The 57671-nt window shown below is 56.7% G+C and carries 46 protein-coding genes, 1 tRNA gene and 1 other RNA gene (2 of these 48 only partly in view); 8 read left to right on the plus strand and 40 right to left on the minus strand.

The genetic code is table 11. The annotated features are described in order from the left end of the window. The 16 genes from ACONT6_RS11770 to ACONT6_RS11845 form a co-directional block, all read right to left on the minus strand. Nucleotides 1-25, minus strand: partial view of a hypothetical protein gene (locus tag ACONT6_RS11770; RefSeq protein ID WP_428818701.1) — the 5' end (the start) only. Its footprint begins 209 nt before the window's first position; only the first 25 of its 234 coding nucleotides appear in the window; it begins with the start codon at nucleotides 23-25; the stop codon falls past the left edge of the window. A 202-nt stretch (nucleotides 26-227) separates the two neighbouring features. Continuing rightward, nucleotides 228-317 (minus strand) — tRNA-Ser (locus tag ACONT6_RS11775). A 202-nt stretch (nucleotides 318-519) separates the two neighbouring features. Beyond that, nucleotides 520-714, minus strand: a complete 195-nt coding sequence (csrA, locus tag ACONT6_RS11780; RefSeq protein WP_078084937.1) for a carbon storage regulator CsrA — start codon at nucleotides 712-714, stop codon at nucleotides 520-522. Between the two features lie 215 nt (nucleotides 715-929). Then, nucleotides 930-2168, minus strand: a complete 1239-nt coding sequence (locus ACONT6_RS11785; protein WP_428818702.1) for an aspartate kinase — start codon at nucleotides 2166-2168, stop codon at nucleotides 930-932. 156 nt (nucleotides 2169-2324) lie between these two features. Beyond that, a complete protein-coding gene (gene alaS, locus ACONT6_RS11790) occupies nucleotides 2325-4937 on the minus strand; it encodes an alanine--tRNA ligase (protein ID WP_428818703.1) in 2613 nt (870 codons plus the stop codon). 60 nt (nucleotides 4938-4997) lie between these two features. Further along, complete coding sequence (locus ACONT6_RS11795; protein WP_428818704.1) at nucleotides 4998-5360, minus strand: histidine triad nucleotide-binding protein; 363 nt, start codon at nucleotides 5358-5360, stop codon at nucleotides 4998-5000. Nucleotides 5361-5405: 45 nt separating this feature from the next. Then, nucleotides 5406-5594, minus strand: coding sequence for a Trm112 family protein (locus ACONT6_RS11800; protein WP_078084933.1), 189 nt, complete (start codon nucleotides 5592-5594; stop codon nucleotides 5406-5408). A gap of 137 nt (nucleotides 5595-5731) precedes the next feature. Further along, the gene (locus ACONT6_RS11805; protein ID WP_428818705.1) at nucleotides 5732-6601 is read right to left on the minus strand and encodes an alpha/beta hydrolase; all 870 of its coding nucleotides are present in this window, start codon (nucleotides 6599-6601) and stop codon (nucleotides 5732-5734) included. Between the two features lie 138 nt (nucleotides 6602-6739). After that, nucleotides 6740-8227: a glycerol kinase GlpK gene (gene glpK / locus ACONT6_RS11810; protein WP_428818706.1), complete on the minus strand. Its 1488-nt coding sequence runs from the start codon at nucleotides 8225-8227 to the stop codon at nucleotides 6740-6742. A 114-nt stretch (nucleotides 8228-8341) separates the two neighbouring features. Then, complete coding sequence (locus ACONT6_RS11815; protein ID WP_428818707.1) at nucleotides 8342-8866, minus strand: regulatory protein RecX; 525 nt, start codon at nucleotides 8864-8866, stop codon at nucleotides 8342-8344. A gap of 41 nt (nucleotides 8867-8907) precedes the next feature. Further along, nucleotides 8908-9939, minus strand: a complete 1032-nt coding sequence (recA, locus tag ACONT6_RS11820) for a recombinase RecA (RefSeq protein WP_428818708.1) — start codon at nucleotides 9937-9939, stop codon at nucleotides 8908-8910. Nucleotides 9940-10076: 137 nt separating this feature from the next. Further along, complete coding sequence (locus ACONT6_RS11825; protein WP_428818709.1) at nucleotides 10077-10589, minus strand: CinA family protein; 513 nt, start codon at nucleotides 10587-10589, stop codon at nucleotides 10077-10079. An 85-nt stretch (nucleotides 10590-10674) separates the two neighbouring features. After that, nucleotides 10675-11562, minus strand: coding sequence for a MaoC/PaaZ C-terminal domain-containing protein (locus ACONT6_RS11830; RefSeq protein WP_428818710.1), 888 nt, complete (start codon nucleotides 11560-11562; stop codon nucleotides 10675-10677). Nucleotides 11563-11744: 182 nt separating this feature from the next. After that, nucleotides 11745-13916 carry a prolyl oligopeptidase family serine peptidase gene (locus ACONT6_RS11835; RefSeq protein WP_428818711.1) on the minus strand — a complete coding sequence of 724 codons (2172 nt, stop codon included), beginning with the start codon at nucleotides 13914-13916 and terminating at the stop codon, nucleotides 11745-11747. A gap of 181 nt (nucleotides 13917-14097) precedes the next feature. After that, nucleotides 14098-15468, minus strand: coding sequence for an SLC13 family permease (locus tag ACONT6_RS11840; RefSeq protein WP_428818712.1), 1371 nt, complete (start codon nucleotides 15466-15468; stop codon nucleotides 14098-14100). Between the two features lie 26 nt (nucleotides 15469-15494). Then, nucleotides 15495-17111, minus strand: coding sequence for a hypothetical protein (locus ACONT6_RS11845; protein WP_428818713.1), 1617 nt, complete (start codon nucleotides 17109-17111; stop codon nucleotides 15495-15497). A 143-nt stretch (nucleotides 17112-17254) separates the two neighbouring features. On the opposite strand from ACONT6_RS11845, the gene ACONT6_RS11850 reads away from it, so the two are divergent. After that, on the plus strand, nucleotides 17255-18139 hold the full coding sequence (locus ACONT6_RS11850) for a zinc-dependent peptidase (RefSeq protein WP_428818714.1): 885 nt from the start codon (nucleotides 17255-17257) through the stop codon (nucleotides 18137-18139). Here the strand turns inward: ACONT6_RS11850 and ACONT6_RS11855 are convergent. From ACONT6_RS11855 to ACONT6_RS11870, 4 genes are all read right to left on the minus strand, one after another. Continuing rightward, on the minus strand, nucleotides 18030-18695 hold the full coding sequence (locus ACONT6_RS11855) for a nucleotidyltransferase family protein (protein WP_428818715.1): 666 nt from the start codon (nucleotides 18693-18695) through the stop codon (nucleotides 18030-18032). The genes ACONT6_RS11850 and ACONT6_RS11855 overlap by 110 nt on opposite strands. Nucleotides 18696-18742: 47 nt before the next feature. Further along, complete coding sequence (locus ACONT6_RS11860) at nucleotides 18743-22741, minus strand: translocation/assembly module TamB domain-containing protein (RefSeq protein WP_428818716.1); 3999 nt, start codon at nucleotides 22739-22741, stop codon at nucleotides 18743-18745. 3 nt (nucleotides 22742-22744) lie between these two features. Further along, a complete protein-coding gene (locus tag ACONT6_RS11865; RefSeq protein ID WP_428818717.1) occupies nucleotides 22745-24592 on the minus strand; it encodes an autotransporter assembly complex protein TamA in 1848 nt (615 codons plus the stop codon). Between the two features lie 127 nt (nucleotides 24593-24719). Beyond that, complete coding sequence (locus ACONT6_RS11870) at nucleotides 24720-25106, minus strand: hypothetical protein (RefSeq protein WP_428818718.1); 387 nt, start codon at nucleotides 25104-25106, stop codon at nucleotides 24720-24722. A gap of 318 nt (nucleotides 25107-25424) precedes the next feature. Between ACONT6_RS11870 and ACONT6_RS11875 the strand changes: the two genes are divergently transcribed. Next, nucleotides 25425-25598, plus strand: a complete 174-nt coding sequence (locus ACONT6_RS11875) for a DUF3149 domain-containing protein (RefSeq protein WP_181252589.1) — start codon at nucleotides 25425-25427, stop codon at nucleotides 25596-25598. 129 nt (nucleotides 25599-25727) lie between these two features. Here the strand turns inward: ACONT6_RS11875 and ACONT6_RS11880 are convergent, their stop codons facing one another. Next, a complete protein-coding gene (locus ACONT6_RS11880) occupies nucleotides 25728-27701 on the minus strand; it encodes an acetoacetate--CoA ligase (protein ID WP_428818719.1) in 1974 nt (657 codons plus the stop codon). Between the two features lie 269 nt (nucleotides 27702-27970). On the opposite strand from ACONT6_RS11880, the gene ACONT6_RS11885 reads away from it, so the two are divergent. After that, nucleotides 27971-28867: a LysR substrate-binding domain-containing protein gene (locus tag ACONT6_RS11885; RefSeq protein ID WP_428818720.1), complete on the plus strand. Its 897-nt coding sequence runs from the start codon at nucleotides 27971-27973 to the stop codon at nucleotides 28865-28867. A 13-nt stretch (nucleotides 28868-28880) separates the two neighbouring features. On the opposite strand, the gene ACONT6_RS11890 is transcribed toward ACONT6_RS11885, so the two are convergent. The 7 genes from ACONT6_RS11890 to ffs all read right to left on the minus strand — a co-directional run bounded on the left by ACONT6_RS11890 (nucleotide 28881) and on the right by ffs (nucleotide 38685). After that, the gene (locus tag ACONT6_RS11890; protein ID WP_428818721.1) at nucleotides 28881-29852 is read right to left on the minus strand and encodes a hypothetical protein; all 972 of its coding nucleotides are present in this window, start codon (nucleotides 29850-29852) and stop codon (nucleotides 28881-28883) included. A 29-nt stretch (nucleotides 29853-29881) separates the two neighbouring features. Further along, nucleotides 29882-30220, minus strand: coding sequence for a PadR family transcriptional regulator (locus ACONT6_RS11895; protein WP_428818722.1), 339 nt, complete (start codon nucleotides 30218-30220; stop codon nucleotides 29882-29884). A 234-nt stretch (nucleotides 30221-30454) separates the two neighbouring features. After that, entirely contained in the window at nucleotides 30455-32458 is a 2004-nt protein-coding gene (locus tag ACONT6_RS11900; RefSeq protein WP_428818723.1) for a sulfotransferase, read from the minus strand. A gap of 197 nt (nucleotides 32459-32655) precedes the next feature. Next, on the minus strand, nucleotides 32656-35070 hold the full coding sequence (locus tag ACONT6_RS11905) for a TonB-dependent receptor (RefSeq protein WP_428818724.1): 2415 nt from the start codon (nucleotides 35068-35070) through the stop codon (nucleotides 32656-32658). A gap of 520 nt (nucleotides 35071-35590) precedes the next feature. After that, nucleotides 35591-36061: a Dps family protein gene (locus tag ACONT6_RS11910; protein ID WP_428818725.1), complete on the minus strand. Its 471-nt coding sequence runs from the start codon at nucleotides 36059-36061 to the stop codon at nucleotides 35591-35593. A gap of 254 nt (nucleotides 36062-36315) precedes the next feature. Beyond that, the gene (locus tag ACONT6_RS11915) at nucleotides 36316-38076 is read right to left on the minus strand and encodes a M2 family metallopeptidase (RefSeq protein WP_428821508.1); all 1761 of its coding nucleotides are present in this window, start codon (nucleotides 38074-38076) and stop codon (nucleotides 36316-36318) included. A gap of 512 nt (nucleotides 38077-38588) precedes the next feature. After that, nucleotides 38589-38685: signal recognition particle sRNA small type (gene ffs, locus ACONT6_RS11920), an RNA gene on the minus strand. Between the two features lie 293 nt (nucleotides 38686-38978). Between ffs and ACONT6_RS11925 the strand changes: the two genes are divergently transcribed. Then, the gene (locus ACONT6_RS11925) at nucleotides 38979-39821 is read left to right on the plus strand and encodes a 6-carboxytetrahydropterin synthase (protein WP_428818726.1); all 843 of its coding nucleotides are present in this window, start codon (nucleotides 38979-38981) and stop codon (nucleotides 39819-39821) included. Between the two features lie 5 nt (nucleotides 39822-39826). Next, complete coding sequence (locus ACONT6_RS11930) at nucleotides 39827-40570, plus strand: 16S rRNA (uracil(1498)-N(3))-methyltransferase (RefSeq protein WP_428818727.1); 744 nt, start codon at nucleotides 39827-39829, stop codon at nucleotides 40568-40570. A 185-nt stretch (nucleotides 40571-40755) separates the two neighbouring features. Here ACONT6_RS11930 and ald read toward each other — a convergent pair whose 3' ends face one another. Then, complete coding sequence (gene ald / locus ACONT6_RS11935) at nucleotides 40756-41901, minus strand: alanine dehydrogenase (RefSeq protein ID WP_181252582.1); 1146 nt, start codon at nucleotides 41899-41901, stop codon at nucleotides 40756-40758. A 285-nt stretch (nucleotides 41902-42186) separates the two neighbouring features. On the opposite strand from ald, the gene ACONT6_RS11940 reads away from it, so the two are divergent. The 3 genes from ACONT6_RS11940 to ACONT6_RS11950 all read left to right on the plus strand — a co-directional run bounded on the left by ACONT6_RS11940 (nucleotide 42187) and on the right by ACONT6_RS11950 (nucleotide 47300). Further along, complete coding sequence (locus tag ACONT6_RS11940) at nucleotides 42187-42672, plus strand: Lrp/AsnC ligand binding domain-containing protein (RefSeq protein WP_181252581.1); 486 nt, start codon at nucleotides 42187-42189, stop codon at nucleotides 42670-42672. A gap of 121 nt (nucleotides 42673-42793) precedes the next feature. Further along, nucleotides 42794-44107 carry an efflux RND transporter periplasmic adaptor subunit gene (locus ACONT6_RS11945; protein ID WP_428818728.1) on the plus strand — a complete coding sequence of 438 codons (1314 nt, stop codon included), beginning with the start codon at nucleotides 42794-42796 and terminating at the stop codon, nucleotides 44105-44107. A gap of 16 nt (nucleotides 44108-44123) precedes the next feature. After that, nucleotides 44124-47300: an efflux RND transporter permease subunit gene (locus ACONT6_RS11950; RefSeq protein WP_428818729.1), complete on the plus strand. Its 3177-nt coding sequence runs from the start codon at nucleotides 44124-44126 to the stop codon at nucleotides 47298-47300. 81 nt (nucleotides 47301-47381) lie between these two features. Here the strand turns inward: ACONT6_RS11950 and ACONT6_RS11955 are convergent, their stop codons facing one another. The 11 genes from ACONT6_RS11955 to putP form a co-directional block, all read right to left on the minus strand. Continuing rightward, nucleotides 47382-47846 (minus strand): DUF962 domain-containing protein, encoded by a 465-nt coding sequence (locus ACONT6_RS11955; protein WP_181252578.1) that lies wholly within the window; start codon nucleotides 47844-47846, stop codon nucleotides 47382-47384. Between the two features lie 116 nt (nucleotides 47847-47962). Further along, nucleotides 47963-48253, minus strand: a complete 291-nt coding sequence (locus tag ACONT6_RS11960; RefSeq protein ID WP_428818730.1) for an immunity protein Tsi6 family protein — start codon at nucleotides 48251-48253, stop codon at nucleotides 47963-47965. A 54-nt stretch (nucleotides 48254-48307) separates the two neighbouring features. Continuing rightward, nucleotides 48308-48631, minus strand: coding sequence for a hypothetical protein (locus tag ACONT6_RS11965; RefSeq protein WP_428818731.1), 324 nt, complete (start codon nucleotides 48629-48631; stop codon nucleotides 48308-48310). 119 nt (nucleotides 48632-48750) lie between these two features. After that, on the minus strand, nucleotides 48751-49239 hold the full coding sequence (locus ACONT6_RS11970) for a hypothetical protein (protein ID WP_428818732.1): 489 nt from the start codon (nucleotides 49237-49239) through the stop codon (nucleotides 48751-48753). Nucleotides 49240-49758: 519 nt separating this feature from the next. Continuing rightward, nucleotides 49759-50118 carry a hypothetical protein gene (locus ACONT6_RS11975; RefSeq protein WP_143735449.1) on the minus strand — a complete coding sequence of 120 codons (360 nt, stop codon included), beginning with the start codon at nucleotides 50116-50118 and terminating at the stop codon, nucleotides 49759-49761. 10 nt (nucleotides 50119-50128) lie between these two features. Next, nucleotides 50129-52096 (minus strand): glycohydrolase toxin TNT-related protein, encoded by a 1968-nt coding sequence (locus tag ACONT6_RS11980; protein WP_428818733.1) that lies wholly within the window; start codon nucleotides 52094-52096, stop codon nucleotides 50129-50131. Between the two features lie 358 nt (nucleotides 52097-52454). Further along, complete coding sequence (locus ACONT6_RS11985; RefSeq protein ID WP_428818734.1) at nucleotides 52455-52934, minus strand: hypothetical protein; 480 nt, start codon at nucleotides 52932-52934, stop codon at nucleotides 52455-52457. Beyond that, nucleotides 52935-54890 carry a hypothetical protein gene (locus ACONT6_RS11990; RefSeq protein WP_428818735.1) on the minus strand — a complete coding sequence of 652 codons (1956 nt, stop codon included), beginning with the start codon at nucleotides 54888-54890 and terminating at the stop codon, nucleotides 52935-52937. A gap of 273 nt (nucleotides 54891-55163) precedes the next feature. Further along, on the minus strand, nucleotides 55164-55820 hold the full coding sequence (locus ACONT6_RS11995) for a HyaD/HybD family hydrogenase maturation endopeptidase (RefSeq protein WP_428818736.1): 657 nt from the start codon (nucleotides 55818-55820) through the stop codon (nucleotides 55164-55166). Between the two features lie 266 nt (nucleotides 55821-56086). Further along, nucleotides 56087-56599, minus strand: coding sequence for a macro domain-containing protein (locus ACONT6_RS12000; protein WP_078082961.1), 513 nt, complete (start codon nucleotides 56597-56599; stop codon nucleotides 56087-56089). A 65-nt stretch (nucleotides 56600-56664) separates the two neighbouring features. Beyond that, nucleotides 56665-57671: the 3' portion of a sodium/proline symporter PutP gene (gene putP / locus ACONT6_RS12005; RefSeq protein ID WP_428818737.1), read on the minus strand. Its footprint extends 469 nt past the window's final position; only the last 1007 of its 1476 coding nucleotides appear in the window; its start codon lies off the right edge, out of view; the stop codon is at nucleotides 56665-56667.

A 57671-nucleotide genomic window follows, 5' to 3' on the forward strand; every position in this document is an offset into this window, starting at 1 on the left:
TGGAGCGAAACTCGCTAAATTTCAAAGGCTTATCTTGCCGTCTCGCCGCGTTTTGCGTTGCCGCTCAAGCAGCGAGGGCGCGAACTATAGGGAGTGAACCGTCGGCTGGCAAGCAGTTTTTTCAAACTTTTTCCCAACCTGGCGCACCGCTTTCGCCGCGCAGGTAAAGATCAAAATAGCGACCCTTACCCATAAAAAAACACCCTCAATTGAGAGTGTTTTTTAGATGGCGGTGAGGGAGGGATTCGAACCCTCGATGAGTTTAACCCCATACGCCCTTAGCAGGGGCGCGCCTTCAGCCACTCGGCCACCTCACCGGATAACTTCCCGCTCTGATTCTTCAGAACGACAACAGCTTTTGACGCTTGGTCTTGGCTGCTGAAAGTGAGCGGCATCATACCAACGGCGAGGCAAAAATCAATGGGGAATCAATAACTTTTTGAGATTTCTTCAGCATAGCCTAGAAATCGTACAGGCATAAAAAAAGGCCGCGATGCGGCCCTTTCTGATCGACTACCGTCAGTCAGCGCTACCCTCACCAGAGGATTGCTTTTCACGCTGGATGCGCTGGTAAATTTCTTCACGGTGAACCGCAACTTCCTTCGGCGCATTGACCCCGATTCGTACCTGGTTGCCTTTCACACCCAACACGGTAACCGTCACATTGTCACCAACCATCAGTGTCTCACCGATACGGCGGGTTAAAATCAACATTACCTACTTCTCCTTGATCATCCTGTGATTTGGCACGACCGGTTATCCCAGACCAATGCCTTGAGTCATAATAACCCGAGAAGGCTTCAAACCGGGAATCTTGTCCGTCACTTTATTCAGTATCGCCCAGTCGCTGAAAATCTCAATAGGTCGCACCACACGCCAGACAACCGAATTGCTATGGTTAGAGGCGGAATCCATCACTCTGGTTATAGTTATCCCGCGGATTTGGCTTCCGATAGCTCGAAGGCGCTGTGTAGGGCACGCACCGCAAGCTCCAGGTAACGCTCGTCGATGATGACTGAGATCTTGATTTCAGACGTCGTGATCATCTGGATATTGATGTTGTCTTCACCAAGCGCCTCAAACATACGCGAAGCCACATTCGCATGGGACCGCATACCCACGCCGACGATGGATACCTTGGCAATCTTGTCGTCGGATACCACCTCACGAGCACCCAACTCCGCAGCCACTCTCTCCAGTACACCGCGCGCCTTGCTCAGATCGTTGCGGTGCACGGTGAAGGTGAAGTCGGTAGTACCGTCGATCGCACTGATGTTCTGCACGATAACATCGACTTCAATGTTCTCTGCGCCAACCGGCGCCAGGATACGGCAGGCCACCCCGGGGGTATCCGGCACACCGCGGATTGTCAGTTTTGCCTCGTCGCGGTTGAACGCAATGCCGGAGACTACAGGCTGTTCCATCTCGTTGTCTTCCTCATCCAGACTAATCAGTGTGCCGCTACCCTCTTCAAACGTGGAGAGCACGCGCAATGGCACTTTGTACTTACCGGCGAACTCTACCGCCCGGATTTGCAGTACCTTGGAACCAAGGCTCGCCATTTCGAGCATTTCCTCGAAGGTGATGCGGTCGAGACGGCGGGCACTATCAACTACTCGCGGGTCAGTGGTGTAAACACCGTCCACATCGGTATAGATCTGACACTCGGTGGCATCCAGCGCAGCTGCCAACGCAACCCCGGTGGTATCGGAGCCACCACGGCCAAGGGTAGTAATGTTGCCTTCGTCATCAACGCCCTGGAAACCAGCTACGACAACAACCTTGCCGGCATCGAGGTCGCGGCGCATGCGCTCCACATCGATTCGCTGAATACGCGCCTTGGTGTGGGCATTGTCCGTGAGGATCTTTACCTGGCCACCTGTATAGGAACAGGCATCATAACCGCGCTTCTTCAGCGCCATACTCAATAACGCAATGGTGACCTGCTCTCCTGTGGAGACCAGCACATCCATTTCACGGGGATCCGGGTGTTCCTGGATCTGACGCGCAAGATCGATCAGACGGTTGGTCTCTCCGCTCATCGCCGAGAGCACAACCACCATGCCGTGGCCCTGCGCCTTGAATCCAGCCACCTTATCGGCCACAGCCTCGATACGCTCAATGGAGCCTACCGAGGTGCCGCCATATTTCTGCACGAACAAACTCATCGCTCTAGTGTTCCTTACTACCTGGGTGCGCGGTACCTGACTCGCGCGTGCCGCGCACTAAATCACCAAACCCAGGGCAAATCAACTGAAATTGCGCAATTCTTACTGATCTAACACCAGAATTTCACGATTTACTGGCGCAACTGATCATTTGGCTTACTTGATATTGCTTTTCACCCATTCCGGCACAGATTTCAACACACCAGGCAGTGCCTGCAGGTCGGTGCCGCCGCCTTGGGCCATATCCGGGCGACCGCCGCCCTTGCCACCCAGCTCTCCCGCGGCAAAGCGCATCAGGTCGCCCGCCGCCAGCCTGCCGGTGAGATCTTTGGTAACCGCGGCAATCAGGGCGACCTTTTCTTCTCCCGGCGCAGCCAGCAGAACAATGCCGCTGCCCAGCTTGTTTTTCATCTGGTCGGCCAGGTCGCGCAAGGATTTCGGATCAGCCCCATCAATAGAAGCCGCCAGCACCTTGACTCCGTCGACCTCTACTGCCTGGGAAGTCAGGTCCCCGCCAGCACCACTGGCGAGGCGGGTCTTCAGCTGTGCGAGCTCTTTTTCCAGTTTGCGGTTACTAGCGAGCAGTTGCTCGACTTTGTCGCCCAGGTTTTCCGGACGCGCCTTCAGCAGCGCGGAGGCGTGATCGAGGCGCTGCTGCGCCTGATCAAACATCGCCAACGCATGGGCACCGGTGACCGCCTCAATACGGCGCTGGCCGGAGGCGATACCGCTTTCTCCAACAATTCGCAGCAGGCCGATATCTCCGGTGCGCGCCACATGGGTACCACCACAGAGCTCTACCGAGAAAGTACCGGCATCGCTGCGCTCACCCATGGAGAGCACGCGCACGGTATCGCCGTACTTCTCACCAAACAGTGCCATGGCGCCTTTGGCCTTGGCTGTTTCAATATCCGTCTCTTCGGTTTCCACCGCGGTATTCGCGCGAATCTGGCTGTTAACCAGGGCCTCGATAGCGCGCAACTGCTTGGCGGTGACCGCTTCCGGGTGGGAGAAGTCAAAGCGCAGACGCTCGGAATCCACCAGGGAGCCCTTCTGGGTTACATGCTCACCAAGCACCTTGCGCAGCGCAGCGTGCAACAGGTGGGTCGCGGAATGGTTGAGGGCGGTGGACTTTCGCACATCTCCCGCCACCTCTGCCGCGACCTGATCACCTACCGCGATACTGCCCGCCAGCAACTTGCCCTGGTGCAGGTGATGCCCGCCCAGCTTGGTGCAATCAGACACTTCGAATCGGGTATCCCCCGCCTGCAGATAACCACTGTCACCTACCTGACCACCGGATTCTGCGTAGAACGGTGTGCGGTCCAGGACGATTGCGCCACTTTCACCTTCTTCGAGCCGCTCAACCTGCTCACCATCTTTGATAATGGCCAGCACCTTGCCGGCGGCATCGGTGTTGTCATAGCCGAGGAACTCGGTAGTACCCTCGATCTCAATGTTGCCGCTGTAATCCTGCTTGAACTTACCGGCAGCGCGTGCGCGCTCACGCTGCGCGTTCATAGCTTCTTCGTAACCCGCCATATCCAGGGTCAAACCCCGCTCGCGAGCGATATCCTGGGTCAGGTCGGTGGGGAAACCGTAGGTATCATGCAGGGTGAATACCAGCTCGCCTGGCACCTCGGTTCCTTCGAGCGATTCCAGTGCGTCGTCGAGCAGCGCGAGTCCCTTATCCAGGGTCTTGGCAAACTGCTCTTCTTCTTTGCGCAGGGCGCCTTCAATGATGGACTGCTTTTCGCGGAGCTCCGGATAGGCCTCGCCCATCTGCTCCACCAGCGCCGCCACCAGCTTGTGGAAAAAGATTTCCTGGTGGCCCAGCTTGTGGCCATGGCGCACAGCGCGACGGATGATTCGACGCAGCACGAATCCGCGCCCTTCATTGGATGGCATGACACCATCGGCGATCAGGAAGGAACAGGAGCGGATATGGTCGGCGATAACACGCAGGGATTTCTCCTCGGTGTCGGTGCAGCCAACCACTTCGCCGGCCGCCTTGAGCAGCGCCTGGAATAGGTCGATCTCGTAGTTGGAGTGCACGCCCTGCATTACCGCAGCAATACGCTCAAGCCCCATGCCGGTATCTACAGAAGGCTTGGGCAGCGGGTGCAACTCACCATCCGCAGAGCGCTCGAACTGCATGAATACCAGGTTCCAGATCTCGATATAGCGATCGAGGTCATCGTTTTCGGAACCGGGAGGACCACCGGGAACGTCTTCGCCATGGTCATAAAAAATCTCGGAGCTGGGACCACAGGGACCGGTATCGCCCATCTGCCAGAAGTTGTCTTCGTCCAGACGAGAGAAGCGGTCCGCGCTGACACCAACTTCCTTGAGCCAGATATCTGCGGCTTCGTCATCGCTGATATGAACCGTTACCCACAGGCGCTCCGCCGGCAGCTGTAGTACCTCGGTCAGGAACTGCCAGGCAAACTGGATGGCCTCACGCTTGAAGTAGTCGCCGAAGCTGAAATTGCCCAACATTTCGAAAAAGGTATGGTGACGAGCGGTATAACCAACGTTCTCCAGGTCGTTATGCTTGCCACCGGCACGTACACAGCGCTGGGAGCTGGTGGCGCGCACATACGGGCGGGAATCCTGACCAAGGAATGTGTCCTTGAACTGCACCATGCCGGCGTTGGTGAACAACAGCGTCGGGTCATTTCCCGGCACCAGCGAACTGGAGGCAACCCGGGTATGCCCCTGCTCTTCAAAATACTTAAGAAATGCTTCGCGAATCTGTGCGCTCTTCATTCAGCCAACTTCCACATCGTCAGTAAGATTTGTACCGGCGCATTGGCTGCGCCACCCTGTTCAGCCCTGCAGGTCGTCAGCAAGGCCGGCCTCAGGCATTTTGCGCTGGGCCAGTAAATGGATATGCAGATGGAATACGGTCTGCCCCGCCTGGCGGCCGTTGTTTACGATCAGGCGAAACCCCTTTTCGAGCCCCAATTGCCGCGCCACGCTCGAAGCCACCCACATCAGATGACCCAGCAGCGGCGCGTCATCGGGCTCAGCCTCTGCCAGACTCACCAATGGCTTGCGGGGGATGATCAACAGATGTGTGGGCGCCTGCGGGGCACGATCCTCAATCACAATGCACTGATCGTCTTCGTAAATACGCTGCGCCGGCACCTCTCCCGCAATGATGCGACTGAAAACACTGCCTTCTGCCATGATCCTTCCTGTTTCCACCGGGGCCCCCCCCGCAATACTGTCGGACTACTTTTCCAGTTTTTCGTCCGCGGTCAGTTGCCGTGCCTCGGACTCCAGCATCACCGGGATACCATCACGTACCGGATAGGCCAGCCCGCTGGCCTTGCACACCAGTTCCTGGGACTCTTCGCGATACTCGAGCGGGGCCTTGCTGACCGGACAGACCAGCAGGCTCAGTAATTTCTTGTCCATGATTCACTCTACATAAGCCCACAGCCCGGAATTGCGGGGCTGCGGGTCAAAAATGACCGCGTATGGTACAACGCTTTCGGGGGGTTTTCACGGCCGAAGGAAGATTTCCAACGGCCGAAAATCGCAGGAAGGGCGTCCGTTCAGGAGCTGGCCACAGCGCGCTGCGCCGGAATACCGTGTGAAGAGGACTCGGAAAAGCGATTGAGATGCTCTACCAACAGCGCCAGGGCTTCTTCTGCCGCTTGCGGCTCGTTGAGCAGCTCGTGATAGGCATCGGGAAAGGCGTGCAGCTGGTGAACATTGCCCGGCAACCGGTCAAACCACTCGCGGCTAGCGGAGGAATCGACCAACCTGTCACTCCCGGGCAACAGTAGCAGGCTGGGTACTTTGATGTCCTCGGGCCGGGCCAGCAGACGGTCGCGCGCACGCTGATAGCCATCAAACCAGCGCGGCGTCACCCGATCATGCACCAGTTCATCATTTATATAGGCGTCCACGACCTCGGGGTCGCGGCTTATCCACTGGGCATCCAGCCGGTTGGACAGAGATAACGAGGGATAAACTTTCGCCAGCAGGCGCACCAGGCCCCCTTCGACAACCCCGGGCTCGCCGCAACCGACAAAAGCCGGGGCAGACAGTACCAGGCTTGTAATCGAACTATCACCCACCGGGTTCATTGCACTGGCGCAGGCGATCACCCCACCCATACTGTGCCCCAACAGGTGCACCGGCACCCCCGCATTTTCGTGGCGAACGAGATGTATCAGGCGACAAAGGTCTGCGGAGTAGTGGTCAAAATCTTCGATATCGCCACGGCGCCCCGGGGACAGGCCGTGACCAACATGATCGAGGGCGTAGACACTGTAGCCGTGGGCATTGAGGTAGCGGGCATGCAGGCGGTAGCGACCACTGTGCTCGCCCAAGCCATGGGATATCACCACCACACCAAGGGCATTCTCTACCCACCATCGGCGGTAGTGCAGCCGGATACCGCGGGATTCAAAATACATGGCACGCTCCTGCTCTTATCGTTATTTGAGGATGTTGCCACTTCGATATGATCGAAGTATTTCGGGCCGGTTACTGATTCCATTTTTACAATGAATCAGCGCTGCCCGCCACCGCTTCCAGCCACCTTTTTCACACCGCTAATCCGACCTGTAGGTCCGGCACGCTGCCACCGCGTGGCGCCAACCATCCAGCAGCGCCCGCCGCTGTAGTTCACCCATCTGCGGCAGGAAGTCCTGCTCTATATCCTGCAGCGATTCCGGGAGCTGATCGTGCCGCCAGATACCCGCTCCGATACCCGCCAGCAGTGCAGCGCCCACTGCCGTCGATTCGATTTGGCGGGGCCGCTCCACCCGCAGGCGGGAAATATCCGCCTGGAACTGCATCAGGAAATTGTTGGCACTGGCACCGCCATCCACCCGCAGGCACTGCAGCTCGACCCCGAGTGCCTGCGCCATCAGGCTAGCCAGCTCGTGACTCTGATAGGCAATGGACTCGAGTGTGGCGCGGATTATCTCTGCGCGCCCGCCGCCGCGGGTAAGACCGAATATGGCACCGCGTGCCCCCGCATCCCAGTGGGGGGCGCCCAACCCGCTGAATGCGGGAACCAGATAGACACCGCGGGTATCCGGGATCGAATGGGCAATCTGCTCCGTGTCCGCCGCCTGCTGAATGACACCGAGGTCATCCCGCAACCACTGCACCGCAGCGCCACCATTGAACACGGATCCTTCGATGGCAAATGCGGGCTGGCCGGCGCCATCGCAGGCAATCGTGGTGAGTAGCCCTTCCGGTACCAGCGGCCGGCGCTCACCGGCATAGGCGAGCATGAAACACCCGGTACCGTATGTATTCTTGAGGCTCCCCGGCTCGATACACCCCTGCCCGAACAGCGCGGCCTGCTGGTCGCCAGCTACTCCGGCAATTGGAACTTCGGCACCGAAAAAAGCGTCGGGATCGGTATTGGCAAACACCCCTGAAGAGGGACGGATTTCGGGAAGAATGGACGATGGGCAATCAAACAGCTTCAGCAGCTCATCATCCCATTGACGCCGGTCCAGATCGTACAGCAGGGTCCTGCTGGCGTTGGTGTGGTCGGTAAGGTGGGACTTGCCGCCGGTGAGTCGCCAGATCAACCAGCTGTCGACGGTACCGAAGCAGAGCTCCCCTGCCTGCGCTCGACGGTAAAGCGCTGGCGAATCCTGAAAGATCCAGCGCAATTTGCTGGCGGAAAAATACGCGTCCAGTAGCAGTCCGGTTTTGGCCCGCACCAGAGACTCGGCGCCGGCTTCGCGCAGCTGGTTACAAATTTCAGAGGAGCGGCGACACTGCCAGACGATCGCGCGATGCACCGGCTCGCCGGTGCTGCGGTCCCACAGCACGGTGGTTTCCCGCTGGTTGGTAATGCCCAGCGCGCGCAGGGAACTGCCCTCTACCCCGGCGCGCTGCAGTGCCGCGGCGCACACCCGGAGTGTCACCTGCCAGATTTCCTCGGCGTCGTGCTCCACCCAACCGGGGTGTGGATAGTACTGGGGAAATTCCGAGTAACTGCGGCCGCACAGTCGGCCTTCGGTATCGAAGACAAAGGCAGTGGTACCAGTAGTACCCTGGTCGATGGAGAGGATCATCGCGGCTCACTATTCTTTATTGGCTATTCTTTCTCGAGTGGGTCGACCGTTTAGTCCTCAGGCAGTATATACGCTATACAGGTTTCCCGACGCCATGCCTCATGTTGCGACGCCTCATGTTTCAGCCCCACCAGCGTCGAGCTCGGCAATGGCATACTGGATGGCATCGCCGAAAAAGCCTCGATAGGCGAGATATCGCTGCCGCCGGGCGCGCTCTTTCATCTGCTGCTCGCGGGGAGCCGCCGGATCCATTGGCCGCCGGAACTTGCGCTGTAGCTGCTCCAGTGCCAGCTCAAACCAGTCCACCTCTTCCTGCAGCTGATCCATTGCCGGCTGAATCATGCTCGAGGGTATACCGCGCAGCTGTAATTCCTGGCGGATACGCAGTGGTCCCTGCCCTCGCTGTACCCGCGAGCGGCAGAACACCTCGGTAAAACGCTGATCTGACTGATAATTGAGCTCCTGCAGGCGCTGCAGTACTGCATCAAAATCCGCGTGCGGATGCTTGGCAGCAAGTTTCTGGCGCAATTCCTGACAGGAATGTTCACGACGGGACAGCAATTCCAATGCACTACTGAACAGTGCCTGGAAGGCTTCGACAGGGGATGGGGGTTCCTCGAGGGAATCTGTCGGCGGCAAGTTTGCCCCGCCGCCGACAGTATCTTGGGGAAAAGACAAAATCAGTCTTCCGCGGCTTCCACTTCTTCCGCCGGTGCGGCGACCACGTCACCCAGAAGCTGGGCGCGCAGCTGGGATTCGATATCGTTGCGGATATCGGTATTTTCCTTGAGGAACTTGACTGCATTGGCCTTGCCCTGGCCGATCTTGTCGCCCTTGTAGCTGTACCAGGCACCGGCCTTGTCCACCAGGCCCATCTTCACGCCGTAATCGACGATCTCGCCCAGCAGGTTAATCCCCTCACCGTACATGATCTGGAATTCGGTCTGCTTGAATGGCGGGGCCACCTTGTTCTTGACCACCTTCACCCGCGTCTCGTTACCGACGACTTCGTCGCCCTCTTTTACCGAGCCGATACGGCGGATATCCAGGCGTACTGAGGAGTAAAACTTCAGTGCGTTACCGCCAGTGGTGGTTTCCGGGGAACCAAACATCACACCGATCTTCATACGGATCTGGTTAATGAACACGCACAGGGTGTTGGTATTCTTGATATTACCGGTGAGCTTACGCAGTGCCTGGGACATCAGTCGCGCCTGCAGGCCGACGTGGGAGTCGCCCATTTCGCCTTCGATCTCAGCACGCGGGGTCAGCGCGGCAACGGAGTCCACAACCAGTACATCGACAGCACCGGAGCGCACCAGCATATCGGCCACTTCCAGAGCCTGCTCACCGGTATCCGGCTGGGATACGATCAGCTCGTCAACGTTGACACCAAGCTTCTCTGCGTAAATCGGGTCCAGAGCGTGCTCCGCATCCACAAAGGCACAGGTGCCGCCCTTACGCTGAGCTTCCGCAATGACCTGCAGGGTCAGGGTGGTTTTACCGGAGGATTCCGGGCCGTAGATCTCAACAATACGACCGCGAGGCAGGCCGCCAATGCCGAGCGCCACGTCCAGGCCGAGGGAGCCGGTGGAAATCGCGGGGATACGCACGCGCTCTTTATCCCCCATGCGCATGACGGTGCCCTTGCCGAACTGACGCTCGATCTGTGACAGCGCCGCCTGTAAAGCCTTGTCTTTGTTGGAATCCATGACCCTTCCCGTGTACTTGAAGATTGGTTATGGGAGGGAGCTTAGAGAAAAATTACTGTATAAGCAACCAGTAATCCGGAATTGATGGTCGGCAGCGGGAATTGCTTTCCGGTGCCAGAATTCATTGATAGCGGGAATCAGCTGGTGCGGTGAGACTCGGCAATATCCAGCATGCCCTGCAGCGCCGCGACTACGGTCTGCGCCTGGATTTCCGCGCGACTGCCGGTGAAATGCATACAGCGAGCATCCACCTTGACCGGCTCCTGGCCCTCGCCATGGGCCCAGGCGATCCAGACGGTGCCTACCGGTTTTTCCTCACTGCCGCCATCGGGCCCGGCGATACCGCTCACCGCCACCGCCAGATTTGCATCCAGGCGGTTGAACACGCCCACTGCCATCTGCCGTACCACCGACTCGCTGACCGCACCGAGCTCCTCCAGATCTTTCTGATCAACACTGAGAAAGTCCCGTTTGATACGATCTGCATAGGACACCACCGAGCCCTCGAACCAGGCGGATGACCCGGCCACGGAGGTGATGGCCGCGGCGACGGCGCCACCGGTACATGACTCGGCCGCAGTCACCTTCCAACCGAGGCTCTGAAGCGCGCGCCCCAGGCTGGCTGCCAATTGCCGGGTTTCAGAATCCACACTCACTCCTTCCTCACCATCGCCAGATCAACACCCCCGACGGATCAGGGCTGGCCCCGAGTTTACGCAAACAGTAAATGACAGGCTAGATGGCCTCAATCCGCCCACAGAGATGCGCGCGCCGGCTGTCCCCACCGGTGAGACTGAACCTCAGCAAATCGTCATCCCGGGTGTGCAGCAGGGAGACCTGCGAAGGCAGCAGCACCGGCTTTTTAAACTCGACACCGAAGCGAAACCGGTCAAACAGAGGATCGGCTGGGGCGGTCGCCTCCAGCGCCGCGAGACAACGCGCCTTCAGCCACATGCCGTGGGCGATGGCACGGGGAAAACCGAATAGTTTGGCCGTGGAGGCAAACAGGTGAATCGGATTCCTGTCACCGGAGACCCTGGCATAACGCCGGCCAATATCCGCTGGCACCGGCCACTCGACAGTTCCATCGGGGGCAATGTCCCCGCGCTCGGCGGCAGACGCGCGGATTGGCCGAGCAGCGCCGCTGTGCGCAGCCCTCGCCAACAGGGTGCTCGCACATTCCCACACCAGCTCGCCGGCCACGTATACCCGGGTGTGGAGATCGAACTCATATCCCCGCTTTACTGCAGTCGGGGCGCCCAGATCGCAGCGGATATCCAGCCGGTCGCTTTCCTGCAAACGCCGGTACTGGCTGATCTGGTTGCGCACGTGCACCACCCCCAGCACCGGAAAAGGGAAGGCATCGGAAACCAGCAATTTCAGATGCAGCGGCATGGCCAGTACGAAGGGGTATGTGGCGGGAACCGAGGGCCCGCAGCCAAAGCCGCAGACCTCGCGATACTCACGCAGTTGCGCACTGTCGATCGCCTGCTGCCGCAGTCGCACGGTAGCGAGCACCGCCTCGCCCCCGCCAGATACCTGGCGCCGCTTGCGCGCGGTGAGCGCACGGAAATAGAGCGGCAGCACTGCCGGACGGGCATTGAGTTGAATCTGTAAGGGCATAGGCCTGCTTGCTACTTCGGCTGCAGTGGAAAATCTGGGCATAAGACTGGTCAGTTCTGCATCATAAGTCGAATCCGGGGCACAGCGGTACCCCGCCGACCATTTTGCCTACCGTTGATGCCTGAAAAATGACAAAGCCCGGCAGGTGCCGGGCTTTGTTAAGAATAGCAATAAACCGGGGATCAGCTACCGGGCAGCTCGGAAACGCCCATATTGAACAGGGTGAAGCCGAAGATATCCGCGTACTGCTCGATGGTCTTGGAGACCGGTGTGCCCGCGCCATGGCCCGCATTGGTCTCGATACGGATCAGGGTGGGGGCGGCACCTTGCTGCTTGGACTGCAGTTCGGCGGCGAACTTGAAGGAGTGCGCCGGTACCACGCGATCATCGTGATCCGCTGTGGTCACCAGGGTGGCCGGGTAGGACACACCCGCATTCACGTTGTGTACCGGAGAGTAACCTTTCAGATACTCGAACATCTCCTCGCTCTGCTCAGCGGTGCCGTAGTCGTAGGCCCAACCCGCACCGGCGGTGAAGGTGTGGTAGCGCAGCATATCCATCACGCCCACGGCAGGCAGTGCCACTTTTACCAGATCCGGGCGCTGGGTCATTACTGCACCCACCAGCAGGCCACCGTTGGAACCGCCACGAATCGCCAGGTAATCACTGGAGGTGTAGCCCTTTTCAATCAGGTACTCACCTGCGGCGATAAAGTCGTCGAACACATTCTGCTTCTGCAGCTTGGTGCCCGCATCGTGCCAGCGCTTGCCGTACTCACCGCCGCCGCGCAGGTTGGGAACCGCGTACACACCACCCAGCTCCAGCCATACCGCGTTGGCGATGCTAAACGACGGGGTCAGGCTGACATTGAAACCGCCATAGCCATACAGGATGGTCGGGTTCTTGCCATTCAGCTCCAGGCCTTTTTTATAGGTGATCAGCATCGGCACCTTGGTGCCATCTTTGGAGGTGAAGAACACCTGTTCGGACTCGTAAGCGGCCGGATCAAACTGCGCTCCGGATTCGCGGTACACATCGGATTCGCCCTTCTCCACGTCAAACGCAAAAATGGTGGATGGCGTTTTGTAGTTGGTGAACGAGTAATACAGGGTTTTGTCTTCGCGCTTGCCACTGGGCGAGGACACGCTGCCCGGCCCCGGCAGGGAGATTTCCCGCACGCGCTTGCCGTTGTAGTCGTACTGGTACACCCGCGACAGAGCATCCACCATGTATTCAGCGAAGAAGTAACCACCGCCGGTGGATGCGGTCAGTACGTTGTCGGTTTCCGGGATAAAGTCCTGCCAGTTTTCCGGAGCGGGGTTGGCGGCATCGACGGTAACCACTTTCTTGTTCGGGGCATCGCGGTTGGTTACCAGAAACAGTTTGCTGTCCAGGTTATCGATCACATAGGTATCGGAATCGAAGTCGGTCAGCACCGGTACCAGCGGCGCATCCGCCACGGTGAGGTCGCGGATAAACAGATCGTTACCAGAAGTGGAAGTCGCCCCGGAGATCACCAGGTAGCGATCATCTTCTGTTACATAGCCGGAAACATAGCGACGCTTCTGCGCTTCGGATCCGCCGAATACCAGTACATCTTTGGACTGCGCCTGCCCCAGCTTGTGGTAGTACAGCTTGTGCTGGTCGGTCTTGGCGGAGAGCTCGCTGCCTTCAGGCTTATCGTAGCTCGAGTAGTAGAAACCTTCGTTACCCTTCCAGGAGATCCCGGAAAACTTCACATCGACCAGCGGCTCTTCAAGAACCTCTTTGGTTTCCGCATCAATCACATAGATTTTGCGCCAGTCACTACCGCCTTCGGACACGGAATAGGCCGCAATGGAGCCGTCTTTGGAAAACTTCAGGCTAGCCAGTGACGTGGTGCCGTCTTCACTGAAGGTATTGGGATCGAGGAAAATTTCTGCTTCGCCGTCCCCTTTCTTGCGCCAGACTACATATTGGTTCTGCAAGCCGTCGTTGCGGTAGAAATAGGTGTAGTCCCCCTCCTTGAATGGGGAGCCCACTTTTTCATAGTTCCACAGGGTTTCCAGGCGCTGCTTCAGGTTTTCCCGGTAAGGGATCTGATCCAGATAGCTGAAGGTCACCTTGTTCTGGGCTTCAACCCAGGCTTCGGTTTCCTCACTGCGGTCGTCTTCCAGCCAGCGATAGGGATCCGCTACTTCGTTACCGAAATAGTTGTCGACAACATCGTCTTTGCGGGTTTGTGGATAAGCCAGCGCGGCGGATGCGCTGGGGCTTTCCGCCTGCACTTCGCTCATGGACTGGGAGACCTCCGGAGATTCGCCCGAGCAGGCGGCCAGCACGCCGGCCACCGCCAGTATGGATAGTTTTTTCATTATTGAGTGTCCCTACGGGGTTGCTACGAAACCACCTAGGAAACCCAATTCATCGTTACAGATCAAGGACTTGGCGTTTACACAGGCCGCGCCAAACAATCATTCAGAGATACAGGAATCGACAGAGCAATGAAGCGCCACAGGCCACTCTTTTAGCACAAAACACCAGGTGTTTTATCGACTAAACCAGCATTACCCAACACACCCCGGCAATAATGAGAGACGCCAGCACACTCAGTACCGCCCCTTCCCTGACCATCTCCTGAATCCGCAGCTTACCGGTACCATAGGCAATCGCATTGGGTGCGGTGGCGACCGGCAGCATAAACGCACAGCTGGCACACATGGCGGCAGGGATCATCAATACCATGGGATCAAACCCGGCGCTGGTGGCGACGACCGCGAGAATCGGCATCAGCAATGTCGCCGTCGCAGTATTACTGGTGATTTCGGTAAGGAAGGTGACCGACAGACACAGCAATATAAGCATTAGCCACAACGGCATGGCGGTGAGGAAATTGAGCCCCTGCCCCATCATGTCGCTGAGTCCAGACGCGGCAAAGCCCTTGGCGATGGCGATTCCCCCGGCGAACAGCAGCAACATTCCCCACGGAATACTTTCGGCAGTTTTCCAGTCCAGTAGTCTTCCACCCTTGCCATTGGGTACCAGGAACATCAGCACCACTGCCGCCAGCGCCACGGTGCTGTCACCGGCATCGGGCACACCAAACAGATCGCTCCAGCCGCCAAAGGGTTCGTTGCGGGTTACCCAGAACAATATCGCAATCCCGAATACCGCCAGGGTGCGCACCTCTTCTGCCCGCCAGGCACCGACTGTGGGCCGCTCCAGCGACTTGTGCAGGCGAATCCCCCGCGTCAGCCACAGGGCCATAATCGGCAAAGTGATCAATACCACCGGCAAACCGATTTTCATCCAGCGCGCGAAACTGAATTCCTGCCCGGTAATCTCTTCATAAATGCCCATGAAAATAACATTGGGCGGTGTACCCAACGGGCTGCCCACACCGCCGAGACTGGCCGCATAGGCAATTCCCAGAATCAGCGCGACGGTCAGTCGATGGTTATCCGCGCGGGAGAGGATCGCCAGTGCGATGGGGAGCATCATCAGGGTGGTCGCCGTGTTGGATATCCACATACTCAGCAGCCCCGCTGCCAGCATGAATCCCAATACCAGCCGTCGACCACTGGAGATCCCCACCACCTTGAGCATGTACAGGGCGAGCCGCTCGTGGGCACCGCTCTTTTCCAGCGCCTTGGACAGCATGAAGGCACCCATCAGCAACAGGATCACATGGCTACCCAGCGACGATGCCACCAGCTTGTGATCTGCCACGCCGAACAGTGGCAACAGCACAAACGGCACAATGGAGGTTGCCGGAATCGGCAGTGCCTCGGTGATCCACCAGATCACTGTCAGCACGGTAATCGCCGCGGTCACCGCGGGTAAATACGGCATCCCCAGCGACTTCACCACATAATAGAAACCGACCGCGATAACCGGGCCAAGGGGAATAAACAATTGTTTGGTCATGATGGATATTTCGCTATTCTATTGTTTTATTCCGACGCTTGCGCTTCGGTCGCGTGTGCATCACTCCGGATTTCAGGCAGACGGCGATGCAACAACACATGGCGACTCTCCCAATCCACGGCGGGCGTGCCACATTCATTTCTGGCGTTCACATTCCAGCACTGGATATTCACACAGATTCCCTTATCCCCGCGGGTAAAACCCAGGGTGACAAAGTTATTGTTGCTGATGCTTTTATCCGGTTCGTTGCCTGACGTCGCGCGCAGCACGGAGCGAGTACTGCCGGCCTTCAGATAATTCACCTTTACACGAATATCGTCGGTGGGCCGATCGGGAAAGATTCCCGGCTTCTGTTCCGGTACTGCGGCAGCGCTCGGCAGACAGGACAACGGAGAAGAAACCACTTCCACCACTTGTTTGCCATTCAACTTAAATTCCGCAAGGCGACTGAAGTGCACATCCCCCGCGAGAATCAACACATCCTGGCGACAAGCGTTCAGCGCACGTACCAGCGCCTGGTACTGACCGGTATCCGCGAGAGAGTGGTCACCAAACCCTAACGTCACTCGCAGCGCGCGCCCGATTCCCCCCGCGCGAAATTGCCAGCGAGTGAGTAGTGGTGCGGGAAGTACCAGTACTCCTGGGGCTTCCAGTCCCTGAAGCCAGTCTTCCAACTGCTGCAGGGTAGCCGGGTCGGTAAAGTTGCCGTCGCGACCGCGACCGCGCTGCAAGCGGGTATCGAGAACGAAAAAACTCAGCTCATCACCGACATCAAACTGGCTCGCCCCGCGCCCGTGCGGTAGCTGGTACGCATTGAATAGCTGGCGTGCGCAGTCATCCCAGATCCGCCGTACCCTGGACGACCACAGCACCGGCAGAAACCCCGGGGGATTGGGGTAATCGTTCCAGAACTCATGGTCCCCGGCGAGGAAATAGTGGCTCCCCGAGCGCAGCAACTTGCGCAGCCCTCCCCTCCAGGTCTCCCGGTACTCCCGCGCAAATATCCTGTTGAGCAAACGCCGGATGGCGCCGTCGGAGCGCAGCGCGAGCGGGGAAAAATTGCGTGTGCTGAATCCCGGTATAAAGGTAAATCCGGTGTTTGAGAAAGCGGTATCCAGATACACCTGGTCCCCGCCAAGGAAAGACACGTCCGGGCGCGCAGTGTCGGGCAGCGCGGAAAATGCCTCTGCCAGAGCACCGTGATCCGCATTGCGGTAGAAGCAAGTGCCGTACCAAACGTTGAACCTGCTGGCGAGCGAGTCCGGCCGGCCGCGACAATCTGCTTCGGCGAGTTTGCTCTGCTCCCCGTTATGCCACTGCCAGAGGGACAGCCGGTAATAACAACCGGGAGCTGCGGGCATTGTCACCAGGGTGTAGCTAAGCCCCTGCGCCTGCCGCTCCAGTTGCAGCGGGACATCACGGCAACTGGATACACCGGAGGGCATCTCCGCGCCCTGGGGCACCAGTGGCTCGCTGCGCAGCCACAGTCGCCCTGTGGACAGCGCATCGTGCACCCCCACCCAGACCTGTATTTGATTACCCGCCGCAAACCCGTGTGGCACCAGCATGTAACTGTCCGAAACCAACGCCTTCGCGTCGCCACTGCTTTCCGAACAACGCAGCCCGGCATCCGCTGTATCCATACCCTGACAATCCTGCCTTTTTCATTCTTTTTCTGGCGCACGTTTGCGCGCGCGCCTTATGGTCGCAGAATCTGACTAGAGGTCAATTGCGCCGCGCCATGGGATACACTGGCGGCGCCAGAAATAGGGACAGGGAGACCGGCTTGAAAACTTTCTTTGCAGTCATTGTATTTGCGGTACTGGTCTGGGTAATACCGCTGGCCTGGCAGCGTTTGCGACGACGCTACCTGCGCTCGCGCCCACTGAGCCCGCAACAGGAGGCGATCCTGCGCAGCCGACTCGCCCTGTATCCTCACCTGCCGAAGGCAAGACAGCAGGAACTTCAACAGAACATCAGCCTGTTCCTGCGCGATAAGGAATTCGTCGGATGTAATGGACTGGAGATTACCGAGGATATGCGCGTGGTAATTGCCGCACATGCGTGCCTGCTGTTACTGGAGCGCGACAACAACTGCTATCCGGATCTGCGCACCATCCTGGTTTACCCGGACGCCTATGTGGCCGAGGAAACACGGCACCACGGCCATGTGAGGTCCACGCACCTGAGTGCCCGCGCCGGTGAGGCCCACTACCGCGGCCCGGTGGTGCTGTCATGGGATGATTTGCAACAGGGGCTGGCGAACCCGCAGCAGGGCCACAATGTGGCCATTCACGAGTTTGCCCACAAGCTGGATGAAGAGGACGGCTATGTGGACGGCAGGCCGCCCTTCGAGTCATCGGAGGAAGGCAAGAACTGGGCGCCGGTGATGCGAGAGGCATTCGCCGAACTGCGACAGCGGATTCACTCGGTGCACGCAGAGGCTGAGATAGAGAGAGAGGAAGGCAGGGATACTTCTGCCCAGAAAGTATCCGTACTGGATACCTATGGCGCGCAATCCCCTGCGGAATTTTTTGCCGTGGCCACAGAGGCCTTTTTCATTATTCCAACGTCGATGGCAGCAGCTCACCCGACCCTTTACCGGGAGATGCAAAAATTTTACCGAACAGATCCTGCCGCACTGCTGCGTGGAAATCATCCGGGCGATTGATATCACAATTGATCGCCGGATCGCTCACTTCCACATCGACCACTGCATCCGCGAAAATGCGCAATACCTTTTCCATACCGGTATTGCGCAGGCGCGACAGGGCTGACAGGTACTTGCGGCCGATGGCGATGGGGTAACCGCGGGTTCCGGCACATACCGGCACACAGATACGATCCTCCCTGGCGGAATCGAGCATGTTCACCAGGGTCTCCGCTTCCACAAACGGCATATCCCCCATACACACCAGAATCGCCTTGGGGTTGGCACCGGCACGCTGCAGATTTTCTACCGCGAAAGCCAGGCTGGACCCAATACCCACCGGCCATACTGGCGCGTGCAATGCCTGAACCGGCAGCTTTTTCAAGCCATTGGCGATAACGGCATCGCGGGCGCGAAGAACCACCTGGACGGTGGTGTCTTCCAGTACAGATGCCGCATCCAGGGCAGTCTGCAAAGTGCGCAGTAACATCGGCTCGCCCTGAATACTGGCGAGACGTTTGTCACTACCAAAGCGATGGGAGTATCCGGCGGCCAATACGACGATTGAATATTCCATTTAGTTTTCTCCCATCGTTTTTAATTAGGTTCAATTTTTATAGTCGGTCAGTAATCCTTCTTCCACTGGAGCTCGACACTTCCGGCACCACTTTCATTGTTATCCGACGATTTGATATCCAGACGCAGATTTTTGCGTAGCTCGATCTGCATCTCCGCCTGCCACGGGTTCAACGGGTCGGTACTGCGCTGAAGCTCCAGATAGATACGGCTGGTGATGTATTTGCCCAGGCTGAGGGAGTACTGGTCGCCCTCGTCCGTAGCTTCGGATTCGAAATCCAGTGTATCCAGACCAACCAGATCTCGGGTGCTGGCAAGCGGGTCGAATCCGGTGCCACCGGTCTGCAGGGTCCGCACCACACCAACCAGACGCACCGCCTGCAGGGGCGATATATCGGTCAGGGATTTGCCAAACAGCAGCTGGGCAAAAATCTCATCCTGGGCCGCGGCGGGGTTGGAGCTGAATTCGATCTTCGGGTCATCCGTGGTACCGGAGATTTCCGCGGTGATCTCGCCTTCCGGGTAGGTGTGCACGCCCTTCACATAGATCGCGGCCACATTGTTCTCGAACTGGACCTGCCCTTCCTGCAGCTCAAATTTCTTGCCCAGCAGGTCGAACTTGCCGCGCACAATGGTCAGGGTCCCGGAGGCCTGTGGATCCGCGGCAGTTCCGGCGATCTCCACCTTGCCCTTCAACTCTGAGTCCAGCCCCAGACCGCGCACATAGGACTGCTGGTCGAGCACCACTTCCAGGGCCAGCTCGATGTTCTTCAGCAGGCTCGATCCCTGTTCGCTCTCACCACCGTAGACTTCCACCTCAATCACATCGATCTCGGGCACACTGCTGCCGATAAAATGCTCCACCTGCACCGCCAGCGGCCGCAGATTGAGGGTGCCCGCGAACAGTGCGTCCTCGGTGGTGCCGGTCAGCGTCAAGTCACCGCTGAATGCGCCCTTGGCGCCCGGCATATTCAGCAGGTGCGCTTTGCGCGCGGTAAGTGAAAAGTTGAGTTCGGGAGCTACGCTCTCTTTGAACGTGACAGCGCCCTGCAGTTCCACCCGACCGCGATCGCTGTCGCGCGCACTGGCTTCGACAACACGCCAGGCGTCCGGTGTCAGATCCGCCACAAACACGATACTGCTCAGACGGGTATTGCTGGGACGGTGCTCGTAGTAGCCGTCGCGCAGGTTGATCTTGCCTCGCGCATTGGGCGCTTGAGTCGTGCCATTTGCGGACAGGTTGAAGTCGAGCTTGCCGCGCATGGAGTGAATTTCCGGGTCAAAAAACGCACCCAGGGCTGCCAGGTCTGCATTGCCGCTGGCGCGGAAATCTACTGGCAGTGGCGGCGATTCACCTGCGGGCTTCTCCCGGAACAACTGCTCCAGAATCGGCGCGATTGCCAACGTGGCCTGTGCATCGGCTGCCGTGCGACTGCCATGCCCTGCGTCCAGATTGATATCCAGGTTACCGGCGCGGGTTTGCCAGTTAAGCAACAGTGTGAGTGGCGCCTGCACCAGCGCATCGTCCCGCAGCGCAGGCGCGCGCCCGCTGATTTTGAGCTCTCCCTCGAGGTCCGGGTTTTGCGGGGTACCCCGCGCGGTGGCCCACAGAGACAGCTCGCCACTGTCACTGATATCCGCGCTGATCCACTCTTCGAAATCCGCCAGCACCGCCTGGGCGCGCACCTCCAGATCCAGCGCCTGCTCGCTCAGGCTGCCATCGGCGGTGAGCTGGTTGCGTCCCGCCCACAGCAGCTTGACCTCGGACAGCATGATCTGCGCCTTGCCGTAACTCACATCGCCCTGTACGTGCCAGGGTTCCCCGCGAAACTCCCCCAGACCGAGGATATTTGCGGTGGCTTCCGGGGAAGCGAAGGGGCCGGAGAACTGGCCGTCGATACTGAGTTCCCCGCTCAGCGAGGGGGGTAATTGCACGCCGGCCAGCTTGGCCAGCCCAAGTGGAATATTGCGTCCGGCCACACTACCGGTAGCGCGTTGCGCCTTCGGCTCCACCACCCCGTTCAGCTCCAGCCAGGCATTACCCCGCTGGCGAGCGGCCTCGGAGTCGGCGGCCAGGGCTGCCGCCCCCCGCACGCGCTCACGGGATTGCTGCAGCGGGTAGTCCTGGCCCGGCTCTTCCACTTCGCCGGCGACCAGCGACTGGGCGCCGGGCTCCGCGGGCTGCGCGGCGCCATCGGTGTAGAGATCCAGGCGCAGACGGTCGAAGGTAAGCTCCTCTGCGTTCCCGGCAGCGCCGCCGCGCAGGCGATAGCGGTATTCCCGATAGTGGCCGTCGGAGGACAGCCGCGCGGACATTTTGGGGTTGCTGAAAGGCCCGACCACAGACACTACCGCATCCAGGTCGACCTTGGTTCCCGGGTCTACCGGCACTCCGAACTGTTCCGCTGGCAGCAGCCCGCGCGCCGCCACATCCAGTTGAAACTGCAGCGCCTTGCCCTGTATATCGACCTCGCCGCTACCACTGACGCGCAGCCCCTTCCCCTCCAGTACCAGATCGCTGATCGCGAAGGTTTCCAGGTTACCGCTGCCGTGCCCTTGCAGGGTGGTATCCAGCTCCCGGTACTGCGCCGTGCTATCAAGTTGTACTGTGAGTTGGGGATTCTTCCACGGACCGGCGGCGGTCACCTGCAGGCGCTCGATGAATCCATCAAGTTCCGGTGGAATCTCCACATCACGGGTTTCTTTTAACGCTGCCAGGATTTTGCGTATCTCGGCCACCGCCAGCTGCTCGATGACCGCTTTCAGGTCAATGGATTCAGCGCCGATATCCACACTGCCGCTTGCATCCAGCGCCGCATCGGCCAGCTCCACACGCGCGGTGCGGATGTGGATAACTTCTTTTTCGGTTTCCACTTCACCGGTCACATGAAGCGGCTGCTCCTGATAGCTGGACCTGAGCTCCAGGGTACCGTCCACACTGGGTAAACTGAGCGGCCCCGTTACGGCCAGATCTGCCGACAGCCAGCCGCCCTGAAGGTAGTCCTGCCAGGGTTGCGAAATGGCTATCGGCAATCGGTTTAACTGCAGCTTCAGGTCCATGGATTCGCCATTGATCTGACCGCGCAGGGCGTGACGGGAATCATCCACGGTGAGCGACAATTCGTCGGTAGATACCGACCAGGGCGCGAGTACCACCTCCGCACTTCCGGCGAGGCCGAAGCGGTGATGTACCAGCGGCAGGGAAAACTGCTCCACGGTCACATTGAGCTGATTGTCACCGGCCAGCTCCAGCAGAAAGCGGCCATCGGCATCGAGCACTTCACCGGCCGGCAGTTGCAAGGTGCGACCGAGAAAACCACCGCTTTGCTCACTCGCAGACAGGGTCAATGCATAGATGGTATCGCTCTGCATGCGGCCATCCAGCTGCACGTGCATTGCGCTGCCCTGGATTTCATCGATCTCCAGCGCCAGGGCGGATTCGCGGCCGGGCCAGCGGTAACTGCCGTGACCGTTGACCGCCACCACCGGAAAATCCGTCAGCGCAGCATCGATCACGGTGAGCTGCTCCACCGCGAGCCGCTCCAGCCAGATCGCCGGCATAGTGGGGTCATCCACCTCCTCGGCCACGTCTTCCACCTCCTCTTCACTCACGTGGGCCTGCAGGTATTCCCCCAGCAGCGTGTTATCGAACAGGAAGGTGTGGGCACTTAGCTCCGGGATATGAATCTGATTGCGCAACAGGTGCTGGATATCCACATGCAGGGTCAACTGATGCGCCTCGATCATGGGGCGTTCTTTGTAGCGCACCTGCAGGCGCTCGAAATACCAGAGGCCCAGCGCCTGGCTGCGCAACCCTTCCGCATTGATTTCCAGGTCGGGCAAATAGTGCCGGGCAATAGCCAGACCACCGCGGGTAATCGCCTCGCGACCACTTTCGGAGCCCACCAGGAAAATCGCCATCAACAGAGGCAACAACAGGCTGGCGGCAATCAGCGTCAGGCGCGGCGCGCGCGGCCAGCGTTTGCGCGACCTGTGTTTGGAAGCGCCTGCGGGCGGGACGGGGTTGGGGACGTTTGAATCAGCCATGGTTCAGAACGCCTGTCCGAGACTGACGTAAATCTGGTAACTGCTGTCGTCCAGATCATCACGACGGTCCAGCGGGAAGGCGATATCAAACCGCAGTGGCGCGAAGGACGTCATATAACGTACCCCCAGGCCGACACCCCAGTAGAGGTCATTAAAACTCGGCTGCGGATCGGCGTAGGCATTACCGCCATCGAGGAACAGGACACCGCCCCAGGTTTCGGTAAACCGGAAACGGCCCTCGAAAGAGACTTCGCTGAGTGCGCGTCCACCGATGGGATCAGACAGGGTCGGCGGCTCGCCGGGTACCGTAGAGGGGATCAGGCGCCGCGGCCCCAGGGCCTGGTAAGCGTAGCCACGCACCGAGCCACCACCGCCGGCATAGAAACGTTCGTCCGCTGGAATATCCAGGTTGTCGATACCACTGATGACACCGGCCTTGATGCGCACCGCCAGGGTGGGATCAAAGCGGGTCTCTTCCGCAGTGAGGTAACCGGTGGCAACCAGGGTATTTTTTACAAACCGGGTGCCCGAGCCCCGCAGATCGAAATACGGTTTGACCTCCAGGGCCACGGTCGCCCCTTTGTGAGCATCGAGCAGATTGTCGGTGGTATCAATTTTGAGCCCGAGGGGAAACGACAGCAGGTTGTAGTTTTCGCTCTGCTCGCCCTCTTCCTGCACCTTACTGAACTTCAGCTCGCTACCCACACTGAAGGTGCGGTGTTTGGTATGACGGCGGGAAATAATGCCGCCGATGGTGACGGACCGCGCCTCGTAAGAATCCCGTTCTTCATTGGATGCTTCGGCCTTGGCGGAAAAATCCTGATCATCGCGAAAGAAGCGCGGTACCAGCAGCTCCGTCTTGAGGGACTGTTTTACCTCGTTGACCCGGGTTTCCACCTCAATCTTTTCACCGCGACCGAGAATATTGCGGTGTTCCCAACCCGCCGAGACTCCAGCGCCCTCATCGGATGTGTACCCCACCCCCAGACGAATCGTCCGGTGCTTGCGCTCGATCACCAGAAAAGTGATATCCACAATCCCTGCGCTGGGCTCGGAAACCTCCGCGTTCACCCCGGCAATCAGGTTGGTGCGCAGCAGGCGCAGCTTGGCCGCATCCATTTTTCCCCGGGAGAAACAGTCTCCCGGTTCCAGCTTCAGGCGCTTGCGCAGAAAGTCCTCATCAACCGTGGTCACCCCTTCCACATACACCTGTCCAATATTTACCTCGGGGCTCTGCGCCACACGGTATTCCAGTCTCGCCGCATGTTCGCTGTGAATGACCGTCGCCTGGTAATCCACATCCACATTCAGCAGGCAGGCATTTTCCGCCAGGTAATTTTCAATACGTTTAACGCCCTCGGTGACCTTTTCCGCCTCCAGGGGTTCACCCTCCCGCAATCCCACACCCGGGAAACCGGACTTGAGGTGCGGAGGCATATTCACTTCGAGAGATTTAATGCGGTACAGCGGCCCGGGCACGACCCGGTACAGGATCTCGCCGTCGGTCACCGATTGCCGAACCCGGCCATCGTAATAACCGCGCGAACGCAGCAGTTTTTCCAGGGTGCCGCGCTCGTAGCGGGCCACATCCAGTGGATCCTCGTAGGCCTTGAGCACACTGCTGGATTTGCGCTGTTCCTTGACCTGGTCTTTCAGCCAGTCCTGAAGCTCGCGGTCTTCGGAAACGCGGATTTTGAATTTGGGCAGATTGTCGAAAAATGGCAGGGCATTACCCGCCTGAGGCAACAGCAACAGCGATAGAGCGAGCAGCACGAACGCCGCGATCTGAAAGCGGGAAACCATGGAAGCGAAGAAAAATACGCGCAAGACAAATATCCGTTTGCCAATCATCAACACTGCAACGCCGAGCGCCGGTGAAAGTTGCCGCAGTCGGCGCAACTTTACCGGACTTTACACCACCGGCCGGTATGCCAGTCGAGGGGTTACGTCGATGATCTGGCCAGCCCCTTGAGACAATTCAGCGTCCAGGCGCCGTCGCTGAGCCGGTGCGCTCCATCAACGGGTTACAGTTGCGGACGATGACCCGCCCTTCCAGCAGGTTGCCCTTGGAATATTCGCTGAAGATGCACTCGTTGCTTTCGGGGTCGTAGTTTTCCACCCAGAGGTTGTCATCTTTCCAGGTGGCGCCCAGATGGCGTTGCCCCTCCGGCACAGTGATACGCATCACCCCGCCGAAGCGTTTCACGAACACCTGTTCGAAATGGAAGTAATAGGCAAGCCAGCCGGCGAGAAAGATGATGGCACCGACAATGGCACCTTTACCCAGGCTACCGAGCCGACTGCCTGCAAAAAGGGACAGTACGACCAGCGAAATAACAGCGGCCCAGTATAGATAGGTAATCATATTTATCTTCCGTGAAATTATTGATTTATAGAGGCTGAGTTTTTGTGAACAGATACCGGAATCCGTTTTCTACAGCGTAACGCAAGCCTAGCGCAGAATCGTTCATTCCGGGTAGCGCAGCAGGCGATGTATCACCGGCCGCCAGCCCTCCCACCAAAGTGCAATCAAAGCCCGGAATCCGCTGAAACACGCGGCAAACTGACGGAGCCTTGACCTGGATCAAGGGGCACAATCGGCGCCACTTTACACTGGAGTCAGTTAAAGGCAAGTGGCTGGGGAAAACGAACAATCCCCGCCTAATCAATCGCGGAGGCAATCATGGACGCAATGATCGACCTGTTCACCAGTTTTTCCGGCCTACTGAGCCTGGGCATCATCGCCTTTGTATGTGTGATGGGCGGGTATATTACCCGGATGGCGCTGCGCAAGATGAATGAAGAGCAGGCGCGATTGGAGAAGGCGGACACCGGTCACCGAATGAAAACGGCATAACCCAAACGCAGAAGCCCGGGAACCTTAGTTCCCGGGCCACAGCTTGCTGAAAAAAATGCCTAGCCTTGTGCCGGATCAGTCTGCTGAATCCGGCTTTTTTGCCGGTTACCGCGGCTCGCCTGGCGGCAGTTATTCACCAGCGAGCTCAGGCAGTTTTTCATACAGCTTCAGCGCTTCCGGATTGGCCAGCGCCTCCTGATTCTTGACCGGCTTACCGTGCACCACGTTGCGCACTGCCAGCTCCACAATCTTGCCGCTGATGGTACGCGGGATATCCGCAACCTGGATCACTTTGGCCGGCACATGGCGGGGCGTGGTATTGGCGCGAATCGTGGTTCGAATCTTCTGGATCAGGTCGTCGTCCAGGGTCAGGCCTTCACGCAACACCACAAACAGCACCACTCGTACATCGTCACGCCACTCCTGGCCGATGCAGATGCTGTCCAGCACCTCCTCAACCTTTTCCACCTGGCGGTAGATTTCTGCGGTGCCGATACGCACACCACCGGGATTGAGCACCGCATCGGAACGACCATAGATGATCACGCCGCCGTGTTCGGTGATTTCCGCATAGTCCCCATGGGCCCAGACACCGGGCCAGTTGTCGAAGTAGGCACCGTGGTATTTGCTGCCGTCGGGATCATTCCAGAAACCGATGGGCATACACGGGAAAGACTTGGCGCAAACCAGCTCTCCCTTGTCTTCCAGTACCGCCTTGCCGTCGTCGTTCCAGACCTCTACCGCCATACCGAGTCCGCGACACTGCAACTCGCCGGGATACACCGGCAACACCGGATTGCCCAGGGCAAAACACGAGACAATGTCGGTACCGCCGGAAATGGAAGACAGGCAGACATCCGACTTGATATCCCGGTACACGTAACGGAACCCCTCGTGGGCCAGTGGGGAGCCGGTGGAAAGTACCGCGCGCAAACGCTCCAGCTTGTGGCTCTCACAGGGTTTGCAGCCGGCTTTTTCCAGCGCGGCAATGTATTTGGCACTGGTGCCGAACACACTGATGTTTTCCTCGTCCGCCATATCCCACAGGCACTGGGCTGCCGGGTAGAACGGCGAACCATCGTACAACACCAGGGTGGCGCCACAGGCCAGTCCGCTCACCAGCCAGTTCCACATCATCCAGCCACAGGTGGTGAAGTAAAACAGGGTGTCGTCGCGGGAAATATCCGTGTGTAGACGGTGTTCTTTAATATGCTGCAGCAGGGTACCGCCCACACCGTGCACGATACATTTGGGCACGCCGGTCGTACCGGAGGAGTACATGATATACAGCGGGTGGTTGAATTCGGTCTGCTCAAAGCTCAGTGCACGGGTCGGCGCAGTGCCGGTAAACGCGTCCAGTGTGATGGCCCTGTCGAGGTCACCGATGGCATCCGCTGTCTGCGCCGCGTCGCGCGCCACGGGTACCACCACCAGCTGCTGGATGGATTCAATCTGCTCGACGATCTGTGCCAGGCGCGGCAGGGAATCAATAGTCTTGCCGTTATAGAAATAGCCTTCACAGGCGAACAGCACCTTCGGTTCCACCTGGCCGAAGCGGTCCAGCACCCCGTTGATTCCGAAATCGGGGGAACAGGAGGTCCAGATCGCGCCCAGGCTGGTAGTGGCGAGCATCGCCACTGCGGTATCGATGATGTTGGGCATAAAACCCGCTACCCGGTCGCCCTTGCCAACACCGGCACTGACCAGAGCCGATGCCAGCTGCTCAACCTTGTCGAAGAGCTCAGCATAGGTCAGCTGGCGGCGACGGCCGTTCTCGAGACGTTCGATCAAGGCGACCCGATCATCGCGGAACTTCAGCAGGTTTTCGGCGAAGTTCAGTCGCGCATCCGGAAACCACTCGGCGCCGGGCATGGTGTCTTTCCCCAATACCCGCTCGCCGCGCTCACTGGCGACAACCTCGCCAAAATCCCACAGCTCACTCCAGAAGGAGGCCCGGTTATCCACAGACCACTGGTACAGGGCGCTGTAATCCGGCAGTGAAGTCTCATGCTGCTCGTTCACCCGGCGACGAAACTGATCCATCTGGGTGCGGGCTACGGCTTCGGGGGTGGGTTGCCAAAGGGGCGCTACGGGATTGCTCATCTCGACCAAACTCTCTCGATTTTGCTGCGGAAACCTGCGAGGAAACAGCTTCCCGCAAGTATGGCGCTTGTTATTGGTTTGTGTGGGTGCGCGGGCGATCTCCGCCTGCGCCACCTCGCTGTGACCGCTGATCATTATTCGCGGTCTCGCCATGGAGACAATCATGCCTTGGTCTAACAGTTAAAACTAATTTAAACTTTTTTATATTTGTTAACATTTACTTAATATACGCTTTATCCGGGCCATGACCACAACAGGGGAAATCCGACGTGAGCGCCACCATCAAGCAACTGCGGGCCTTCGTGGCTGTGGCCCGCACCCACAGTCTGGCGGAGGCCAGTGCGCAGCTGCACGTATCGCAGCCGGCTATCTCTATCGCCATTCGCAGCCTGGAGGAATCCCTGGGCGGTGAACTGTTCAGCCGGGACGGTCGGCAACTGGTGCTCACCCCCGAGGGTACCCAGTTTGTGGAGCGCGCCCAGCAACTGCTGCACAACTGGGATAACACACTGGATGCGGTGCAACAGCGCTTCCAGCTGCAACACGGGCAGCTCTCCATTGCTGCGATTCCCGCCTATGCCCTCAACCAGCTGCCCGCCCTGCTGGAGAAGTTTCACCGGCGACACCCGGATATCAACATCGTGATAGAGGATATCGTGATGGAACGGGTGGTCAGTGCGGTTCAGGACGGACGCGCGGAACTGGGCATCAGTTTCCGCCCGGATGACCTTGGCAACCTCAGCTTCACCCCCATCGCCGATGATCGCTTTATTGCGGTACTGCCCGCGGGACACCGACTGGGGAAAAAGAAAAACCTGCGCTGGCACGACCTCGCACAGGAGGCATTTATTGCCATGAATCGAGGATCCGCGGTACGGCGCTGGACGGACAGCGCCTTCGCCGGATGTCAGCCCGGGGCGCAGGCCGCCCGTTTGCTGTGTGAGGCAAACCAGCTCAGCACCATTGGCAGGCTGGTGCAATCCGGGCTCGGCGTCAGTGCCGTGCCCAGTCTGTGTGAGGAGCAGATGCGCGGCTACGGGCTGGTGTGCAAACCACTGGCGGAACCGGAGGTGGTGCATCAGGTGGGTATTCTGACCCGCAGCAGTGGCGGACTTTCTGCCGCCGCCGCCGCCTTTAAACGCATTGCCACCGCCCCAAGCGTTTAACGCGGGGGGCTGGCTACCGCCCTGCGGATTCCGCCCGCTGCCGCAGCAGCACACGCAGGTTCTGCAGCAGATCCCAGCCGGTAATTGCGATCACAATACCCACACCAGCACGCCAGCCACCGGCGCTCGGCTGCCAAACTTCCCCGCCTTGCCACACCAGTGAAAAAGGCGGGTAGATTGACATCAAGACCACCAGTAACCCCAACCAACAAATGTTCAGGGCAATGTCTGCATAGAGTCGTGGTTGCGTCCAGTAGGGCGACACCAGTTTGATCAGTGACATCACCACGCTGAGCCCGAGGGCAATATTCAACCACGGCAGAGCTGCCTCAAACGCGGGAGAAAATGTCAGCCCGCCCTCCGCCATCGGCAGTCTCCAGATATCATTCACCCAGGCCATGGCGAGCAGCGTCACCGCGAACTCCACCGCGGAGTCGAAGCGCTGTATGCGGCGACCACCATGGGCGACTTTCGGCAGCGCGCGCGGATTCCAGTTTTCGAGTACCTTGCCGTAGCCAAGTTTTCCGCCGGCAAGGAAAAACACCAGGGTTACCCAGGCAAATGCGTGAATAGCACCCTCGTATACGCCGGCAAACCAGCTCACGGCAGCGCGGACAAAATTCACCTTTACCTCAAAATATAACGCTGCAATCACGTCAATCGCAGAGACCACGGCAATCACAGCAATCACCAATTTCAGTACCTGTAGATACACTGGAAACAGCGGCTCGCTGACCAGCGAACGGCGGGACTGGTAACCCGCCGCAACCACCATCGGGTGGCCTTTTTTCGCGATCAAAGTGAGCACTTCCTCATCGGTCAGGGGGCGCCCCAGAGAATCACTCAGCTCATCGCACTGGTCCTGCAGATCCGAATAAAGTTCATTGCCGACATCTTCACGCAATTGCGCCGGCAGGTAAGTCCGTACATTGTCGATATATCGCTGTACCCAGCTCATCCAATTTCCCTCGAATAAGTTTTTCATTCCGGCACTCCGCCCAACGTAACCGTGCGCTATCCCTGAATGCCGAGTTGATCAATCACACTATTCAGACGGAGCCACTCCGCGCGCATCTGCGTCAGAGCAATCTCGCCGCCAGCGTCGATCTGGTAAAAGCGCCGCTTGCGGCCCTCTTCCTGCAGCCAGTGGCTGCGCAACAACCCCTGGTCCTCCAGGCGGCGCAACAACGGATACAGAGTGCCCTCGTCAATTTCCAGGCCTTTTGCGCCCAGGCGTTTGCGCAGCGAATAGCCGTAATGCGGCTCGCGCAGCGCCAGCAGCACCGCCAGGGTGAGCGCACCCCGCCGCACTTCCATCAACAGTCTGTCCAGTTTTTCCGGCGCCTGTCCCATTCACCACCTCATACTGTGTGCCACACAGTAAATACTGTGCACCACACAGTACTCTTACGCAACAGGGGATCGTGCAATTGGCGCCACAATCACCAAAAGGCTGGCCCTGACGGGGTTACAGAAATAATTACGAGAAGGATTACAGGGGGGACTTGCTTGATGAAGTTTGCGGGGAGTTATACGAAGAGGCGGAGACCGTTGCCACGCGGGCCGAGCCGGCCTGCCACCTACAGCTTACCCGGCCGGGTAAGCCTCAATCTCTGCCGACAGCAGTGCTTTTAGCGGGGCCAGCTCGGCTTCAAAATGCTTCCACTGCGCAACGCCGCTGCGATAGATCGGCTGACGCACCTGCTCGGCGCTGGGTGTGCGCACCGCGCGTTCGGTTTTGTGAAAATCGATACAGTCAGCCTCAAACGGCAGGCCGCAATAGTCGAGTATCCGCCGCACCTGCCCTGCCAGGTCGCCCACCACATCCTCGTAGTGGACCCGCAATACCTTGCCCGGCAGCACGCTGTCCCAGTGATCCATCAGCCGTACATAGTCGCGGTAGTACTCGCCAATCTGCTGCAGACCGTAGGTAAATTCCTGGCCCTCGGCAAACAGCTGCTTGAAACCACTGAAACAACAGGACAGCGGGTGGCGGCGGGCGTCGATAATTTTCGCATTGGGCAGCATCAGCTGGATCAAACCGATGTGGCGGAAGTTATTGGGCATCTTGTCGATAAACAGCGGTGCCCCGTCGCGGTGAGTGCGAGTCTCGTCGAGATAGCGCTGCCCGAGCTGTACAAGCTTCTCTCCCTCCAGTTCATGTAACACCGCAGGATAACGTGGCTCTTCACTGGCGCGGCGACGGCCATCGAGGCGGCGCGCGGTGGCGAGGACATTGTGCAGCTCCAGAGTGCCATCCACCTGAGAATGGGAAGCGAGTATCTGCTCCAATAACGTTGAGCCGGCACGGGGCAGGCCCACGATAAAGATCGGGTCCGGTGCATCGCAACCAGCGCCTGTGTGCTTGTCGAACAGCTCGCGGGTGCAGTGGGCAATCTGCAGGTCAGTATCGCGGCGATTTTGCTCGATACTGTAGCGACACTCCTCCTGCTTCAGCGCATTGCCTTTTTCATACCAGTGGAATGCCTCGTCAAATACCTTTCTATCTTCCAGCGCCTTGCCCAGGGCAAAACACAGGTGATAGCGATCCTCGCGCGCGGTAGAGCGAGCCGCTTCCAGCTCGCGCATGCGCGCAATTTCTTCTTCTCCGAAGCGGTAGGTTTTCATATTGGCGAGACTCCAGTAAGCATCGCCAAAATCCGGCTTGACCCGACAGGCATCGTGATAGGCGCGATTGGCCGCGTCCGCATCGCCGATGGTCTTCAGAGTGTGGCCGCGCTGCAGATGCACACCGTGCAGCTCCGGTGCCTCGCTCAGTACCCGATCGTAAGTGGCGAGCGCCGTCTTGTAGTCGCCCACCATGGCACTCTGGGTAGCAAACAGGATGTCCGCCTGGCGACCGCCCTGCTGTTCTTTCAGTAACCGGGCCTGCTCCAGGGCGGCGGCAAACTTCTGTCGTTTGCGCAGTACTCCGATGTAATCAAAACGTGCCTGGTGAAAATCCGGATACAGCGCAAGGCAGCTCTCCAGCAGGAAGTCTGCATCATCGAGAATACCGAGTTCCGCCCCCACTAACGCAAGCAGGCGCATGCCCTCCGGATGATGTCGGTGCTTGTGCAAAAATGTCCGGCACAGCTGTTCCGCTTTGTGCAGCTTGCGCTCGTATAACAGGCTGGCGGCACTCAATAATTCCGGCGGCAACTTTTGCAGGTGCTGGAATTGGCGCAGTGCATGTTCTGCAGCGCCAGTCTCACCCTGCGCACGCAGTGCCAGTGCCTGCCCGCGCCAGCTGGCCTGCAGGGCGGGATTCAGTTCGGTGGCGCGACGAAAAGCCTCGCAAGCAGCGCGTGTATCCCCCAGCTGCGCGGCATTATGTCCGCGCTCCTGGTACCCGCGGGCGTTGCCACTATCCTGGGACAACAGGCGCTCCAGTGTCAGCAGCGCGTCGCGGTGCTCACCAAGGTAGCGCTGACTGGCCGCCAGCAGATAAAGCGCTTCCAAATCTTCCGGGCGCCTTTCCAACAGGGCGGAAGCCTGATCCCGGGCACCGGTAAAATCGCGCTTTTTCATTGCGCTGCGGATTTCCGAGAGAGATGCCTGATAAGCGGGGTCGGAAGGAGAAGAAGACACGTTCAGTCGCTCGCGGTTACTTGATCGGGGAATACGTTGGGAAGTGTATCGCCATGCCGGTATCGGCCGACATGGCGAAAATTTCGCGATTCCAATTTGGAATCCTGATCTGGAATCCCAATTTGAAACCACAGTATCGGGGTCACAGGATCAATGAAAGATCAATCCGTGACCCGACAGCATTTCCAATCCTGAGATCAGAAATCGTAGGTCACCCGTACACCAAGGGTGCGCGGACGGTTGGTGGTGATGCGCTTGGAATTGTCCAGGGTGTTGATAAACAACTCGGCGCGCTCATCGGTGAGGTTTTCCGCGTACAGCTCGGCACCCCAGTGCATTTCACGCAGACCCACAGACGCGTCAGCCGTGGTGTAAGCATCCTGCTTGAAGCGATCGTTGGGCTGGACCACGATGGAGCTCCAGGCTTCATCGCTGTACTGCACACCGGCCTGCCAGTAGGCGTCAAACTGGGACACGGTCCACTCGTAACGCGCACGCAGGTTCATCTGCAGAGGCGGAGACAGAGCCAGCTCGCTGCCTTCCGGGGCAACGTTCACCGCACTGCCCGGCACATCGGTGATCTCGGTGTCATTGTAGGAGAAGGCACCAGTGATCTGCAGGTTGTCCGTGGGCAACCAGGTTACGTCCCCTTCAATACCATTGATCTGCGCATCCAGTGCGTTATCGAGGTAGAACAGGAAGTAAACGCTGGGGTCGAATACCGCAGTCTGGATATTTTTCCAGTCAACACGGTAGACACTGCCGTTGAACTGCAGAGTGTTGTCCACCAGGCTGGCTTTCCAACCGGCCTCGTAGTTATCGACGGTATCCGTGGTCACCGTGTATGGCACGGTCGTGGTTTCGTTGCCATTGCCGCCACCGCGGTTATACGCCGGCGGACGGAAGCCCTCGGAGTAAGTCGCATACAGCAGGACGTCATCGTTGGGTGTGTAGCTCAGAGTGAACTTGGTGATGGTGTCACTTTCGTTCAGCGGCGTCTCGATACCCGCTTCCACCCACTTGGAATCCAGGTTGTCACCGTACTGGTCTACGTCGACCCCATCGGCGAACTGTGGAGAGTTACCGAAGGCGGAGTTGGCAGAGCCCAGCAGTTCCACGTCGATATCGTAACGACGCACGCCCACGGTCGCAGTCAGCTGCTCGGTTAGGTCGTAGGACAGCTCACCAAAGAACGCCAATTGCTCTTCAGTACGGGTGATATCGTTAAAGAACGCGACTTCTGCCGGACGCGCGCTCGGGTCAATGGCAGTGGCTTTGTTCGGGTCAGTGGTGTCCGGAGACCAGCCACGCGGGTAGTTTTCCGGGAAGCCGAGGTCGGCTACAGAGGCGTAGACGAAGTTACCGCGGTCGAGAATTTCCACATCTTCATAGAAGACGCCACCGGTAAAGCGCAGCGCATGCTCTTCCGGAGTGGAGAAACGCAATTCGTGACTGGTGCGGGTGTTTTCCACCAGACCGACGTAGCCCTTGGTCGGGTCGTAACAGGTATCGACGTAGTCACAGGTGTAGTAAGCCACGTAGGCGCCCACATCGTTGTAGCCGGTGTAGTCCATGGACTGCTCGACTTCGCGATCCAGGTAGGCACCGGTGTAGACGACATCCAGCGCCGCCAGACGGCCTTCCAGGGTCCAGCTGGTGAGATCAAAACTGTCGTCGAGGGAATCTTCAAAGTAACGACGCACTTCCAGATCGTCCACGTTTTCCGGGTCGTGGTCAAATACACCGTCCGCTTCCAGGTCCTGGTGCGTGTGCTGTACCAGCGCTTCCCAGTCGTCATTGATAACGTACTTCACACCTACGCGCGCGCCCTGGTAGCTGGCATCGTTGAAGTCTTTTTCCACCAGGTCTTCGTTGGTGGCGCTGGATACCGGCAGCCCTTCCCAGGCCGGGTTTACTTCCGCATCCGGGGTGTAGGTACCGGCAACGTTGTCGATATAACCGCCTTCGTTGGACTGGTAAGCCGCCACGCGCACCGCCAGTTTGTCATCGATCACCGGCAGGTTGACCACGGTTTCCAGGGTATCGGACATCTCGCCATCCTTGGTGGTGGCGAGGCCAGCATCGATGCTCAGTTCGAATTCATTCAGGCGCGGCTTGTTGGTGATCAGCCGCACGGTACCCGCCTGGGAGCTGGCGCCGAACAGAGTGCCCTGTGGGCCTTTTAGTACTTCCACGCGCTCGATATCGGTCACGTAGACATCCAGGTTGCGGCCGCCGACGCTCACCGGCGCCTCATCCACGTACAGGGCAACGTTCGGAGCGGAGCCATTGGCCTGGGACAGCTGGGTGGCAATGGTTTCCGTAGCCATACCGCGAATATAGATAGACGACTGACCCGGTCCACGGCCGCCAGAAGTCACATTCGGCATGTGGCGGATGTAGTCATCAAAGTTGGCGACGTTCAGGTTCTCCAGGTTCTGCTCACCGAGCGCCTGAACCGTCACAGGGATATCCTGGGTGCTTGCTGCGCGCTTGGTCGCGGTAACCGTCACCTCTTCGATTTGCCGCGGCTGGGCAAGGGCTGGCTGGCTCCCCAGTACCGCAGCGGTCGCCGCAAGTATGGCGCTGTGAAGCTTTCTTTTTTTGAACACAGAGATCTCCTATCGAATTATTGGCGTGTTCCCGACACAAAAAACCCACAACAGCACACTGCCGCATGACGGCACAGGCCGCCTGCAGGAACGCATGCATCATCTCGCTAAAACTTAGTGGTGTAATTATTATGAATAGCTAAAGCTGCCTTTCAGACCAGATTCCATAGGCCTTTTGCAGTGCTATAGAGGGCGGAGCAGCGAATTAACATTCAGCTCCAGGTGCCGAGTTGCGCGAAAATTCTATAGAGATGGCGCCAAAAGATAAACCTTACCCGATAAATTCAGCCAATATCGTTCATTTATTAAGCGACCTTACCGCTGACCACCCATTCAAACTATTTCGAACTGTAAATTTTATTTTTCAAAGCAGATGTCGCGCGTCACAGCGGCCCAGTATTCGCGCTCACGCTCCCCCCACCCCCTTCGCGTCGTAACTGGCAACAAAATTAAAAAAACAGATAAAAAAATGGCCCGCTGAAAGCGGGCCATTTCAAGAAACGAAGTGAAAAAATGCAGGCTACTGCGCGGTGGCCCGCAGCATCCACGCAGTTTTCTCGTGGACACGCATACGGTCTCCCACCAGCGCTGCGGTGGATTCGTCATCGGCATCCTGTGCCGCCTTCAATACTTCACGACAGGTTTTTACGACCTGTTCGTGCCCCTGGGTAAGGATGCGCACCATCTCTTCCGCCGCAGGAACATCTTCTACTTCCTTGATGGAGCTGAGCTCGGCAAATGCCTTGTAGGTACCCGGAGCGACAACATCCAGGGTACGGATACGCTCGGCGATATCATCCACCGCGGTAGCCAACTCGGTGTAATGCTCTTCAAACATCAGGTGCAGCTCACGGAACAGGCGCCCGGTAACATTCCAATGGAAGTTGTGGGTCTGCAGATACAGGGTATAGGAGTCTGCGAGGAGACGCTTCAGTCCTTCGGCAACCTGTTCGCGATCTTTCTCACCAATACCGATATCAATATTGCTCATTAGCAGCCTCTTTTTGTTGGCTCGGGTTTAATCCATTAATCAGGGCACAGTGCACGCTTGGCAGCCCTGGATATTTCATTCAGATGATGAATCCCCAAAAGGAGTTTCCACCTGATTCATATCAAGTCATCCCTAATACTATGGTCACAGATTTTTTTTCAAACCCCCGAGGCCATTGACTGTGAATATACGGTCAATAGCCTCAACCAATAAGCGCGCAATACTTTTTCATCACGCTCATCGCGCGCTCGCTATTACCAACCGCACTGACGATCCTTGTTCTGCTCCTGCAGATAAGCCATCAGTGGCTGGAAATAATCCACAATGGCGGACGCATCCAGTTCACGCTGGCCTGTAAGTGCTTCCATGGCATCCGGCCACGGCTTGCTCGCGCCCATGGCGAGCATATCGCGCAGTTTTTTACCGGCGGCATCATTTTTGAAAATGGAGCAGCGATGCAGTGGGCCAGTTTCCCCGGCGGCTTCACACAGCGCGCGATGGAACTGGTACTGCTGAATGTGCGCCAGGAAATAACGCGAGTACGGGGTATTGCCCGGAATGTGATACTTCGCACCCGGATCGAAATTCGCTTCGCTGCGCTGCACCGGGGCTTCGATACCCTGATACTCTTCGCGCAGCTTCCACCAGGCCTTGTTGTAATCCCCCGGTTTCACCTCACCGTTGAACACCTGCCAACGCCACTTGTCTACCAGCAAACCAAACGGCAGGAAAGCAATCTTGTCCAGCGCCTGCTGCATCAGGTAACCGATATCTTTGTCCGCGCCGGGAATTTCTTCCAGTAGGCCGATTTGCTTCAGGTACTTCGGCGTAATGGAGAGCGCGATGGTATCCCCGACTGCCTCGTGGAAACCATCATTGGCACCCTCTTTGTAGAGGTACGGCTGCTTGTTGTAGATACGCTGATAGAAGTTGTGTCCCAGTTCATGATGGATGGTTACCAGATCTTCACCGGTTTTATTGATGCACATCTTGATGCGGATATCGTCCTGGCCATCCAGGTTCCAGGCACTCGCGTGGCACACAACATCGCGATCACGCGGCTGCACGAATTGGGAACGCTCCCAGAAAGTTTTTGGCAGTGGCTTGAAGCCTAGGGAGGTAAAGAAGGTCTCCCCCGCCTTCACCATATCCTTCTCACTCATGCCGGAATCCACAACCAGCTTGGTGAGATCGTAGGGCGCCTGCATATCGTCGTCTTTGACGATCTCGTAAACATTGCCCCACTGTTGCGCCCACATATTGCCCAGCAGGTGCGCCGGGATTTTGCCGCTGGCTGGCGCAACGTCGTCACCGTAGTGCTCGTTCAACTTCGCGCGCACATGGCAGTGCAGCGCTTCGTACAGCGGCTTTACCTTGCCCCACTGATTATCCATATCAGCGGCGAATTCATCCGCGGGCATATCGTATTTGGAACGCCACATGACACTCAGGTTGTCGTAACCGAGTTCCTTGGCGCCGGCATTGCCGATTTCCACCTGGCGCTCGTACAGCGGCTTCATCGGCGGAGACACTTTGCGCCAGCCTACCCACAGGTCCTTGAGCAACTTGGGGTCCCGGCTGTTGGCCATCATCTGGCCCATTTCTGTCAGGGTGTAGCATTTACCTTTTTCATCACCCTCGGCAGTGTCATCCCCCGACTTTTGTTCCGGGCAGTATTTTCCCGCGCCGTACATACCCTGCATTTTTGAACCGATCTGGGCCAGCTCTGCGGTCAGCTTGGGGTCGTTCGGCGCCGGGAATACCAGGCCCTGCTTCAGCATGGTGAGCATGCGGCGGGTTTCCGGATCCAGCTTCACATCATCAAACTTGGCCGCCTCCTGGGCCAGCTCCACTGCCAGTGCGGTGTATCGCTCTACCGCCAGCGCTTCGGTGAACTGGGAATCGACATTGATGTAGGTGGACGCCAGCCAGCTCGCGTGACTGACTTCTTCTGCCACTGTCTCCAGCCGCTCCTGGGCACTGTCCAGAAAAGCCTTGGCGTCTTTTGCGTCCATTGCATCACTGGCACCATCGGCCTGGGCCACTGTGCCTGCACTGGTATTGTCAGCCCCGTAGGACACTTCTGTGGCGGAGGACGGCACTGGTGCCTGAGCTCCAGATTTGTCGTTTCCGCTATCGCAACCTGCTGCAGCCGCAGCAGCGGCGACGGCGATGACCAAGGCTAGTTTTTTCATCGGTATCCTCTGGTGTCTTTATTGAATTATTGGCTGGGACCAGCCCGGATAAGGGCGAAGAGAAAATCTTTTACTGTCGCGATTTATAGCACACGGTTCTCCGATGGCGGGATGAGGCCGCAGACCAACGGAACACATCGGCACAAAATTCCCTCTAACCACGGCGATTTGGAGGATTATTTCGCAAACATGGACGGGCGAAAAATTCACTGGCGAGGCAGTTGACCAGAAAGTACACAGCCGCGCGCAAAGACAACCGCGGTCAGAGACGGATAAACAATGAGAGAGGGAGAATCGGGGTGGGCAGGAAGCCCGGAGGAAATTGGAGGCAGCCCAACCAGCACACCCCCGGCACATGATGTCACTGCTACCGTTGCTCCCTTCCGGGCCTGGCGGGGTTCACAGCTGATCATTGCGAGGAGACCGGAAGGGCCGCCACAACGCTCGAGCACTCAGGCTAGCACTAATCGACAGCTGTCGCTGTCCGGCTACCACCCTGGAGCCAGTCGCCATATAACGACCTGCGCTCGAAGAGGGCGCGATTATAGAGACTCGTGGCGCCAGTATCCAGCCCCAATTTGGTTCACGACAAAATAGTTAATGCAGGGCAGGGAAAAACCTCCCACCAAAGCGCCAAATTGCCATGGCAAAAAGCTATACTGTGCGGCGCCCGAATCCGGGCCCTTCGTCCATTTCTCAGCCACCTTCTGACCGGAAACCTTATGCACCTGTTTGTCGACAGCCTCACCAACGTGGATTTCAGTTATCTCCACCGCAGCCGCGGCATCGTTGGCGAAACCTGGCTGGCCAACGCCGCCCTCGACGGTGCTCTGGACGAGCAGGGCATGGTGTGCGATTTCGGCATCGTGAAGAAAACCCTGCGCAACTGGCTGGATACAGAGCTGGACCACCGCCTGCTGGTACCCACCCGGTCCCCACAGCTGTCCATTGAACAGCGCGAAGATGGCATCCAGCTGGAGTGGAAGCTCGACAGCGGTGAGACTATTTCCGTCGGCGGGCCGGCCCAGGCCTTCGCCCTGGTGGCTGCCGAGTCGATCACGCCCGAGTCGGTGGCGACCTGGTGCGTGGGCGAGCTGGATGGCATCTTTCCCACCAGTGTGGATAAGCTGCACCTCGGTTTCACCAGCGAAGCGATCGATACGCCTTTTTATCACTACAGCCACGGGCTGAAGAAACACGACGGAAACTGCCAGCGGATTGCCCACGGACACCGCTCGCGCATCCGCATCGATGTCGACGGACAACGCAGCCCGCAACTGGAAAGCGAATGGGCAGAGCGCTGGGCAGATATTTACCTGGGCACCCGAGAAGACCTGCAGTCCGAGTCCGAGCAGACTTTGCACTTCGCCTACAGTGCGCGCCAGGGGGCCTTTACTCTCAGCATCCCGGCAGACCGCTGTGAAATCCTCGAATGTGATACCACGGTGGAACAGCTGGCCCAGTACATGGCTGATCAGCTGGCCACTGCGCACCCGGGCCGCGAGATTCAGGTGCGCGCCTACGAGGGTATCGGCAAGGGCGCCATCGCCTCGGCGAAGCGCTAACCCTTGTGAACCTGATCCTTTTAGAGCCCGGTGATTTTCTCGATTCCGGCCTGGCGGGCGAGCCTGGTTCGCCGGTAATTACCACACTTCGCGGCCGCCGTTTCCAGCATATCACCGAGGTACACCGGGCCGATGTGGGGGACACCCTCAAGGTCGGGCTGCTCGATGGACAAATGGGCGAAGGGGAAGTGGTCGAGCACCGCGAGGGCCAGATCACCCTGCGGGTATCCCTGCACCGCGCACCGCCGCCGCCCCTGCCGCTCACCCTGATCCTCGCCCTGCCCCGCCCCAAAATGCTGAAGCGCACCATTCAGCACGCCACCGCGCTCGGGGTAAAACAGCTTTACCTGATCAATGCTTACCGGGTGGAGAAATCTTACTGGCAGAGTCCCTGGCTGAGCGAGGAAAAACTCCGCGAACAGTGTGTGCTTGGGCTGGAGCAGGCGGTAGATACCGCAATGCCGAAGATCGAATTACGCAAACGCTTCAAACCGTTTGTGGAAGATGAGTTGCCCGATATTGCCGCTGGCTCCCGCAAACTGGTAGCGCATCCGGTAACCGACACCCCGTGCCCGGTAGATATCCCGGACCAGACCACCCTGGCAGTAGGTCCAGAGGGCGGCTTCATTCCTTACGAAGTAGAAAAATTGCAGGAAGCGGGCTTTGAATCCGTGCACCTGGGACCGAGAATCCTGCGCGTGGAAACGGCGCTGCCGGTATTGCTGGCCCGACTGTTTCCTGGCCGATAGCCCCTCTACCAAAACTCCCCCAAACCTCTCCGCAAAAATCAGCCGCAATAAACCCGCTGTAATAAAAAAGCCGCGCTAAAAAGCGCGGCTGCAATGGCAGTCAAGACACTGCCGGGTCTCACAGAGCGGGGTGTGGGGACACCCCAAGAGAACTGATGATTGCCTGTTCAGTTCCGGGTAGCGACTTAAGCCGCTACTTCAGAATCTACTGCAGATTTCTGCAAAGCCAGTTTCGGGTCGACGTACTCGTACCCCAGCACATCTGCCACCGCCTTGTAGGTCACCATACCGGCGTGCACGTTCAGGCCTTCCAGCAGGTTGGCGTCATCCAGCAGCGCCTGCTTGGCACCTTTGTTGGCCAGAGAAACAGCGAACGGCAGGGTCGCATTGTTCAGGGCCATGGTGGAGGTACGGGCAACACCGCCGGGCATGTTGGCAACACAGTAGTGCACCACGCCGTCTACCACGTAAGTAGGCTCCTGGTGGGTAGTGGCTTTGGAGGTTTCGAAACAACCGCCCTGGTCGATCGCAACGTCCACAACCACCGCACCTTTCTTCATGCGGCTGATATGGTCGCGGGTCAGCAGCTTCGGAGCCGCAGCGCCCGGGATCAGTACCGCACCGACAACCAGGTCAGCTTCCAGCGCGTGCTTTTCAATGGCATCGTTGGTGGAGTATTCGGTGCGCACAGCGCCACCGAAGATATCGTCCAGCTGTCGCAGGCGCGGCAGGGAGCGATCAAGGATGGTCACGTCAGCACCCATACCCAACGCCATTTTTGCCGCCTGGGTACCTACTACACCACCGCCGATAATCAGCACTTTGGCCGGCGCTACGCCGGGCACACCGCCCAGCAGTACGCCGAGGCCGCCCTGGGCTTTTTCCAGGTGGTGGGCACCGCACTGTACGGACATACGGCCGGCGACTTCAGACATGGGCGCCAGCAGCGGCAGGCCACCGAAGCGGTCGGTTACGGTTTCATAAGCGATACAGGTCGCACCGGACTTCACCAGCAGTTCAGTCTGCTTGGGATCGGGCGCGAGGTGGAGATAGGTGTACAACAGCTGGCCGGGACGCAGCATTTCGCATTCGTGGGGCTGAGGCTCTTTTACCTTCACGATCATGTCGGCAGTGGCGAAGATTTCTTCCGCGCTGTCGATGATCTTGGCTCCAGCCTGCTCATACATTTCATCGGTAAAGCCAATGGCTGAACCGCCATCTTTCTGCACGATCACGTCGTGACCATGGCCGATCAGCTCGCGTACGCTCGCCGGGGTCAGGCCGATACGGTACTCGTGGTTCTTAATTTCTTTTGGGACACCGATCAACATAACGAATCTCCTCAATTACTCTGTGAGCGCAGTCTCGTGCGCCCCTTCTTTTGTTGGATTTCCGCAGTATAGGACCCTCTTTTGAGTGGATTTCTGGACATTTTTAAATATCATTAGTGGAATCCACTAGTAATTTGGCGTAGAGAACGTTTTTTAGCCAAACAAGACCAAAATTTGCGCCACAGACAAGTCAAGTCGGCTATTTAGCCGTCTTTCCCTGCATCGTGGAGGGCGGCTAGCAACCAGAATGACCAATAAGTCAGAACGTCGGAGACAGAGAGTGAAATGAAAAGGCGTGCCAGTGAACTCAGCACCATCGACCGCAACATCCTGCGCGTATTGCAGAAAAACGGTCGCACCAGTTACGCAGAGCTCGCCCGCCAGGTGGGCCTGACAGCCACCCCCTGTGTGGAGCGGGTAAAGAAAATGGAATCCGACGGGGTGATCCAGGGCTACACCGCACTGATCAACCCCGAGTACCTGGATGCGGCGCTGGTGGTATTTGTGCAGATCCGCCTGAACCGCTCTGCCCAGGACGCATTCGAAGATTTTCGCACCGCGGTATCTGCCCTGCCCGAGGTCCAGGAGTGCTACCTGGTCTCGGGGAATTTCGATTACCTGATCAAGGCCCGGGTGGCGGACATGAGCGCCTACCGCAAATTTTACGGGGAGACCCTGCTCACCCTGCCGGAGGTGCAGGAATGCACCAGCTATGTGGTGATGGAGCAGGTAAAGGAGACCCTGGAGGTTCCGGTACATTACAACCGCTGAACAAGCTGCAATCACGTCAACAAGCATCAATTACGCGCCAACTATTGGACAAACGACCACCGCCCAACGCGCCAGCCTCTACGATTAGTGGAGATAGGTTTTTTAACTCACGTTGCGGGTAATGATGTACCAACCTCTACGTAACCAGCTCCATTGGCGGAATCTTGTTTTCCTGGCCTGTCTGCTGCCCGTCGGCTGCGGGGACAAGGAAGCGGCAAAACCAACACCACCGCCGAAAAAAGTAGAGGTGGTTGAAGCCAAGCGCATGAGCTTCAGGCCCAGCTTTGAAGTGCCCGCGGTGGTGGAAGCCGTGGAAACCGCGCAGATTTTTCCCCTGGTCGCTTCGAGGATCCTCTATCAAAACATCGAGCCGGGTAAGTATTTCAAGCGGGGAGAGGAACTGGTAAGGCTTGACCCTTACCCGTTCGAGACCGCGGTTGCGACGGCGGAGTCGAGCGTCGCCGAAGCGATGTCCAATTATGAGGAGGCAAGGTCCAACTTCAGTCGCGCACGCAACCTGCGCCCGCAGGGGTATATCTCTGCGAAAGACTTCGATACCGCAAAATCCGAAATGCAGGCAGCGGAAGCAAAGCTCAACACGGCGCAAACCGCGCTCAGCCAGGCGAGACAGGATCTGTCTCATACCTCTATCGTTGCGCCATTTTCCGGTCGTGTCGGACATCCAAACTATGCGGTAGGCGACTTCTTCATACTTCCGAACTCGGTACCGATTACCCAGCTCGTCAAAATAGACCCGGTGTATGTGCTCGCCCATATCGGCCAGAAGGCATACAACGAGTTTTACAGCGCGGTGGAGAAGCTGAAACAGCAAGGACGCGCCATTCCCAATATGGAGCTCTACATCGTGTTACCCGGTGACACCGTGTACCCGTTCAAGGGGGAATTTTTCTCCTGGGATGCCACGGCCGCCTCAACCCGGGGAACCATCGCCGCGCGCGTCTTGTTCCACAACCCCGACGGCCTGCTTCTACCCAAAGAAAATGTCACGCTGCACGGCAAGTTACTGGAGGAAGTGCAACGCATCGTCATTCCCCAGAAAGCAGTCTCCCAAGATCAGCAGGGTCACTACGTCTACCTGCTGGACAAAGAAAATAAAGTGAAGCGGGCGAATATCGAAGTTGGTATGCGCATCGGCCCCAACTGGGCGGTGCGCAAAGGGCTCAATGTCGGCGACCGGGTGCTCGTCGAGGGCCTCCAGAAAGTCAGCGCCGGCGATGCCGTGGAAGTCACTCCGGTAGACATCAAACAGCTCGAAGACCCTGCCCCATCCAATCTCCGCCCCCCACCCCATTCACTGCGCGAGCAGCTGCGCGCGGAGCGGGAAGCATTCCGGGAATACCAGAGAGCGACCATGGAAATGCGGCAGCGGAACGAGCCGGGCGACGTCTATACGCCCTATGAAACCGGCAAGTAACCCGGGAACCTAATTCGTGAGCAGTAACGGCCACCTCTTTATTAATCGTCCGCGCTTCGCGTTTGTGATCGCCATATTGATCACATTCATGGGCCTGCTCGCAGCCATGGTGATGCCGGTAGATCAATACCCGGATATCGCGGCGCCGAAAATTTCAGTGGTCGCCACTTATCCCGGCGCCGATGCCGAGACAGTAAAAAACGCAGTTGCGATCCCCATCGAGGAACAGGTGAACGGCGCCGAGGGCATGGTTTACATGACCTCTAATTCCGGCAGCGACGGCACCTACACGCTGTTCATGACGTTCGACATGGATACCGACGACGACATGGCCCAGGTGGATGTGCAGAACCGGGTCGCACTGGCAGAGCCGTCCCTGCCACCGGAGGTATTGAAACGGGGGATCAAGGTTCGCAAACGCTCGTCTGACATGCTGATGGTTGTAAACCTGTTTTCCCCGGATGAACGGTTTGACGGCGTCTTCCTGTCTAACTTCGCTTCGCTCAACCTGCTGAACGAGCTGGCCCGGGTACCCGGTGTTGGGGAGGCAAAAATCATTGGCCCGCTGGATTACGGCATGCGTATCTGGCTCGATCCGGTGAAGATGGCGAACCTGGAAATTTCCGTTCCCGAGGTACTGGGCGCGATTCGGGAACAGAACATCCAGGCGGCCGTCGGGCAACTCGGTTCACCGCCCTCCCCCGAGTCCACCCAGTTCCAATACGTGCTTACCACCAAAGGCCGGCTGAATTCGGAAGAAGAGTTCGGAGAGATTGTGCTGCGCGCCGATGAAAAAGGCGGCGTCGTCAGGGTCAAGGATATCGCGCGTGTGGAGCTCGGTGCACAGATCTACAAAGGCTACGGCGAGTACAACAATGGCCCCGGTGTCCTGCTGGCAATTTATAAACTGTCGGACGCAAACGCACTGGAGGTTGCGGAGAATGTGAAAGCCAAGGTGGAGGAGCTTTCACAGTATTTCCCCGAGGGCGTCGAAGCGGTCATTGGACACGATACCACCGAATTTATTGCTGTCTCCCTGGAGGAGACGGTGATGACCCTGATCATGACCGTTATCCTGGTCATCATCGTGACCTACTTGTTCCTCGGTAATGTGCGTGCCGCACTGGTACCAACCCTGGCAGTACCGGTATCCATTATCGGCACTCTCGGCGTCCTCTACGCCATGGGTATGACCATCAATACGGTCACGCTATTCGGCTTGATCCTCGCCATCGGTGTAGTCGTGGACGATGCGATCATCGTCGTGGAAGACGTCGAACGTATCATGCACGAAGAAGGCCTGGACAAGCGCACCGCCACTGCCAAGGCCATGAAGGAAGTGTCGGGCCCTATTGTCGCTACCTCGATGGTGCTGCTCGCGGTATTCGGGCCAACAATGTTACTGCCGGGCATGACCGGCAGGATGTTCGGGCAATTTGGCACCACCATTACGATCGCGGTGCTGATCTCCATGATCAATGCACTGACACTGAGCCCGGCACTGTGTTCAACGGTACTGAAGGAAGGCCATCACAAGCCCAACCCGGTGATTCGCGGCTTCAACTGGGGCTTTGAAAAGGTCTCCGCCGGATACCTCAAAATCGTGGACTGGCTCGCCCGCCATATACTCCTGAGCCTGGTAATCATCGCTGGCCTCTTCGTCTGCCTGGTTCTTATGTTCCAGACGGTTCCGAGGAGCTTTATCCCCGATGAGGACAAGGGCTTCTTCATGGTCGATGTCCAGCTGCCGGAAGCCGCAGCGCTGGATCGCACAGCGAAAGTCATCGACCAGATCAATGAAGTACTGATGGAAGACCCGGCCATCGACAAAGTACTTTCCGTTAACGGGTTCAGCCTGCTCAACGTGATGCTGCAATCAAACGCGGGCATGGTGATCGCCAAGCTGAAACCCTGGGATGAACGCAAATCCCCCGAGGTATCACAACAGGCACTTCAGGCAAAATACCAGGCGCAGTTTGCCCAGCTGCCCGAAGCCCAGGTACTGGTCTTTGGCGCTCCAGCAATTCCCGGCCTGGGCGCCATGGCCGGCTTCTCGTTTATGCTCGAAGACACACAGGGGGTCGGCGCCCAGGAACTGTTTAAGGTGGTACAGGACTTTTCCGCCGCCGCTACCGAGCAGCCAGAAATAGCCCGCGCTTTCTCCATTTTCAAGGCCGGCTCGCCCCAGATCCGCCTGGATATTGACCGCGTAAAAGCCAAAACGCTGGGCGTAAAGATCAGTGATATTTTCATGACATTGCAGACCCAGCTCGGGGCGATCTACGTCAATGACTTCAACCTGTACAACAAGACCTTCAAGGTCATGGTGCAGGCCGAGTCCCGGTTCCGTCAGCAGGAGAGGGACCTCGAGAAAATCTACGTCACCAACAACAAGGGCGAACCCATCCCCCTGCCGGCCATCCTGAGCACCGAGCCCATTCTCGGCGCAGTGACACTCAAGCGATACAATACCTACGATTCAGCAAAAATCAGCGGCGGCCCCAATGTTGCCGGCGGCTTCAGCTCCGGGGATGCCATGGATGCGCTCGAGCGCGTCGCGATAGAGACACTGCCCGCCGGCTTCAAATACGACTGGTCCGATTCCAGTTATGAGGAGCGCAAAGCCGGCAACGCGTCCACCATTGCCCTGGTACTCTCGCTGATATTCACCTTTCTGTTCCTGGCAGCGCTCTACGAATCCTTCCTGACGCCACTCGCGATTATCCTCTCGGTCCCCATCGCTATCGTCGGTGCCATTGCAGCGCTGATCATTGCTGGAGAACCCCTCAGCCTGTACGGCCAGATTGGGCTGGTACTGCTGGTCGCCCTGGCCGCGAAAACCGCGATCCTGATCGTGGAATTCGGCAAAACCCAGCGCGAAGTGGAAAGACTGTCGCTGCACGATTCCACGGTCACCGCCGCAAAATTGCGCTTCCGCCCCGTCATCATGACGACCCTGTCGTTTGTGGTGGGCACCATTCCTCTTGTGATTGCATCCGGTGCCGGTGCCGCCAGCCGGATATCGCTCGGTACCGCGGTGATGGGCGGCACCATCATGGCGTGTATCGCCGGTACACTACTGGTACCCATTTTCTTCAAAATTGTTCAGGGGCTGCGCGAAAAGGTACATCGGGGAGAAACGGGAGGAAGGAATCGTCCGGAAGAAAATCCGGAGCAGACAACCCAGCACTAAGTGAGCCGCCACATGGGCAGCAAGCTGGTTGCTCCTGGGAGATACGGGTACCGACTGCTGACCGGTACCCGGAAGCGGTTCTCAGTAGTTGATACCGAGCTTGCGATACAGGAAGCCAATCACCCAGGCCGGGCCGATCAGCAGGAACTGCAGGTCCTTGAAGAAAGAAGGCTTCTTACCCTCGATATGGTGCCCCACGAACTGGAACACCCACATCACCACAAACAGCCCCACGGACCACCACAACACACTCTGCCCACTCCGCTCCAGCGCACTGCAAGCACCCAGGCAAAGCAGCGAAAGTGCGATCATTCCCAGTGCCAGGGGAAATGACATCAACAAGTAAAACAGCATCGTGGGTATCAGGGCCACCACCGCCCAGTTCAACCAGACCAGCTCCGCCATCCACTGGGGCTGGGGAATGGACCAGAAGAGCCCAACAACCGTCAGATAAATCAGGGGCACCGCCACCCAGTGAATGGCTTTATTGGTGGAATTCTGGTGGCTCTCGCCGTATTCGCTGAACCATTGGTCTGCTGTACGCATGGCTTACCCTCGCCTTGGTTGTTATTGGATTGGCTTTTGGGATGGTACAGGAGAACCAAAACAGACCAAATGGTCACGAAATTTCTGCGCGGATAAAAATGGGGACTTACAGCCCTTCAGTAAAGAAGCTCAGCAACACGATTTAGCTTAGCTTTAAGCTTGAGCTCATCCGGACTGGAAAATTCCCTCGATGATAGAATACCAAATGTAAGAGGACTTCGTGTATTGATGCTTTCCAGCGGGTTCCTTCCATGCTCAGCCTCAGTAAAAACAAAGTTCATTTGCGCACGAATGGAATCTAAAACCGCACTCTTTCCATACAGATCTTCAAAAGCAGATATTGCTGCCAACGCATCAACTGCCCGACATTTTAGCTCTACAAGGTCTATTGAAATGGCATTGCGCATAATGGGATCCTGTGAACAAATACCCAACTTAGAAAACCTTTATATACAGAAACGTCATCGAGGTTGAATAGAAGAATTGTAAACCTTTCCAGGAGATTTTTTCTCAACCACACACCAGCATTTTTTGCAGAAAATCATATTTCTGAATCTATCCAGAAATAAATAATCCGGAATGTTAAAATTATCCTCAATTAACACGAAATCGATATCGTCTTCAGAAAGCAATATATTACCCACAGCCTTATCGGGGATAACCCCTGTAGCCCAATCAAATTCGGCTCCGCTTTTCTCTAAAAAGTTCACTATTGGCACTAAGTGACTGCAAACAGATAGCCTCGTTGCAGGCTCAAATGGAGACTCAACAATTTCTATCTTCATGGTTTTCTATCCAAACCGGCCCTAAATGAATTTAATGCAGGCCAGCTACAAATACCTGATGAACGAATATTCAAATTGAACAAACAAGATTTCACGGAATGGACAAATACTGACCAATATCAGAGTAATTTACGAAGTATATCTAGTAGCCCACCTTCACGAAGCACTTGATCAGTAAGTTGCTTCTCTTGATACCCGTAGGAACTTCCATATGGCTTTCGGCTAAAATTTTTCCACGAAATGCCCTTCTGATATCTAGCCCCACAATTCATATCTCGAGAAATTTTCAGGTCTTCGCAATCAAATTTATCGACGACGTGATACTTTCCAGCGGAAATTCCACCCTCGGCTGACGACCTCCAAATTGAGCTCTCGACTGTGTCAATAAACCAAGCAACGGAACTTAACGGAAATTCTGACTGGTAAACGTCCAATCCTGGCTCATCTTCCATACTTGGAACTAGCGACGGGCCTTTTGAAATCAAATATAGTAGTTTATCGGAAACCAAAACAAATAGCTCTTGCCCCTCAAACCCCAAATTCGGAAGCCTAGAAACCAGCCGATAACCTGCAGGTAAATCATTAGTGTTTAGCATTTCAATCACCATCAATCAAACTTGCAAGCAAAATTTTTACTTCACCAATTTTCGACTTACTTGCCCTGCTATATTTATTTCAGAACTAACACTTATGGCCAACATCGGACTTTGAAACACCTAAAAACTGTCACACCCCAAAATGCACGATATCCTCAATAATTTCGAGCTCTTTATCTATAAACTTTCTAAAAAACTCACCTCTACTATTCTCACCTCGGATATATTTCTTTGCGAAAATTGCCAAATTATCAAGAGCATCGCCATGCTCAGCCAGACCAGTCCCGCTATCCACTGATGCTGAGGAGTGGACCAGAAAAGACCGACAACCGCCAAGTAAATCAGGGACACTGCCACCCAGTGAACGGTGTTATTGAGGGATTAGCATTTTGGATAGTACTACAAGCGGGAGCTAGACCGAAAAAGTCACGCAGGCTCTTCGTGCCAATGACGGATTGTCCGAGACTAGCATTTGCAAATAACAAAGATGCCCACTCAAAACACTGCATTCAATATACTAAAACTCTACCGCTACAATAGGTACAAACCAATTAAATTTGCCATATACCTCCCCGGCTGATACTCACCGGATGAAAGAACTATTAACGTCTTTTCACTGCAATGATCACACGAGCTAATTTGAAACTGGAGGGGCAATCCATCTATCTTGTAGAAAGTAGTACCTGCCACAGAAACCGCCTTCACCCCATCTAGAGTAGCAACGACTTCTTCAGGGTTAGCTGCAGTAAGCCCACTCAATGGACGCCCGCCAACCACCCTTGATACAGATGAATCACCACATGATAAACACTTGCAAGAAAAATCTTTCTCTATAAACCCCCTTTCATCTCCATCGTATAGTTTTATCGTTTTTTTTAAATGGTTTTCCAAAATTTCCATCCTATTTAGGAGCAATTACTCCAGCCTCCAATAAGTCATCGATATTTGCCGGGAGTTCATATTGAACCCCCATCCCGGGCTCCCCGAACCAAGGAATAGCCGGACTGGCTTCGACTTCGAACTCTTTAAGTACAACATACTGGTTATAAGGCTTATTAAGTGTGTTGTCAGGTAAAGCCCTAGAAGGAAATGACTCACCTATTGGTGAAACAAACGTCCCTTTGTCATGAAATCCTAAGTCGTCTACCCAACCTCCATAGCGATCAATTCCATCTCCCGGCTTCAACGAAAATTTACTAACATTCACCGCACCCCGATTGGGGGGCCAAGCTGACGGACCAAGTAAGCCTTGTAACTTGTCCCACTCTTGATTCTTCCAGAGCTTATAACCTTCCGAAGCTTGCGTGCTATCTTTAAAAACGCCTTTCGAACGCTTTTGAAATGTATTCCACTGATTTTCTTTACAAGTTAAGCCATAAGGATCTATCCAACCGATCGGATTAGGCGCGTAAGAATAATTGTTTATCCCTCCTTCTAAGCCAATCGGATCTTGATTTAAGAATGCGCCCTGATGTGGATCATAAAATCTAAACCGGTTGTAATGCAGTCCACTCTCTTGATCAAAATACTGCCCCTGAAAACGAATCGGCTGGGAAATTTTTTCACAATGGGCTAAGGCTAAGTTTCCATACGACTTGTAACTGACACTCCAGACCACGTCTCCATTCGCGTTGGTCAGTACATCTGGCGTGCCCAAATGATCCAGGTGATATTGATAAGTCTCACTATTTTCACTTAAGGCAACCGGCGTGAAGGTTGCCGGTTCAAAATAGTAGGTACGAGATTTCAGATCCTGGCCACTAGCAACGTCTCTCGTGGCCTCCTGTAACAGCACATCGCCATTCCAAAGAAACTCTGTGGCGGTGTCCTTTCCCTGCTTGCAAATACGCCGGCCCAGCGGATCATACTGATATTCGGTCTCCGCCAGTAGTTGCACTTTCCCTGTATCATCCAGCTTGAACTGGGAAACTGCTGTTAACTGGTGCTTGCTGTTGTAGCGGTAACGAGTCTGTAGCTTCTGACCTTTGCCACGCAATGCAGCAACACGGTTACCGTGAACATCGTACTCGTAGTGAGTATCGCCACGGAACTTGAGCCGGTTGCCGTTGATCTGAGCTGAGCCCGCCTGCTCCTTTGCTTCCTCGGCGCTGCCTGCAGCGGCGAGGATGTTGGAGGCGGGATCGTGGACGAAGTGTTCGGGATTGGGACCCTCGACCTGTGTGAGTCGATCAAGGGCATCGTAATGATAATTTCGGGTGCCGCGAAGACTGTCTTCGATACGGCTGAGCTGGCCGCTGCGGTTGTATCCGTAGGTGCGCTCCAGTAAAGGGCGAACCGGTGCAGGGTTTTCCACAGGGTCATCCGCTTTGGCGACACGCAGCTTGTGCAAGCGCCCCTGGGGGTCGTAATCGCTCTCTGTGGAAAGACCATTTCCGTGATGGCGGCGGATCTCGCGGCCGAGTTCGTTGCGATTGATCCGGGTAAGTAGTTGCTCGCTGTCTGCGCCTACGGGCAGACGATACAGGCTTTCAAATTGGCCGGCGGCGTTGTGCCCTATCCGCAGCTCCTCTCCATCCGGAAGTACCGTGGCGATGCGGTTGCCGGCGGCATCGTAGCGATGGGTAATTTTCGACTTATCCTGCCAGTCCGCGACCATGCGCCCTGCGGGGTCATACTCCCAGCGGAGCTTGCGGTGCCCGTTGTCGGCCTCGGCCATCTGCCCGGCTTTGTTGTAGCGGAAGCTGGTAACGCTGTCCGGGGTAGTTTCCTGCAACAGACGACCAAAGGGATCTCGCTCAAACAGGGTATCGATTCCCTGACCAGAAGCGGCATCGGTCACTGCCCGGCTGGCAACAAGATGGCCAGCATTGTTATAGGCATAGCGGGTGATACGGCCGTCGAAACCCACTTCTTCGATAAGGCGTTCGTTCAGGTCGTACTTCAGCTGATAGCGCTCGCCCTTTTCATTGATCAGGCCGACCAGGTTGCTCTCACCATCGTAGAGGTATTGCAGCTCGCTGCCGTCGGGATTGGTGCGGGATTTGACCTAGCACAGCCATCATTGCGGTAAACAGTTCTGCGCCCGTCAGATTGAGCAATTGTCTCTAACAATCCCACAGATTATCGGAAGCCTTGAGGGCACTCAAAAATTAACCTTAAAAAAACTTCTTTTTAATGAACGTAATGCAGGCCAGCCACATAAATAGAGAAAAACATATTCAAATAGAAAAAGTCCGGCCGTATAGACCGAACAAATCACTTCTAAACTAAATCACTTTACGAAGAATATCTAAAACCCCACCTTCAATTAGCGCCTGATCAGTAATCTGTCGCTCTTGATACCCGAAATTTCTATCAATTGGCTTTCTACTCAAATTTTTCCACGAAATCCCTTTTTGATATCTCGCGCCACAGTTCATATCTCGTGACACTTTAATTTCTTCGCCATCAATCTCTTTAACAACGTGGTATACGCCCTCCGGCAAGCCACCTTCTTTGGAGGATTTCCACAGCTGATTTTCTACTGCCTCAACGAACCAAGCAGCCGCAGTGACCGGATACACAGATTGCGCTACTTTTATCCCCGGCTCATCCTCCTTTTGAAAGCTCAAGACTGGGGATTTGCTTAATACGAAAAGATGCGTATCCGACCTTACAAAAAACAACCTTTCAGCATCAAAGCCGATATTTTCAGCCTGACCAATCATCGTATACCCGGATGGCAACCTATCAGTATGCAACAACATTTAAATGCCCTTAATAATTTTTGCAGGGATAATCTTTACTGCACCGCTTTTCTCTAGATCACCAATCGACAAGGGGTCTCTCTCAAAAGTGAAAGTTTCCACAACCCCATATTTTTGGCCAATTTCTTCAGCATATCGTGAACCCGGATCAACTTTCGTCAATCCATTCCCTGAAAATAACTCATTCGCTCCAAACTCTGACTGCACTATATGCCTAGCCACTAGAATATCTCTCTTCTGAGGATCTGAAGTGTAAACTTCGGCAAAACCAGCAACATCTTCTCTACGATGAATATTACCTCCAGTTTTACCAAATTCACTAATAAACTCCCCATAATCTTCGGAAATGGAAACATCCATTATATCATCCATTTCAACGCCCATATCAGACAATTCTTGCGCCAGCTCAGAATCACCAAAAACGGCCATATTTTCATAAGTTGGGATAAAGTTTTTTCTCTCCGCCTGCGGTGGCAACTTATCCATATCAATGATTGCAATACTAAACTTCTGATCAGGGCTAAAATCACTAATTCCAAAAAGTCCTGCCAAAAGCTCTGGATCCGAATCTGCAGCCTCTGCCATATCAAAGGTGGTCGCCCAGTACGGAGCTCTACCTGAGGGCCGAGGAAACCCCATTGTTTTATTTTTTATGGATGCTGGATCGCCAAATACTAGCCGCATATAAAAACGATCATTTAGCTCTCCTTTACTAACAATGTCTAAAAGCTCAGTATCTTTATATTTTGGTTTATATCCGCCCGCCTGTATCTTGATCCTTGCTTCCGAAAGTCGTTTCTCTGCCTCGTCCAAGGACACTGGTGGTCCTCGTCGAACTGAACCAGATGAGGCCGTTTTTTTTGAGTGCTCAGTGCTAGATACTCTCTTTTGAACTTCATCAGAACGAAAATCTGAAAATGAAGCACTTTCAGACTTAACACCTTTATACTTCTTCAGTCGCTTGCGCTGCTTCTGATACTTGGCAAAATCCAGGATCAGATCGCCTACATCCTTGAAGCGGAACATCAGGCGCGCATTTTTGGCCATGGCTGCGGCGCCGCCGACGCCGCCGGTAAAAGCGGCAAGTACGATGGTGAGAATAATTTCAAATACACCGCCACCGGCAAACTCTGAAATCTCCAGGCTGTGCTGCGCTTTTACGTAATCCTTGGCAAACCGGGAAATGTCACTGCGCAGGCCATCGTCGTCATAGACCAGGTGTGCTATTTCGAACGCCTGCTCGAGCTGCTCTACCGTAATGGTGCTCGGATCGAACCCGAGTACGTCGACAATTTCTTTTTTAACTTTTCCCATGTATTCACGGGATGAGGCTTCAAAGCTTTTGTCGTGTGCGTAGTAATCATAGGTAGCACTCGCCAGCTGCGTTTGCATGCGGATCGGGTTGACCAGCAAAGCCACTTCGGCGATGTCTTTGGTCCACACCACCAGGTCCCACCCGGCCTGCCCCAGGCCTTTGGCCACCTGGCTTACCTGGGCGCCCAGTTTTTCAAGCTCGTTGCGCTTCTGGTGTACGGCGTCAATACGGGCCGCTTCCGCACGTTCCTCGGCAATAATCTTCTGCAGGGCCATTCGGATACGGCTGCGCAGGCTGGTCTGTCGCTCGTCCAGCACCGGCTCACCCAGGGGTGCCTCTTCGACCAGTATTCTGCGCTGGCGTACCGCGGTGTAGACCTCAATATGGTCGCGGGAGAAGTGTGTCGGCAAGCCCGGAAACTGCTGGGTATGCAACAGATCCTGCGTTAGTTCGGCGTGGCCGAACGAGCTGACGAGGGCGCTATGGGCGAGGAAACGATCAAAAATCTGGTCAAGTATTGCGGGGGAGAAGGTCGCGAGCAGATCCGCGGAAAAGTCATTGTCAAAAACAGTCGGTGACGAGGACCAGCCCTCGCTGACCAGAAAGCGCTCGCCGCGTTGATTTTCAACGTAAATATGCATGAAATATCCCTTTCCACACGCAGATCAGAGGATGAAATATCTGCGTAAATCCATAAGGGAAGAATTCTAAAAGAAGAGTAGATACCCGCAAAGCCGGACAGGGGGAATAATTCCAAATATTGGAAAAAATTCGGAAAATATCTGGGAGCCCCCTCCTGACTGGTACGGAAGTACCTTATCAGGAGAGGTAAAGTTTCAATTCTGGCAATTATTGCCGAGAGAATGCGGAACTGTGGATTTCCATGGGGACCTGCACGGATTGTCGGGCGAACTTCAACCCCGCTGGAAACTCCGCGAAGGAAAAAATCGGGTGTCTCCATTCCGGTAGGAGAAGGGTTCCTCAGAGCCGCCTTCGTCAGTCGTGTCCTGGGAGCAAGGCAGCGCCACCAGGGACTCCATTGCATCGCGGCGCAGCACGGGCTTGATCCCGCGCAACACAAGAAACGCGAGCGCCGCCTCAACCGCGGGTTCTATGCAGTTTTTCACTATGGGGGTCAGACCTCCGCCAAACTCTTCCAGCTGCTGCGGCTGCGCTCCGATCAGAAGGATTTCCCGCGGGTAATGACCGGTGAGCTGGGCAATTGCCAGCACGTCCTGAAATCCAGTCTGGTGCAGGCTCATCTGCTTGGCTCCGAGAAATTGCGGCACCTCGTCATCCCGTACCAGTTTTATGGTGCCGGGCTCAAGGCCATAGTCCACCGCATCAAACACAATAAGTGCGTCGGCCTGCTGGATATGATGCATCAGATATATGCACTGTGTGCCGCCATCCATCAGCGTGACCTCAGCATGGCAGCGAGAAAAATCGCAGACGGCATGCATGTGTTCGACGCAGCGCACGCCAAATCCTTCATCGGCCCACAGCAGGTTGCCGATACCGAGAATCAATACGCGTTTTTTGGATGTTGCAGTGTGCGAAGGCTTTCGCATGGGAGCTCCCGGTTGTCTTTATTCTTACCTATTTTTACCGTGTAACCGTACGGTTTCAGTTACGAGAGGATAGCAACTCGCACAGGGGTTGCCGGGCAATCGGGAAAACACTGGCGTCTGGAATCCTCTGCCTTAGAAAAATCGGCATCGGATTAGTGGTGTGTGGGGAAAGGAGAGCGAAACGCGCGGAAATAAAAGCGTGCAAAGTACAACAAGTGGCGCGGACCGATCGGAGTCAGCCCGCGCCACTCTGGATGGTTTACCGGCTATCGTCGCACGCAGGCATCCAGCTGCATCCTGTACAGCTCGGCCATATCATCGTCGATACAACAGAAAATTACATGGCGCGGGCCATCGTCTCGATCGAGATGGTTTTGCACCTGATCTACAGCTATTTCTACAGCAAGCTCCGGAGGGTAGTCGTAAACGCCACAGCTGATGGCGGGGAAGGCAATGGAGTGGAAATTATCGCGGCGCGCCAGCGCCAGGCATTGACGATAGCATCCGGCGAGCAGTTCTGGCTCGCCCAGGTTTCCGCCGCGCCAGACCGGGCCGACCGTATGGTATATACGCTTGACCGGCAGTCGGTAGCCCGGAGTGGATCGCACATCCCCTACCGGGCAGCCGCCAATGCGACGACAGGCCTCGAGTAATTCCGGGCCTGCGGCGCGATGGATAGCGCCGTCGACTCCGCCACCACCCTGGAGCCTCTGGTTGGCTGCATTGACGATTACATCTACGTGCAACCGAGTGATATCACCGAGGTGTACTTCGATCACTCTCTATACTCCAACCACAGGCACCACCGGTCAGATGCACATTCCTGTACGAGTGCTTTGATCGATTACTGCTTTTGCCCCAGTAACTGACGGTGGCGCGTTGATATTTCCTCAGGGCAATGCGTCAAAGCACTTACTAAAACAATAGCAGCTGCGGAGAGCACAAAGCCCGGTAACAGCTCGTATATATCAAAGATGCCACCAGACAGCTGTTTCCAGATCACAACGGTTATACCCCCTACCAGCACGCCAGCGATGGCGCCGGTGCCGGTCATACGCGACCAGTAGAGGCTAATCAGTATCGTGGGGCCAAATGCCGCGCCCAGGCCTGCCCAGGCATAGGCCACCACATCCAGCACCTTGGAATCCGGGTCCATCGCCACACCAACGGCAATCAGGGACAGCGCCACCACCGCCCAGCGCCCGACACTCACCAGGCTTTCAGAAGTGACTTTTTTACCAAACCAGACGTGGTAGATATCCTCTGCCAGCGCTGCGGACGAAACCAGCAACTGGGAATCCGCGGTACTCATGATTGCAGACAGAATGGCCGCGAGCAGGATACCTGCAACGAGGGGGTGGAACAGGGACTCCACCAGTGCCATGAATATGCGCTCACCATCCGGCAGTGTCTGGGCCAGTTCCAGGTGGCCAAATAACCCGACACACATAGCGCCGAGAAAGCCCGCCAGAGACCACACCGCAGCCACAGAAGCAGCGGCTGGCATGTCATCGGGGTGCCGCAGCGCCTTGAAACGCGCAAGGATATGCGGCTGTCCGAAGTACCCGAGGCCCCAGGCCAGTGAACTCAATATGGCAGCGACTCCCAGGGAGGCTCCGGTACTGTCGCTCATCCAGTGCATCAATTCCGGGTGCTGCTCCCGCATCAGGTTTACTGCATTGCCCAGACCACCCTCATCGGAAATCACCATCACCGGCACGATTACCAGTGCCAGACTCATCAGCAACCCCTGGAATACATCCGTCCAGCTCACCGCAAGAAACCCACCAAACAGGGTGTAGGAAATCACCGCAATGGCGCCAATCACCACCGCCCACTGGTAGTCCCAAC

The sequence above is a fragment of the Microbulbifer sp. MCCC 1A16149 genome (assembly GCF_050368945.1).
Lineage (GTDB): Bacteria > Pseudomonadota > Gammaproteobacteria > Pseudomonadales > Cellvibrionaceae > Microbulbifer.

Bases quoted from the DNA above. Each gene is read 5' to 3' on its own strand.
- ACONT6_RS11860 (WP_428818716.1), bottom strand. From the start codon at position 22,741: ATGGCTGATTCAAACGTCCCCAACCCCGTCCCGCCCGCAGGCGCTTCC.
- glpK (WP_428818706.1), bottom strand. From the start codon at position 8,227: ATGATCCTCTCCATCGACCAGGGTACTACTGGTACCACTGCCTTTGTC.
- ACONT6_RS11795 (WP_428818704.1), bottom strand. From the start codon at position 5,360: ATGGCAGAAGGCAGTGTTTTCAGTCGCATCATTGCGGGAGAGGTGCCG.
- ACONT6_RS11945 (WP_428818728.1), top strand. From the start codon at position 42,794: ATGATGTACCAACCTCTACGTAACCAGCTCCATTGGCGGAATCTTGTT.
- ACONT6_RS11970 (WP_428818732.1), bottom strand. From the start codon at position 49,239: ATGGTGATTGAAATGCTAAACACTAATGATTTACCTGCAGGTTATCGG.
- ACONT6_RS11840 (WP_428818712.1), bottom strand. From the start codon at position 15,468: ATGACCAAACAATTGTTTATTCCCCTTGGCCCGGTTATCGCGGTCGGT.
- ACONT6_RS11940 (WP_181252581.1), top strand. From the start codon at position 42,187: ATGAAAAGGCGTGCCAGTGAACTCAGCACCATCGACCGCAACATCCTG.
- ACONT6_RS11960 (WP_428818730.1), bottom strand. From the start codon at position 48,253: ATGCGCAATGCCATTTCAATAGACCTTGTAGAGCTAAAATGTCGGGCA.
- ACONT6_RS11910 (WP_428818725.1), bottom strand. From the start codon at position 36,061: ATGAGCAATATTGATATCGGTATTGGTGAGAAAGATCGCGAACAGGTT.
- ACONT6_RS11805 (WP_428818705.1), bottom strand. From the start codon at position 6,601: ATGTATTTTGAATCCCGCGGTATCCGGCTGCACTACCGCCGATGGTGG.
- ACONT6_RS11880 (WP_428818719.1), bottom strand. From the start codon at position 27,701: ATGAGCAATCCCGTAGCGCCCCTTTGGCAACCCACCCCCGAAGCCGTA.
- ACONT6_RS11895 (WP_428818722.1), bottom strand. From the start codon at position 30,220: ATGGGACAGGCGCCGGAAAAACTGGACAGACTGTTGATGGAAGTGCGG.
- ACONT6_RS11985 (WP_428818734.1), bottom strand. From the start codon at position 52,934: ATGTTGTTGCATACTGATAGGTTGCCATCCGGGTATACGATGATTGGT.
- ACONT6_RS11875 (WP_181252589.1), top strand. From the start codon at position 25,425: ATGGACGCAATGATCGACCTGTTCACCAGTTTTTCCGGCCTACTGAGC.
- ACONT6_RS11990 (WP_428818735.1), bottom strand. From the start codon at position 54,890: ATGCATATTTACGTTGAAAATCAACGCGGCGAGCGCTTTCTGGTCAGC.
- ACONT6_RS11845 (WP_428818713.1), bottom strand. From the start codon at position 17,111: ATGGATACAGCGGATGCCGGGCTGCGTTGTTCGGAAAGCAGTGGCGAC.
- recA (WP_428818708.1), bottom strand. From the start codon at position 9,939: ATGGATTCCAACAAAGACAAGGCTTTACAGGCGGCGCTGTCACAGATC.
- ACONT6_RS11915 (WP_428821508.1), bottom strand. From the start codon at position 38,076: ATGGACGCAAAAGACGCCAAGGCTTTTCTGGACAGTGCCCAGGAGCGG.
- ACONT6_RS11995 (WP_428818736.1), bottom strand. From the start codon at position 55,820: ATGCGAAAGCCTTCGCACACTGCAACATCCAAAAAACGCGTATTGATT.
- ACONT6_RS11965 (WP_428818731.1), bottom strand. From the start codon at position 48,631: ATGAAGATAGAAATTGTTGAGTCTCCATTTGAGCCTGCAACGAGGCTA.
- ACONT6_RS11835 (WP_428818711.1), bottom strand. From the start codon at position 13,916: ATGAAAAAACTATCCATACTGGCGGTGGCCGGCGTGCTGGCCGCCTGC.
- ACONT6_RS11865 (WP_428818717.1), bottom strand. From the start codon at position 24,592: ATGATTGGCAAACGGATATTTGTCTTGCGCGTATTTTTCTTCGCTTCC.
- alaS (WP_428818703.1), bottom strand. From the start codon at position 4,937: ATGAAGAGCGCACAGATTCGCGAAGCATTTCTTAAGTATTTTGAAGAG.
- ACONT6_RS11870 (WP_428818718.1), bottom strand. From the start codon at position 25,106: ATGATTACCTATCTATACTGGGCCGCTGTTATTTCGCTGGTCGTACTG.
- ACONT6_RS11925 (WP_428818726.1), top strand. From the start codon at position 38,979: ATGCACCTGTTTGTCGACAGCCTCACCAACGTGGATTTCAGTTATCTC.
- ACONT6_RS11890 (WP_428818721.1), bottom strand. From the start codon at position 29,852: ATGAAAAACTTATTCGAGGGAAATTGGATGAGCTGGGTACAGCGATAT.
- ACONT6_RS11830 (WP_428818710.1), bottom strand. From the start codon at position 11,562: ATGCCCTTACAGATTCAACTCAATGCCCGTCCGGCAGTGCTGCCGCTC.
- ACONT6_RS11785 (WP_428818702.1), bottom strand. From the start codon at position 2,168: ATGAGTTTGTTCGTGCAGAAATATGGCGGCACCTCGGTAGGCTCCATT.
- ACONT6_RS11955 (WP_181252578.1), bottom strand. From the start codon at position 47,846: ATGCGTACAGCAGACCAATGGTTCAGCGAATACGGCGAGAGCCACCAG.
- ald (WP_181252582.1), bottom strand. From the start codon at position 41,901: ATGTTGATCGGTGTCCCAAAAGAAATTAAGAACCACGAGTACCGTATC.
- ACONT6_RS11855 (WP_428818715.1), bottom strand. From the start codon at position 18,695: ATGGAATATTCAATCGTCGTATTGGCCGCCGGATACTCCCATCGCTTT.
- csrA (WP_078084937.1), bottom strand. From the start codon at position 714: ATGTTGATTTTAACCCGCCGTATCGGTGAGACACTGATGGTTGGTGAC.